This is a genomic window from Flavobacterium sp. SORGH_AS_0622, assembly GCF_030818825.1.
Classification (GTDB): Bacteria; Bacteroidota; Bacteroidia; order Flavobacteriales; family Flavobacteriaceae; genus Flavobacterium.
Genome location: NZ_JAUTAX010000001.1, coordinates 346,029 through 403,699, shown reverse-complemented (window position 1 = coordinate 403,699; position 57,671 = coordinate 346,029). Strand labels below are relative to the sequence as shown.

Annotated in this window: 51 protein-coding genes and 1 riboswitch (2 of these 52 cut by a window edge); of the genes, 27 read left to right on the top strand and 24 right to left on the bottom strand. The window is 32.8% G+C overall.

Annotated features, from left to right (window positions below; translation table 11 throughout):
* The 6 genes from thrA to QE431_RS01760 form a co-directional block, all read right to left on the bottom strand.
* Positions 1-234 carry the beginning of a bifunctional aspartate kinase/homoserine dehydrogenase I gene (gene thrA / locus QE431_RS01785; RefSeq protein ID WP_307292000.1) on the bottom strand. Its footprint begins 2,181 nt before the window's first position, so only the first 234 of its 2,415 coding nucleotides appear in the window; the start codon lies at positions 232-234; its stop codon lies off the left edge, out of view.
* Between the two features lies 1 nt (position 235).
* Complete coding sequence (locus tag QE431_RS01780; protein WP_307291999.1) at positions 236-1,219, bottom strand: alpha/beta fold hydrolase; 984 nt, start codon at positions 1,217-1,219, stop codon at positions 236-238.
* A 79-nt stretch (positions 1,220-1,298) separates the two neighbouring features.
* Positions 1,299-1,406: riboswitch (SAM riboswitch) on the bottom strand.
* Between the two features lie 1,037 nt (positions 1,407-2,443).
* A complete protein-coding gene (locus QE431_RS01775; RefSeq protein WP_057117685.1) occupies positions 2,444-3,532 on the bottom strand; it encodes an aspartate kinase in 1,089 nt (362 codons plus the stop codon).
* 212 nt (positions 3,533-3,744) lie between these two features.
* Positions 3,745-5,049 carry an O-acetylhomoserine aminocarboxypropyltransferase/cysteine synthase family protein gene (locus QE431_RS01770; protein WP_307291998.1) on the bottom strand — a complete coding sequence of 435 codons (1,305 nt, stop codon included), beginning with the start codon at positions 5,047-5,049 and terminating at the stop codon, positions 3,745-3,747.
* A 79-nt stretch (positions 5,050-5,128) separates the two neighbouring features.
* Positions 5,129-5,323 (bottom strand): hypothetical protein, encoded by a 195-nt coding sequence (locus QE431_RS01765; RefSeq protein ID WP_057117584.1) that lies wholly within the window; start codon positions 5,321-5,323, stop codon positions 5,129-5,131.
* Between the two features lie 402 nt (positions 5,324-5,725).
* Positions 5,726-8,572 (bottom strand): TonB-dependent siderophore receptor, encoded by a 2,847-nt coding sequence (locus QE431_RS01760; protein ID WP_307291996.1) that lies wholly within the window; start codon positions 8,570-8,572, stop codon positions 5,726-5,728.
* 532 nt (positions 8,573-9,104) lie between these two features.
* Between QE431_RS01760 and metK the strand changes: the two genes are divergently transcribed.
* On the top strand, positions 9,105-10,355 hold the full coding sequence (metK, locus tag QE431_RS01755) for a methionine adenosyltransferase (protein ID WP_057117586.1): 1,251 nt from the start codon (positions 9,105-9,107) through the stop codon (positions 10,353-10,355).
* A gap of 111 nt (positions 10,356-10,466) precedes the next feature.
* Here metK and QE431_RS01750 read toward each other — a convergent pair whose 3' ends face one another.
* From QE431_RS01750 to QE431_RS01740, 3 genes are all read right to left on the bottom strand, one after another.
* The gene (locus QE431_RS01750) at positions 10,467-12,713 is read right to left on the bottom strand and encodes a hypothetical protein (protein ID WP_307291995.1); all 2,247 of its coding nucleotides are present in this window, start codon (positions 12,711-12,713) and stop codon (positions 10,467-10,469) included.
* 92 nt (positions 12,714-12,805) lie between these two features.
* Positions 12,806-15,490: a carboxypeptidase-like regulatory domain-containing protein gene (locus QE431_RS01745; protein WP_307291994.1), complete on the bottom strand. Its 2,685-nt coding sequence runs from the start codon at positions 15,488-15,490 to the stop codon at positions 12,806-12,808.
* Positions 15,491-15,528: 38 nt separating this feature from the next.
* Positions 15,529-16,413: a GLPGLI family protein gene (locus QE431_RS01740; protein ID WP_057117686.1), complete on the bottom strand. Its 885-nt coding sequence runs from the start codon at positions 16,411-16,413 to the stop codon at positions 15,529-15,531.
* A 224-nt stretch (positions 16,414-16,637) separates the two neighbouring features.
* Here QE431_RS01740 and QE431_RS01735 point away from each other — a divergent pair, with 224 nt between their 5' ends.
* The 3 genes from QE431_RS01735 to QE431_RS01725 are packed head-to-tail and all read left to right on the top strand — an operon-like array spanning position 16,638 to position 18,056.
* On the top strand, positions 16,638-17,237 hold the full coding sequence (locus QE431_RS01735) for a hypothetical protein (protein ID WP_307291993.1): 600 nt from the start codon (positions 16,638-16,640) through the stop codon (positions 17,235-17,237).
* On the top strand, positions 17,215-17,442 hold the full coding sequence (locus QE431_RS01730) for a hypothetical protein (protein WP_307291992.1): 228 nt from the start codon (positions 17,215-17,217) through the stop codon (positions 17,440-17,442). Before QE431_RS01735 ends, QE431_RS01730 begins: the two co-directional genes overlap by 23 nt.
* Positions 17,442-18,056 (top strand): deoxynucleoside kinase, encoded by a 615-nt coding sequence (locus QE431_RS01725; protein ID WP_057117590.1) that lies wholly within the window; start codon positions 17,442-17,444, stop codon positions 18,054-18,056. The genes QE431_RS01730 and QE431_RS01725 overlap by 1 nt, the downstream gene beginning before the upstream one ends.
* 184 nt (positions 18,057-18,240) lie before the next feature.
* Here QE431_RS01725 and QE431_RS01720 read toward each other — a convergent pair whose 3' ends face one another.
* From QE431_RS01720 to QE431_RS01700, 5 genes are all read right to left on the bottom strand, one after another.
* Complete coding sequence (locus QE431_RS01720) at positions 18,241-20,766, bottom strand: sodium-translocating pyrophosphatase (RefSeq protein WP_307291991.1); 2,526 nt, start codon at positions 20,764-20,766, stop codon at positions 18,241-18,243.
* Between the two features lie 111 nt (positions 20,767-20,877).
* Positions 20,878-21,408, bottom strand: a complete 531-nt coding sequence (locus QE431_RS01715; RefSeq protein ID WP_057117592.1) for an inorganic diphosphatase — start codon at positions 21,406-21,408, stop codon at positions 20,878-20,880.
* A gap of 111 nt (positions 21,409-21,519) precedes the next feature.
* Positions 21,520-22,119, bottom strand: a complete 600-nt coding sequence (locus QE431_RS01710) for a DNA-3-methyladenine glycosylase (RefSeq protein ID WP_307291990.1) — start codon at positions 22,117-22,119, stop codon at positions 21,520-21,522.
* Between the two features lie 204 nt (positions 22,120-22,323).
* The gene (locus QE431_RS01705; RefSeq protein WP_057117594.1) at positions 22,324-24,825 is read right to left on the bottom strand and encodes a DUF5686 family protein; all 2,502 of its coding nucleotides are present in this window, start codon (positions 24,823-24,825) and stop codon (positions 22,324-22,326) included.
* A 70-nt stretch (positions 24,826-24,895) separates the two neighbouring features.
* Positions 24,896-25,873: a pyruvate dehydrogenase complex E1 component subunit beta gene (locus QE431_RS01700; RefSeq protein WP_071636151.1), complete on the bottom strand. Its 978-nt coding sequence runs from the start codon at positions 25,871-25,873 to the stop codon at positions 24,896-24,898.
* Between the two features lie 500 nt (positions 25,874-26,373).
* Here QE431_RS01700 and QE431_RS01695 point away from each other — a divergent pair, with 500 nt between their 5' ends.
* The 4 genes from QE431_RS01695 (at position 26,374) to QE431_RS01680 (ending at position 29,975) form a co-directional block, all read left to right on the top strand.
* Positions 26,374-27,120 (top strand): electron transfer flavoprotein subunit beta/FixA family protein, encoded by a 747-nt coding sequence (locus QE431_RS01695; protein ID WP_134139190.1) that lies wholly within the window; start codon positions 26,374-26,376, stop codon positions 27,118-27,120.
* 127 nt (positions 27,121-27,247) lie between these two features.
* Positions 27,248-28,216, top strand: coding sequence for an electron transfer flavoprotein subunit alpha/FixB family protein (locus QE431_RS01690; RefSeq protein ID WP_134139188.1), 969 nt, complete (start codon positions 27,248-27,250; stop codon positions 28,214-28,216).
* A gap of 164 nt (positions 28,217-28,380) precedes the next feature.
* Positions 28,381-29,004 (top strand): bifunctional nuclease family protein, encoded by a 624-nt coding sequence (locus tag QE431_RS01685; protein WP_057117598.1) that lies wholly within the window; start codon positions 28,381-28,383, stop codon positions 29,002-29,004.
* Between the two features lie 119 nt (positions 29,005-29,123).
* A complete protein-coding gene (locus QE431_RS01680) occupies positions 29,124-29,975 on the top strand; it encodes a thymidylate synthase (RefSeq protein WP_057117599.1) in 852 nt (283 codons plus the stop codon).
* Positions 29,976-30,012: 37 nt separating this feature from the next.
* On the opposite strand, the gene QE431_RS01675 is transcribed toward QE431_RS01680, so the two are convergent.
* A complete protein-coding gene (locus QE431_RS01675) occupies positions 30,013-30,309 on the bottom strand; it encodes an isoamylase early set domain-containing protein (RefSeq protein ID WP_057117600.1) in 297 nt (98 codons plus the stop codon).
* Positions 30,310-30,548: 239 nt separating this feature from the next.
* On the opposite strand from QE431_RS01675, the gene QE431_RS01670 reads away from it, so the two are divergent.
* The 4 genes from QE431_RS01670 to QE431_RS01655 all read left to right on the top strand — a co-directional run bounded on the left by QE431_RS01670 (position 30,549) and on the right by QE431_RS01655 (position 33,413).
* Entirely contained in the window at positions 30,549-30,893 is a 345-nt protein-coding gene (locus tag QE431_RS01670) for a 2TM domain-containing protein (protein WP_057117601.1), read from the top strand.
* A gap of 12 nt (positions 30,894-30,905) precedes the next feature.
* A complete protein-coding gene (locus QE431_RS01665) occupies positions 30,906-31,388 on the top strand; it encodes a dihydrofolate reductase (RefSeq protein ID WP_057117602.1) in 483 nt (160 codons plus the stop codon).
* 581 nt (positions 31,389-31,969) lie between these two features.
* Positions 31,970-32,701, top strand: coding sequence for a bifunctional demethylmenaquinone methyltransferase/2-methoxy-6-polyprenyl-1,4-benzoquinol methylase UbiE (ubiE, locus tag QE431_RS01660; RefSeq protein ID WP_057117603.1), 732 nt, complete (start codon positions 31,970-31,972; stop codon positions 32,699-32,701).
* 1 nt (position 32,702) lies between these two features.
* Positions 32,703-33,413 (top strand): porin family protein, encoded by a 711-nt coding sequence (locus tag QE431_RS01655; protein WP_134139185.1) that lies wholly within the window; start codon positions 32,703-32,705, stop codon positions 33,411-33,413.
* Between the two features lie 9 nt (positions 33,414-33,422).
* On the opposite strand, the gene QE431_RS01650 is transcribed toward QE431_RS01655, so the two are convergent.
* On the bottom strand, positions 33,423-34,151 hold the full coding sequence (locus QE431_RS01650) for an RNA methyltransferase (protein ID WP_281867277.1): 729 nt from the start codon (positions 34,149-34,151) through the stop codon (positions 33,423-33,425).
* 37 nt (positions 34,152-34,188) lie between these two features.
* Here QE431_RS01650 and QE431_RS01645 point away from each other — a divergent pair, with 37 nt between their 5' ends.
* From QE431_RS01645 to accD, 3 genes are all read left to right on the top strand, one after another.
* Entirely contained in the window at positions 34,189-36,762 is a 2,574-nt protein-coding gene (locus QE431_RS01645; protein ID WP_307291984.1) for a BamA/TamA family outer membrane protein, read from the top strand.
* A gap of 60 nt (positions 36,763-36,822) precedes the next feature.
* Positions 36,823-37,890 (top strand): class II fructose-bisphosphate aldolase, encoded by a 1,068-nt coding sequence (fbaA, locus tag QE431_RS01640; protein WP_035645669.1) that lies wholly within the window; start codon positions 36,823-36,825, stop codon positions 37,888-37,890.
* Between the two features lie 75 nt (positions 37,891-37,965).
* On the top strand, positions 37,966-38,820 hold the full coding sequence (gene accD / locus QE431_RS01635; protein ID WP_026728501.1) for an acetyl-CoA carboxylase, carboxyltransferase subunit beta: 855 nt from the start codon (positions 37,966-37,968) through the stop codon (positions 38,818-38,820).
* Positions 38,821-38,991: 171 nt separating this feature from the next.
* On the opposite strand, the gene QE431_RS01630 is transcribed toward accD, so the two are convergent.
* Both QE431_RS01630 and QE431_RS01625 read right to left on the bottom strand, forming a co-directional pair.
* A complete protein-coding gene (locus QE431_RS01630) occupies positions 38,992-39,879 on the bottom strand; it encodes a cupin-like domain-containing protein (RefSeq protein ID WP_057117607.1) in 888 nt (295 codons plus the stop codon).
* 79 nt (positions 39,880-39,958) lie between these two features.
* Positions 39,959-41,206 carry an ABC transporter permease gene (locus QE431_RS01625; RefSeq protein WP_134139181.1) on the bottom strand — a complete coding sequence of 416 codons (1,248 nt, stop codon included), beginning with the start codon at positions 41,204-41,206 and terminating at the stop codon, positions 39,959-39,961.
* A gap of 165 nt (positions 41,207-41,371) precedes the next feature.
* On the opposite strand from QE431_RS01625, the gene purH reads away from it, so the two are divergent.
* The 6 genes from purH to rodA all read left to right on the top strand — a co-directional run bounded on the left by purH (position 41,372) and on the right by rodA (position 48,643).
* Positions 41,372-42,898, top strand: a complete 1,527-nt coding sequence (gene purH / locus QE431_RS01620; protein WP_307291977.1) for a bifunctional phosphoribosylaminoimidazolecarboxamide formyltransferase/IMP cyclohydrolase — start codon at positions 41,372-41,374, stop codon at positions 42,896-42,898.
* Between the two features lie 54 nt (positions 42,899-42,952).
* On the top strand, positions 42,953-43,981 hold the full coding sequence (locus tag QE431_RS01615; protein ID WP_008466528.1) for a rod shape-determining protein: 1,029 nt from the start codon (positions 42,953-42,955) through the stop codon (positions 43,979-43,981).
* A gap of 111 nt (positions 43,982-44,092) precedes the next feature.
* Positions 44,093-44,923: a rod shape-determining protein MreC gene (gene mreC / locus QE431_RS01610; protein ID WP_057117610.1), complete on the top strand. Its 831-nt coding sequence runs from the start codon at positions 44,093-44,095 to the stop codon at positions 44,921-44,923.
* On the top strand, positions 44,916-45,422 hold the full coding sequence (locus QE431_RS01605) for a hypothetical protein (RefSeq protein WP_057117611.1): 507 nt from the start codon (positions 44,916-44,918) through the stop codon (positions 45,420-45,422). The genes mreC and QE431_RS01605 overlap by 8 nt, the downstream gene beginning before the upstream one ends.
* Positions 45,419-47,392 carry a penicillin-binding protein 2 gene (mrdA, locus tag QE431_RS01600; RefSeq protein ID WP_057117612.1) on the top strand — a complete coding sequence of 658 codons (1,974 nt, stop codon included), beginning with the start codon at positions 45,419-45,421 and terminating at the stop codon, positions 47,390-47,392. Before QE431_RS01605 ends, mrdA begins: the two co-directional genes overlap by 4 nt.
* 15 nt (positions 47,393-47,407) lie before the next feature.
* Positions 47,408-48,643 carry a rod shape-determining protein RodA gene (rodA, locus tag QE431_RS01595; RefSeq protein WP_057117613.1) on the top strand — a complete coding sequence of 412 codons (1,236 nt, stop codon included), beginning with the start codon at positions 47,408-47,410 and terminating at the stop codon, positions 48,641-48,643.
* A gap of 280 nt (positions 48,644-48,923) precedes the next feature.
* Here the strand turns inward: rodA and QE431_RS01590 are convergent, their stop codons facing one another.
* The 6 genes from QE431_RS01590 to xrtF form a co-directional block, all read right to left on the bottom strand.
* Positions 48,924-49,604, bottom strand: a complete 681-nt coding sequence (locus QE431_RS01590; RefSeq protein WP_057117614.1) for a DedA family protein — start codon at positions 49,602-49,604, stop codon at positions 48,924-48,926.
* Between the two features lie 133 nt (positions 49,605-49,737).
* The gene (locus tag QE431_RS01585; protein WP_307291966.1) at positions 49,738-50,079 is read right to left on the bottom strand and encodes a heavy-metal-associated domain-containing protein; all 342 of its coding nucleotides are present in this window, start codon (positions 50,077-50,079) and stop codon (positions 49,738-49,740) included.
* A 59-nt stretch (positions 50,080-50,138) separates the two neighbouring features.
* A complete protein-coding gene (locus tag QE431_RS01580; protein WP_307291963.1) occupies positions 50,139-52,145 on the bottom strand; it encodes a TonB-dependent siderophore receptor in 2,007 nt (668 codons plus the stop codon).
* 117 nt (positions 52,146-52,262) lie between these two features.
* Entirely contained in the window at positions 52,263-52,661 is a 399-nt protein-coding gene (locus QE431_RS01575; RefSeq protein WP_057117617.1) for a hypothetical protein, read from the bottom strand.
* Between the two features lie 47 nt (positions 52,662-52,708).
* Positions 52,709-53,155, bottom strand: a complete 447-nt coding sequence (locus QE431_RS01570) for an exosortase F system-associated protein (protein WP_307291960.1) — start codon at positions 53,153-53,155, stop codon at positions 52,709-52,711.
* On the bottom strand, positions 53,145-53,681 hold the full coding sequence (xrtF, locus tag QE431_RS01565) for an exosortase family protein XrtF (RefSeq protein WP_307291959.1): 537 nt from the start codon (positions 53,679-53,681) through the stop codon (positions 53,145-53,147). Before xrtF ends, QE431_RS01570 begins: the two co-directional genes overlap by 11 nt.
* Positions 53,682-53,751: 70 nt before the next feature.
* Here xrtF and QE431_RS01560 point away from each other — a divergent pair, with 70 nt between their 5' ends.
* The 6 genes from QE431_RS01560 to QE431_RS01535 all read left to right on the top strand — a co-directional run.
* Complete coding sequence (locus tag QE431_RS01560) at positions 53,752-54,207, top strand: GAF domain-containing protein (protein ID WP_307291957.1); 456 nt, start codon at positions 53,752-53,754, stop codon at positions 54,205-54,207.
* A 33-nt stretch (positions 54,208-54,240) separates the two neighbouring features.
* Complete coding sequence (locus QE431_RS01555; RefSeq protein WP_307291956.1) at positions 54,241-54,936, top strand: hypothetical protein; 696 nt, start codon at positions 54,241-54,243, stop codon at positions 54,934-54,936.
* A 52-nt stretch (positions 54,937-54,988) separates the two neighbouring features.
* The gene (locus tag QE431_RS01550) at positions 54,989-55,207 is read left to right on the top strand and encodes a hypothetical protein (RefSeq protein ID WP_307291955.1); all 219 of its coding nucleotides are present in this window, start codon (positions 54,989-54,991) and stop codon (positions 55,205-55,207) included.
* 187 nt (positions 55,208-55,394) lie between these two features.
* A complete protein-coding gene (locus tag QE431_RS01545) occupies positions 55,395-55,928 on the top strand; it encodes an energy transducer TonB (RefSeq protein WP_307291953.1) in 534 nt (177 codons plus the stop codon).
* A 157-nt stretch (positions 55,929-56,085) separates the two neighbouring features.
* On the top strand, positions 56,086-56,352 hold the full coding sequence (gene rpsO, locus QE431_RS01540) for a 30S ribosomal protein S15 (RefSeq protein ID WP_057117622.1): 267 nt from the start codon (positions 56,086-56,088) through the stop codon (positions 56,350-56,352).
* A gap of 176 nt (positions 56,353-56,528) precedes the next feature.
* A protein-coding gene (locus QE431_RS01535) for a polyribonucleotide nucleotidyltransferase (RefSeq protein ID WP_307291950.1) crosses the window boundary here: on the top strand, positions 56,529-57,671 show its 5' portion. Its footprint extends 1,002 nt past the window's final position; the window shows 1,143 of its 2,145 coding nt (coding positions 1-1,143); it begins with the start codon at positions 56,529-56,531; its stop codon lies off the right edge, out of view.

Here is a 57,671-nt window from a genome sequence, read left to right as displayed (position 1 = left end):
ATGCGGATAATCTGATATTTGATATTTTTTAAAATTCTCTAATAATTCTTTATAACTGCCATTTTTAGCAGCAATGCTTAAAATAAATTCTAATTCATCTGTTGCGTTTCCGCGTGCAGAAACTACAACTGTAATTTTTTCACCTTGATTTACTTTATCCGAAATGATTGAAACAACTTTGTTAAGTCCTTCTCCGTTTGCTAATGATTTACCTCCAAATTTTAATACTTTCATTTTATTTTTTTATTGTTTCTGCCTTAAAAATGTCGGCAAGTAAATGATCTAATTGTTTGTACTCGATTAAAAAAGCGTCATGTCCGTGAACCGAATCAATTTCGCTGTAGAAAACATTGTCTTTAAATTTCTTCAATTCTTCGTAGGTTTCTATGTTTTCTTTTGCTGTAAAAAACAAATCCGAATTAATTCCTACTATATGAATTGATGCATTTGATTGTGACAATAAGTTTTCAAAACTTTCACTATTTCTTGTAATATCAATTGTTTTAAGCAGCTGATTCATTAATTTATAAGAAGCTAATTGAAATCTTTGCTGCAATTTTTTGCCGTGATGCGCCAGCCAGCTTTCGATATTAAAAATCAAAAGATCTTGATTGATGGTACGCTGAAATTTTTCTTTGAATGATTCTGGCGAACGATAACACAACATGGCGTGTATTCTCGCATCTTCGATTGGCTTTGAAGAATTATTGAGAATTTGTTCTTGCAGGAAGCAATTGGCAATAAGCCAGTCTGTCGATTTCCAATCGCTTGCAATTGGGATAAGATGTTCTGTGATATTTGGTTCTAAAGCTAAGATTTCCCAAGCAATTCCGCCTCCAACTGAGCCTCCAATTATAGCATAAAGCTTTTCAATATTTAAAACTTTTAGTCCTTCAATAAAAATTCGGGCAATGTCTCTGGCAGTAAAATCTAGATAATTTTCGATTAGGAAAGAATTGCTTCCATTTCCTGGAATATCAAAAGCTAAAATGGTATAGACAGCAGTATCAATGGTTTTACCTTCGCCAATTAAGTTATTCCACCAGCCATTCTCGCCAGTAACTTGGGCGTTTCCTGTCAAGGCATGATTTACCAAAACAATAGGCGCACTATGCAAAGGCTGACCAGCAATAGTAAAACTTAAAGGCAGTGTATGATAAAGCGCACCATTTTCTGTGGTGAAATTTTGTATGCTAATAGGGTTTGGTATATTTTCCAATTTCAAATCTGTTGTATTATCTGATTTGTATCTGGAAATATTAGAAAGAAAAAACTAGTATAAACTAGAAAAATTCTTGTTGTTATCTTTCCACGTTGGGCGTGGTAGAATGCAGCACCTTCTTCGAATTAACGAAGGGTTGCTAAGGATTCATCGGGTCTAATCCCTCGTCCTTTCTTTATAACATTTCAATACTTTTTTGAACTTAACGAGTGCAAATTAACTACTAATTTCTTTAACAAACAAATTTTATCGAAACTGTTTGCTAAATTTCATAAACATATTGCAGCAAAAACTATTATACGCAAAAATTTACCGAACAGAAATGCCCAGTAAAATTAAGCAGGCCGAAACCTATTTTGCGGTGCTTTTTAATTTAGATAAAAAGCGTTTCATTTTCTTTTGAATACATCAAAAACAACAAAGAATTTGGTGTTATTTTTTCGGTATTTTTATCCGTTTCAGTAATTCCGAACCTTGGGGTGAGCCAATTCGTTTGCTGGCGGCGGCGGATTATTTCTTTTCGTTCTTTTGTTTTTCAAAGTAGAAATCGTTTTTGCTAAGTAGTTCAATGTGCTCATGATATTAAGTTTTAGTTTAGTTGCGTTTTATAATCTTTATTTCTTTTTTATGTTTATGTTAAATCGCTTTCAGGAATAAAAAAACCCTTTTGGAATTTCAGATACCAAAAGGGTTAAGTTTTTTAAACTCATTTATTCTTTTAGTATCAACAGACGTTCACGCAAATAAGCGCGACAGCAAACATCTTGTTCATCTGTAAGGATTTATTCATCTGTGATTTATATTGTATTTTATTTAAATTCTGCATTTTTGTGTAAAATTAAAAAGCCTCCCAATATGTTTTGGGAGGCTTTACTATATATTGTATTCTTACAATTTTTTAAGCAATAGACAACCCAGCCTCGGTTATAACCGAAATGGCGCAAAACATTTTGTTGACTTTTAAGTTCATTTGATTGTAGTAGTTTTTGGGTATAACAAATATGCAACTATTATTTTTATTAAACAAATAAAATTCAAGAATTTAATTACAAAATACGTTAAAAAGTGATTTTTTTACGTTGAAAAACATCTTACAAAAATAATTTACAGAAAAAGACTATAAAAAATTGATCAATAAGCAGTTTTAAAGCTTTCTAAACTTCCTTAACGAATCAGTTTATCAAAGAACATTAGTTATATTTTTTATTTTCTACGAAGTTTTTAAGACCAAACGGCCTCTTTATTTCTAATTCTTTCCGCTACTTTCAAAATATCGGTTATAATTCCTCTCGAAATTGCCTGTTTGCACGGCGGTGCACTTTGGATTACAATTGGAACCTGTGCGTAAGATTGTGTATAGATTTCAAAAATGGTATCCGAGCCCTTTAATTGTCCAATTGCAGAATGTGCAGGTTCTGAAATCAATTTGACTTCCAGCTTATTTTTCTCAAAATCAAATTCGCCCACATAACGAAGTACATGATTATCAGACTGTGTTATTTTTGCTATTTTAAATGATTTGTCAACTGCTTCTTTATTAAGCACTCCATTTTGTTCCAGATGATTTTCTGTAATAAAAGGATGTATTTGAATATCTGAGAAATTGAAATCTTTGCCAACTTCTCTGGCCAATATTAGAAGTTTTCTTGCCGTGTCGTTTCCAGATAAATCTTCCTTGAATGTTGATTTCATTAATCCCAAAAGACTTGCATCTTTTAAAACGGATGAAAACGAAACATCTTCAGAAGAAAATCTATTAAACACGTAACTCAAATTATCTGAAAATACTCCTCGAATCTTGGTGATTTTTTCTCCCGAATAATACAAATCTCTTAAAGTCTGCAAAACCGGAATCCCTGTATCGACAGATGTTTCATACAAAAACTCTTTGTCATACTTTTTAAGATTTGATCGCAGCTCTTTGTACAAGTCTATCGGCAGTGTGTTTGCTTTTTTATTGACAGCCACAATATTAAATCCGTTTTTGATGAGCGTATTATAATGTTTCACCAATTCATCACTGGCTGTTGCATCTACAGCAATCAAGTTTTCGAATTCATTTTCTTTAGCAAATTCAATAATATCTTCTACTTTAAAAGGAACAGCCAATTGTCTAAAATTGGTTTCCCAAGCATAACCAACACCTTCTTTCTCGAAAAAGGCCACTGTAGAATTGGTTATAATAGGAAAATGAAAATCTACGTTTTTACTTTCAAGAAAAAAGTCCTGACTTTCAATAATCTGATTAATCAAAGTACTTCCGATATTTCCAATTCCAAAAAGGATAATGTTTATTTTAAGCTTTGACATAATTTCTACTATTTTGTTTTTAGCCATATATGTGATATAAGTTCATTTAATTTTCTTTGCGTTAAATTGCTAGACGCACTGTGGCGCATTTTACTAAAATGAAATTATATCACTTATATGGTTGAATTTTTATAATGATGCTTTTCATAAAAAATTACCTTTAGCAATAACCAATCACTAAAGGCAATCTTTCAAACAAAAAACAAAAAAACCTAATTTTTATTAATACTGTATTGTGATAGCGAAACACTCTCAAAAACAGTTTGCAGATCTGCAATTAAATCTTCAATATCTTCAATTCCCACAGACAGACGAACCAAATCTTTTGAAACTCCTGTTTCGATTTGTTCTTCATCTGTTAACTGCTGATGTGTGGTACTTGCCGGGTGAATAATCAGCGATTTAGTGTCGCCAATATTGGCTAGTAAAGAGAATAATTTTGTATTATCTACAACTTTTTTAGCAGCATCAAAACCACCTTTTAATCCAAAAGTAATGATTCCGCTTTGGCCTTGTGGCAAATATTCTTGGGCTAAATCATAATATTTATTCGATTTTAAACCTGGATAATTTACCCACACGACCTCATCTTGTTTCTCTAACCATTCGGCCAAAGCCAAAGCATTCTCACTATGTTTCTTGATTCGGATTGGAAGTGTTTCTAATCCTTGAATAATCTGAAAAGCATTAAATGGACTCAAAGCAGAACCAAAATCACGCAGTCCTTCAATTCGCGCTTTTGCAATAAAAGCCGCATTTCCTAAAGCTTCGTGATATACTAATCCGTGGTAACCTGCAGACGGTTCGGTAAATTCAGGGAATTTTCCGTTTGCCCAGTCAAAATTTCCAGCATCAATGACAACGCCTCCTAAAGAAGTTCCGTTTCCAGCGATATATTTAGTTAAGGAGTGAATAACAATATCGGCACCATATTTAATTGGGTTCAATAAGTAAGGTGTCGCAACTGTATTGTCTACTATAAATGGCACTTTAAATGCTTTGGCTTCTGCCGAAATTCCTTTTAAATCTAAAACATCTAATTTTGGATTTCCGAGAGATTCAACAAAAAAAGCTCTTGTATTTTCTTTTGCCGCTTTGGTAAAATTTTCTGGTTTTGAAGGATCTACAAATGTTGTTGTAATTCCTAATCTTGGTAATGTAACTTTCAGCAGATTATAAGTTCCTCCATATAAACTGTTTGATGCTACTATATGATCTCCAGCTTTTAGCAAAGTCAATAATGTTGTAGAAATTGCCGATGCTCCAGATGCTGTTACTACCGCTCCGATTCCGCCTTCAAGTGCTGCCAGACGCTGTTCTAAAACGTCGTTTGTCGGATTATTTAATCTTGTATAAATAAATCCAGCTTCGGCAAGACCAAATAAATTGGCAGCGTGATCTGAATTGTTAAATACATACGATGATGTTTGGTAAATTGGCACTGCTCTTGTGCTTCCGTTTTTAGTAACATCGTGTCCTGCGTGTAATGCGTTTGTTGCAAATTTTTGTGTACTCATGATTTCTTAGTTTTTTTTAGGTATTGTTATACGTTTATATTGTAATTCAGTTTTGAAATTGTAATTCAGCTAAAATGACTTAAATAAAAAAATCTTCTCCTTCTTCTTCAAGTGCATACATATGAAACAGTACTGATTTGTGAGTTTTTAAATATTGTTCCGGGTTATATTTTAAAGTTTCACTCGTTGATTCTTCAACTTTAGTATTATTTTTTTGTGAATCTGTTCTCAATAAGTATTGAAATGCAATTGTATTTATATCTAGTGTATTCATGATTTAAAATTTAAAATGTTGAAATGAAAAAAGCCCTTTCGGATGGCTACCAAAAGGGCTTATAGTTTTAACTATAACAAAGATTTTATCTTTCACTTTTGGCAACAGCAAGTCGGGATGCACATTTGCATCATTCCACAACACATCATATTTCTTCTTGCTATTGCTTTCATTTTTTTAAATTGGTTTGTTTTTTTTTAATTCGACTAATTCGATAGAGTAAATGTAGTAATATTTTTTTAACTACCAAATTAAAATTCGATTTTTATTATTAAATTTTTATAATCACTTATTATATATACAATTATTCTAGAAGCATGCAGTATTAGCCACAGATTAAAGAATTAAAATGATTAAATAAACCTTTTAATTTGAGTAATCTGCGGCATCAATTCTGAGCTCTTAAAATTTAAAGCTTAAACGTGCAAAACCAAATCTTCCGTTCAATCCAAATTGAGAAACTGCTCTTGAATAAGCAAACTGATTTGCATTGGTCAAGTCTGTACTTGGTGCTGGAGATAAAGTTGGAGTTGTATTTGTAAAAGCTGGAGTTGCCGGATTGTTTCGATCTGGATAAACGTCTCCTATATTATTAAATCCAACAGTCGCTCTAAAATGTTCGTTAATCTGATATCCGAAAGATAAATCTGTTACTAATTTTGCACTGTATTCTGGATGCTCGTATACAGAAGCTGATCCGTCAAGATTAACATCTGTTGCTCCTGGATCTGTAACTTTTCCGAAATAGCTGTTTCTTAAATAAATATCTAGTTTTTTGATGCTGAAAGTTGTCATCAAGTTTGCTTTTAATTTCGGAATAGCTTCTTCTAAATAAATTCGGCTTGATTCTGGAAAGAAAGAATAAATATATGGATCTCCTCCTGCATCAATTATTGATTGCGGAATGTGTAAATCTCCAACTCTTTTGGTTTCATTGTAACTCAAAGCAAAATCATTTCTGATTACGAAATCTTGAATGACATCATATTTTTGAGATATTACCAAATCAATTCCTTTAGTTTCAGAGTCGATTCCGTTAGTCCAAAACGAAGCTCTTTCTACACCTTTCAAATCAAATGCTTGTTGGAACAATGTCAATGCTTCTGCCTGCGTTGGAGATGTAGCGGCAGCAATTTGCGCATCTGTTGGTCTTGCATATTGTCCTGATAATACAACGCGATCGTTGATTCTTGTAAAATAAGCATCAGTAGCAATGGTTATGTTAGCTTCAGGAATTTTAAATGTAAATCCTGTACTGATGCTTTTTGATTTCTCTGGCTTTAGGTTTTCTACACCAATACTTTTGGCTGCCTGCGAATCGTTTGTAAAATAACCTACTTGATATGGCGAACCATTGATGAATTGTGTTGAACTTGCTTCAAAATATTTTTGCTGTAATGAAGGCGCTCTAAAACCTGTTTGTCCAGAAATTCTCCAATTAATATTATCTGTCAATTTTAAAAGAGAGGCTAGTTTAAAAGTAACTGTACTTCCAAAATCTGAATAATTTTCATAACGCGCAGCTCCATTTACCAGCCATTTTTCTGTTGCATTCAATTCTAAATCAATATATCCCGCACCACTTTTTCTATCTCTTTCTTTAGCATCTGAAGGCTGGAAACCTGAAAATCCCTGTGCTCCTGCTCCACGTTTGTTTCCAAAGAAATCTGTAACTATTAAAGGAGAAGTGCTTGGCAAAATTCCCGTTACTAAATTTCCGTTTACATCATATAAGCCGTAAGAAGCTTCATCTCCTTGTTTAATTTGGTAATTTTCATATCTGAATTCCCCGCCAAAAGCAACGTTTAATCCTGAAAGAAAATCGTATTTTTTACTAAAGTCTAAATTGGTTGTACTTTGTAAAAACGAAACTTTACCGGCATCAAAACTAAAAGGAGAATTTGTTCCAAGAGTTGCATTAATAGTATTGTTTACATCATATTTGAATGAGTTTGTTCCAAGGTTTGTACTTAAATCGGTATCAAAACCAAATAATTCTGTGTTTACACCAACCGCTGCAGAAGCATCTAATATATCTGATTCTATTTCTGGTAGAAATCCATTTTGATATACTTGCGTGAAAGTTCCAGAACCGTTTGGAAGCCTGTTAAACGCATACGATTTTCCATTTCTATACGACACTCCACCAAAAGAGTACAAAGAAGTACTTTCTGTTAAGGGATATTTCGCATTATAATATACCTGACCAGAAGCAAGTTCTGACTGGCCAACACTCATATTATAGTCACTTCTTTGCTGTCCTCTGTAGGCTAATTCATTATTAGTAACATCAAAATTCAAAGCTGTCTGCATTTGCGCAATTGTTGTTGCAGATGCGATTGCAGTTTGCTGTGCTGCTGTAAAATAGCTCACTTGAGGCGCATATTGTTGTAATGAACTAATAATTTGTGCCGAGTTTCCAGTGGTATTAATGTTGGTGAATAATGAATTTATTTCAACTCCATTTTGTGCTGCTCGATTTTCAACAGCATTATAGGCATTAAAAATATTATTGCTTCTAATTCCTGCTCTGCTTGTTGCTTGTCTTGTAACGGCAGTTCCTGTAATATTGAAGAAACTTCCAGGTTTACCTAACGAAGTTCCGTAATTTAAATCGACTTGCACAGTTTGCCCGTCTGCTCCTCCTTCGAAATTATTAGATCCAGATGATAAATTAGTTCCGTATTGAATCCCTCCAGTAAGAAAGTCAGCGTTCTTTTTTAATACAATATTAATTACTCCGGCAATGGCGTCAGAACCGTATTGGGCCGCAGCTCCATCTCTTAAAACTTCAATTCTTTCTATTGCAAAAGATGGAATCGCATTTAAATCTGTTCCAACAGAACCTCTTCCAGGCGATCCGTTTATATTAACTAAAGCACTTGTGTGTCTTCTTTTTCCGTTTACTAAAATTAAAACCTGATCTGGTCCTAATCCTCTTAATTGCGCTGGATCAACGTGATCTGTTGCATCTGCTGTTGATGTTGCGTTACTTGTAAACGAAGGCGCAACATAGTTTAATATTTGAGTTACGCTGGTTTGCGGCGCACCTTTTGTTATTTCGCCCACGTTAAAAACATCAACCGGAACCGGCACATCTGTTTTTACTCTGTTTTTACTTCTAGATCCAATAACTGTTACTTCTGTTAATTCATTACTCTTTAAAGTATCCTGCTCTTTTTTATTGTCCTGAGCATAAATACCTGAAAATGTAAAAAGACCTAAAACGATTAGTACATTTTTTTTCATTTTTTTAACTGATTAATTAGTTGTTTTTGGCTTAAAAAAAATCTTATAGCTTTCTTTTTTGAACAAAAAAAACCTCTGCGGGCTGCAGAGGTTCTATATATGTTGTTGAAAAAAAACTACAATAGAGTCTCTGCGGATAACTCCGGCATCTTACAAGACATCATATTGCAAATTGTAAATTTCATTTCTTTCTGTTATTTTAACGAAGCAAATGTGCGAACTATTTTTTAATCGACCAAACAAAAACCAAAATAATTTCTATTACCCTATCAATCTAGTATGTTTTTGTTAAATTTCTGTTGTAAAAAATAAAAAAAGTTGAACTTTAATTTGCAAATCAAAATGGTTTTGTACTTTTGCACGCGAATACAGAGGAAAAATTTGAACTGATTGCAACCTCTTCATAATGAAATGGTTCGTTATGAATACTGAAAGATAGATTTCAGTAGTAAAAAATGCTAAAGCAGGAACTCTCCTTTAGCACTTTCAGCAATTACTTTTTCCTCGCTTAATGTTAATTTAATAAATTATTATGGCTTATTTATTTACGTCAGAATCTGTTAGTGAAGGGCATCCAGACAAAGTTGCAGATCAAATTTCGGATGCTTTAATTGATAACTTTCTGGCATTTGATGCTGATTCAAAAGTAGCTTGTGAAACATTAGTTACTACAGGTCAGGTAATTTTAGCAGGTGAAGTAAAATCGAATACTTATCTTGATGTACAACAAATTGCACGTGAGGTAATCCGTAAAATTGGATATACTAAAAGTGAATATATGTTTGAAGCGAATTCTTGTGGAATTCTTTCTGCAATTCACGAGCAGTCTGCAGACATTAATCAAGGGGTTGACAGAGCGAAGCCAGAAGAGCAAGGTGCTGGAGACCAAGGAATGATGTTTGGTTACGCTACAAACGAAACTGAAAACTTCATGCCATTGGCACTTGATTTATCTCATAAATTATTACAAGAGTTAGCTATTTTAAGACGTGAAAACAAAGAAATCACTTATTTACGTCCAGATGCTAAATCTCAAGTAACTTTAGAATACAGCGACGATAACAAACCGACTCGTATTGATGCAATTGTTATCTCAACACAACATGACGATTTTGATGAAGAAGCTGCAATGCTTGCTAAAATCAAAAAAGATATTATCGAAATCTTGATTCCAAGAATTATCGCTAAAAACCCAGAGCACGCTCATTTATTCAACGATAAAATCAACTACCATATTAACCCAACAGGAAAATTCGTTATTGGAGGTCCTCACGGAGATACTGGTTTAACAGGAAGAAAAATCATCGTAGACACTTACGGTGGAAAAGGTGCCCACGGTGGTGGTGCATTCTCTGGAAAAGATCCAAGTAAGGTAGATAGAAGTGCCGCTTATGCGACACGTCATATCGCTAAAAACTTAGTTGCAGCTGGTGTTGCTGATGAAATCTTAGTTCAGGTTTCTTATGCAATTGGAGTTGCTGAGCCAATGGGAATTTTCATTGAAACTTACGGAACATCTAAAGTAAACTTAACAAACGGTGAAATCGCTAAAAAAGTAGAAGCTATCTTCGATATGCGTCCTTACTTTATCGAGCAGCGTTTAAAATTAAGAAACCCAATCTACAGCGAAACTGCTGCTTACGGACACATGGGACGTAAACCAGAAACTGTAACTAAAACTTTCTCTGCTCCTGGCGGAAACGAAAAAACAGTTACTGTTGAATTATTTACATGGGAAAAACTTGATTTTGTTGATCAAGTAAAAGCTGCATTTGGATTGTAAATCTAGACTTATAGACTCGCTTAGATCCTTAGACATCTTAGTTAGCCTGAACATAAAAAAGCCGATTTCTTAAATTAGAAATCGGCTTTTTGCTTTTAGAACTTAGTCTTATTAATATGTTCCGTTTTGCATTTTTGCTAACGTGTCTTTAATTTCAGTCGCAGTTTCTTCTTCAGTCACACCAGATAAATATTTCACTGCTAAAGTCTGAGTTTCGATTGCTTTTTGCTTTTGTCCGTCTTTATAATATAACTGCGCCAAAGTATCTAAATAATACGGATTGTTTTTAGTAACAACCAAACTATATTCAGACCATTTAATCGCATCTTTTATAAAGTTAGAATTCTGAGGTTTTAATACCACACTCCAAGCTGCTGTATTTGCAAGGTTAGAATGATATTCTTTAAACATATTCCAGCCGTCATAAGAATAACTTGAACTAGAATCTAATCCTGCAAAAATGGCGTCTAATTTTTCAATTGGACTTGTTCCTGCCAAAGTATTATCAAAATAGGTATTGAACTCTTTTAAGAAAGTTGTGTTAGAACCATCTTTGTCTTCAACCTGACCTAAATAATCAAAATAATTGCGGTAAGCATCAAAATTACCTTTACCAGATGCAATTATCTTTTTATAAATAGAATTGACTTTTTCTTTATTGATATTTCCTGTAACTCCATCTTGAGACGCATAAAGGTTTAACTGTAACGCATTTGAAATTTCAGTAACTGGACTTCCAACATTATGAAGTTGTCCTACTATACTATTGAACTCTGCACGTTTGTTTTCTATATCATCAGAATGTTTAAGCAAATAGTCTATCGCCAAGAAATCGGTGTCGTTTAAAATTTTATCTTCATTAAAAAGCTGTTTTGTAAATCCTTGGTTTTTGATTTCCTTTACAATTGTTTCAACCAAATACATATCTGATTTAGTATCTTTTTGATGTGCTTCAATTAATTTTTTCCAACTTGCGGCAACTTCTTTTTTGTCTAAAGGTGTTTTTGTGAATACAAATTCTGTTGAATTAGGATCTGTTACTACATCTTCTGAATCGTAGTCATAAGAAGCTTCGAGCATTGCTGCTTTATTAAAAGCCTTAATTATATTAGCGTCACCTGCTTTTTTATTCTTTAAAACAGTATTCATTGCTAAAAAAGCATCTGTTCGCAGAAGTTTGCGATAAAAATCGCCATAATAACTAAATTGATATTTCTGAGCTTCTAAATCAGATTTTGCAACTGCTAGTATATCGCCTTGACCGTTCAATACCAATACGCTTGGATCATTTGTTATTTTATTGTTTTTGAGCCATTTTTTATCATCGGCTCCAGCCAAATAATAATTAAAAACATCGTAAACAGGATTATAAGCATCGTACATACTATATCCTGCTTGAGTTTCTTGATCTTTTATAAATAAATCAAAACTCTCTTTTGCTTCTTTTTTACTATTGACATAAACTCCTAAAAACTTATTATTTTTTGATTCTTTAGTCGCCGAAATGGCTTTGTTCAGATTATTTTCAATTTTTAATTTAAAATCATATTGTGTATAAGCTGGAGTTGCTACATCTTCAACGGCAACAACAACACTATCTTTTGCAACAAGTCCGGTCCCAAAATCTTCGTTCACCAAAACATTTTCTTTACCTGGATAAGTCCAGTTTGCAATAGCCAAACTTTCTAGAGGAACAACTTTTGAAGTTTTGGCTGCTGGCTGAGGATCTTTTTCATTAGTAAAAACTAAAGGATTTAATCCTGATTTCTCAGAGATTATCAATTGGTTTGTTTTTCTATCAAAAAATCCTGAAATTTTCAAATCTCCCAAAACTGCCAATTCATAACCAATTGTTATTTCAGAAACATCTTTTGGCAATGCGTATTTATTAACCGTCGTTGGGTTGTAGTTATCTTCAAATACTAAATATAAAAAGTCTGCTTTTTCAATTTCAAAAGTAAGATCAGTTTCCTTCCATTCTGGATCTATCTTAGTTTTAATATCTGAAATTCTTTGGTATTTAATTTCTTCTTTACCTTTTTGAGTTCCTATATAAAAGGAATAGTACGAAGGATCTAAGAATTTTACTTTTATGCTTTTAGCTTTTTTATCTACTTTAAAAGAAAGATCAAAATTAGTTTGTGCTTCTACATTTTTAGCAAATATCAATGAGTCTCCTTTTACCTGATAATCACCCGAATAAAATACTAGTTCATATTTATTACCATCCAATAAATTTAATTTGATTTTTTGGCCTTTGTTTGTAGATAAATAGGTTCCTTTTTCATTATTTTCTTGAGAAAAAGACATAGAAATTGCCGAAGTAAATAGCAATAAACTCCAAATAAAATTGCGCATAATATAAAAATTTGGCTGTTAATATTCATGTAAAGATATTCCATTCTTATTTAAATAAACACCTTATTTATAAAATTAAACCAATTCTATTACTATAAATTATATTTCATCGAAAAGATGATGTATCGGGGCTGTACGGTATATTGAGAAACTCTTGTAGAGAATTGCGTAAAATTATCATCGTTCAAATATCTTGTATTTAACAAGTTGGTTGCCGAAATTTTATACTCCCATTTACTGTTTTTCTTTTGATAAATTAAACTGGCACTTAAGAAATCATATTCATTATCGACCGTTTTATCTCCGTTGTAATAATGGTAAAATTCATACTCCGAAACAAAAGAAAAACTATCTAAGAAATAGTAATCTAATCGAGCAAATGGTTTATCGGTATAAAAGGTAGAGCCGCTATATTTATTCACCAAAAGATTGTAACCAAATTCGATATTCGGGAGTTTTTTATAATTTGTTGATGCTCTTACGGTGTAACTCTGCACAAAACTTTCGGTTGTTCTCAATTCGTTATCTTGAATATTATTGAACTTTGACCAGTTGATACTCGCACTTGCCGACGCTTTGTAATTTTTTAAAAACGAACGTCCATAAGATCCCATTCCAGAAAAAGTTTCATCGGCTAAATTTGAATTGTATGGAACTGACGATTGGTTAATTCCATCAAAATCTGCTTTCGTTTTAATAGCATCTACTTTTCTCGTGTAAGTTGCATTGGCAAAAATATTTTCAAAATTGAACATATTATACTTGAAATAACGAAGCGAATGCACTTGCGAAGTGGCATTTTCTAAAAATCGATTTCCATGAAACAAATTGCTGTAATTGGACAAAACATAACCTGCTGCCAACTGATTAACATCTGTAAAATCATTGGTTAAAGAGAAATTATAAGTCAATGTTTCTGCCTTTTTAATTTGATATAAAGCAAAGAAATCTGGCAGTAATTTGGTAAAACTTTGAGAATAATCGCTTCCTAATTGTCCGTTTGTCATTTGGTAGGAATGCAGACTGACTCCTGGTGTCAAAGTAAATTTTCCAGTTAAGATTTTGTAATGAAAACCTAAAAAAGCATCATTAAATCTATAATCTACATCATTATTATTCGCCGGATCGTTCAAATCATTTCGTGTTCCGTTATCCAATATTTGGAAAATATGAGAATTGAAATTTTGGTACGAATAAGTATTTCCTAAAGTAATATTGATATTGCTTTTTGGCGTTACCATATAATAGTAATCCAGTTTTGCATCTAGTTTATTGGTTTTTACAAAACGATTTTGATTGTAATCATTTCGATCTTGTGTAACAAATCCTGACAAACTAAAAGGAAGCGTCGCCAGATTGGCATTATAAAAAGGATTCTCGTCTTGGTACAAATGCTGCATTTCAAAAGCAAAAATATTTTTGTCGCTTTGTGTGTAATACAAACTCAAGTTCTGATTAATCGAAGTTGGATCTTGTTTTTTTGTTGTAAAAATAGTTTCTGGAGTAGATTGGTTCTGTACAATCTGTTCTCTAAATAAATCTGAAAATTCTTCTTGTTTGGTCAACTTGGTTAAGATATCATAATCAAACTGAAATTTATCGTTTGGTTTGTAAGTCGAACTTAATTTGAAAAGTCCCAAGTTATTCTTTTGACTTGTATTTTCATCTCTTTTTTCCTGATTTCCAGAATTTAAAAATGTAGTCTGAGATTTGGTTTCTAATTCTGTTTTTGAAGTAGAAAGAATTCCGAAACCACTAATATTCCAAGATTTACTAACTGAATAAGCAAAGTTTGTTGCACCAAATTTTGTTTCAATTTCTTTAGCGCGGTTATTTCGAAGCAATGAAATTCCTAAATCGTTTGACGAAACATTAAAACTGCTTCCCCCCTTTTTCATTAGATTTTTGAATCCTCCGGTGAACTTAAAATAATCCTGTGCCGTTAAAGGTAATTCTCCAATATTATTAAAATTGGTAATTAAATTGATGCTGTATTTCGGACTGTAATAAAATAATTTTGGGTTAATTATATAACGGCTGTCTAATTCTCCAACGCCAATTCCTGCGGTAACATCTCCAAACCAAAAGTTCTTCTTTCCATCTTTTAGTTTAATATTCATCGCCACATTGTCTTGATCGTTTTCCAGACCTTTTAATGCGCTCACTTCGTTATAATTTCTTAGAACTTGGATTTTATCAATGGCATCGGCAGGAATATTTTTTACGCCTAATTTGGTATCTCCATCAAAGAAGTCTTTTCCTTCAACCATCAATTTACTGACTTTTTTTCCTTCCACTTCAATTTCTCCGTCGGCATTTACCTCAACGCCAGGTAGTTTTTTCAAGACATCTTCCAATTTTTTTTCAGTTCCTGATTTAAAAGAATCTGCGTTATAAACAATCGTATCTCCTTTTATTGAAACGGGCATTTCGCGTACAATTTCAACACCTTCCAATTCAATTCCTGCTCCATCCAACACAATATTCTGGTTCATGTTTTCAGCTTTAGTTGTTACGGCGATTTCTTTCGATTTCATTCCGAGGTAACTAACTTTGATTGTATAAGCAGTATTCGGTTTTAAAGTCAGCTGGAATTTTCCTTTATCATTGGTAATTCCGTAAGAGTCCATTGCTTTTGTAGCTGTATTTACAGCCATAATATTGGCCATCTCCAACGGATTTTTTTGTTCGTCTTGAATAAATCCATCAAAACGAATACTTTGTGAAAAAGAAACAGAAGTAATTAAAAAAGCTAAGAAAAGATATAATTTGCTCATTAAAAGAATACTTAGAATAAATAATAAATGCCAGAAATTTATCTTCCCATTGGAGGTGGCCCGCCGGCGCGACCACGGTTCATTTCTCTAAATTCTTCCATTTTTTTAATTACTGTTTCGTCGTAATCTTTTTGAGAAATTACTTTCCCTTTTTTAGAAGGTTTTATTTCTACTTTATCCTTTGCATTCAAAACAATTTTAGAACATAAAATAGTTGTTCTTCCATCATTTACTTCCAAAATCAAACCCGGAAGTCCCCAATAATTCTCTGGTCCCTGATTTACAGGAATCTCTGGTGTATACCAAGCCGTTACAACAATTTCTTTTGGCATCTCAAAGTTATCCTCAAAATTGGTTTTTGTGTCTCCAGAAGTCTTCTTTGGTTCTTCTTTTTTATCATCATTATTTTTAGGTCGGAAGTTTCTAAAATCGGTTTTACTTGCTTCTTTTACTGCTGTTGCTTTAAAACAATTGTAACCGCCAATTTGTTTGGTTTCCTGCTCTAGCTTCCAGTTTAATTTCGGCAGCGAATCGACAACTAAAAATTCTTTTCCCATAAATTCTTTATCAACGGTATACGATTTTGTTTTCACGTCTTTATAGAAAGTGCCTCCGCCTCCCATGAAAGAGTTCATCATAATACGCATACCGCCTTGCTGTCCAGGAGCTTCTAATTTTTCCTCCTCTTTATAAATTGATGCCGATTTATCGAAGTTTAGAATAAATGTTTTCTCCAGCATTTTTTTCATACGCTCTTCCATATTCTTTTGCATCTCTGGTGTAATGTCTCTGTTTCCGCGCATTCCTTCAAACTTTGGCGCTTGAGTTTTTGACTCATAAACTGCCATTCCCTGAAAATCTTTTTGAGCTTGAATTTGTGTACCAACAAGCATCAATGTCATATAAAAAAATATTTTCTTCATTTCATTTTCTTTAAAAGTGAGTAAATCCGAGAAACTTACAATCAAATGTATTATTAATTTAAAAGTACTAAAAATTAAATATATTAATAGCCGCACGGCATAGACAGAAGCCCTTATTTTTTAGACTATTAGAATTAAAAAAGGTTTAAATGCTAAAATTGAACTTCTAATGAGGGATTTTTGTAATTTGCACTCTTGTAAATTTATTTCTAATGCGTGAAACTGTGCAAAAACTTGTATATTTTTTATTTCTTTTCTGCACTTTTAATGCATTGACTGCTCAGGAAGCCAGCATAAATCCGAAATTAATTTCTCATTATAAAAATGAAGCTGAACAATTTTTAGGATACGATTCTTTTGGTTATTCTTATCAGATAACAAATAATGTTTTTAGTAAAATTAAAGGGAAAGAGATATTTGAATATAAAAATGTTTCTCTTGGAAAAATTACAAAAGTCGATTTACAAAATCCGCTGAAAATAGTTTTGTTTTATGAAGACTTTAATAGCGTCGTTTTATTGGATAATCAATTGAATAAAATGACAGAAATTAATTTTTCGCAAAATTCAACGCCTATTGTAGTTGCCGGAATCGGGATGTCTACTCAAAATCAATTATGGATTTACAACACTTTAAATCAGCAGATTGGTCTTTTTGATTATTTAAAAAATGAATATAAAACCGTTTCAATTCCGTTAACAGAGCCTATTAAATATTATCAGACTGATTTCAATACTTTCTATTGGATCGACAAAAATAACAACTGGTTTTCTTGTGACATTTTTGGGAAAAATTACTTCGTTGGCCAAAATAGAAGACTTTGATAAAATTGAAATAATAAATCCTTCACAATATATCTTCAGCAGAGATAGCTTACTTTATTTTAAAGGGATTAATAAAGCAAATCCTGATGTAATTTCTGAGATTAAAATTTTAGAAAAAACCTTTACCAATTTTTATTACAAAGACCAAATTTTATCTATTTTTACATCTACAGATATATCAAATTATAAAATCGTAACACCGTAATGCACATAGCAATAGCAGGAAACATAGGCGCAGGAAAAACTACTTTGACCAAATTATTAGCGAAACATTTTAAATGGGAACCTCATTATGAAGATGTAGTTGATAATCCGTATTTAGATGATTTCTATCATCAGATGGAACGCTGGTCATTTAATCTTCAGATTTATTTCTTGAACAGCCGTTTTCGTCAAGTGCAGCAAATTCGCGAAAGCGGGAAAAAAATCATTCAAGACAGAACGATTTATGAAGATGCACATATTTTTGCTCCGAACTTATATGCAATGGGTTTGATGACAAGCCGTGATTTTGAAAATTACACTTCTTTGTTTGAATTAATGGAATCTTTGGTTAAAGCTCCAGATTTGTTGATTTATTTAAGAAGTTCTATTCCGAATTTGGTTGGGCAGATCCATAAACGCGGACGTGAGTACGAAAATTCAATTTCTATTGATTATTTAAGCCGTTTGAACGAAAGATACGAAGCCTGGATTCAGACTTACACCAAAGGAAAATTATTAATTATTGATGTTGATAATATTAATTTTGTTGACAATCCGGAAGACTTAGGAAACATCATTAATCGAATTGATGCTGAATTGAACGGGTTGTTTTAAACACGAATTACACAGATTTACACGAAATAAAAAAAGCCTCTAAATAATATTTTTTAGAGGCTTTTCTGTTAATTATGATCCTAACAGGTTTCCAAAACCTGTTAGGTATTTTTTATTCTCAGCATTTAACTAGATAGATACCTAACAGGTTTTGGAAACCTGTTAGGATAGTGAGTATCATTTTTTATTGTGCAGCGTTAATTTTTGCCTGCACTTCTTCTTCTGTTCCTTCGTAAACTTCTGTAGTTGTTTTACCATTTTCTTTTTTAGTAACAGTTCCAGTCGTTTTTCCGTTTATATTTTTAACCTCAACGCGAACCGATTTTCTCTCATAACCAGCATCAGAGTATTTTCCGCTTGCATCAAAATGCGCTAAACATTTAGCCGTTTCTTCTGGAGAACAGCCTTTTTCTTTGCACATTTTAATACATTCTTCTTTTGTCATTTCAGACATGTCTCCACATTTAGAAACTCCTCGATGCATTTCAGTTTTTGCACAGCAAGAAGCTGAAGCTGCTATATCTGATGGAGAATGTCCTTCTCCCAAAATTGGTGCAATTACCAATCCAATCAAACAGGTTAATTTGATTAAAATATTCATTGAGGGTCCAGAAGTATCTTTAAATGGATCTCCAACTGTATCTCCAGTAACTGCTGCTTTATGTGCATCAGAGCCTTTATACGTCATTTCGCCATTAATCATAACTCCTGCTTCAAAAGATTTTTTAGCATTATCCCAAGCTCCTCCAGCATTGTTTTGAAAAACTGCCCAAAGAACTCCAGAAACGGTAACTCCGGCCATATACCCACCTAACATTTCTGCAATTAGCTGGTTGTTATCTCCGTAAACTAATTTTCCAATCAAGACAATTAGAATCGGAAAACCAATTGTCAAAATCCCAGGAAGCATCATTTCGCGTAAAGCTGCTTTTGTAGAAATCTCAACGCATTTCCCATACTCTGGTTTTCCAGTTCCTTCCATAATTCCAGGAATTTCTTTGAACTGGCGGCGCACTTCGTATACCATATCCATCGCAGCTTTTCCAACAGAATTCATCGCTAAAGCGGAGAAAACCACTGGAATCATGCCTCCGACAAATAACATCGCTAAAACTGGTGCTTTAAAAATATTAATTCCGTCAATTCCTGTAAAAGTTACATAAGCTGCGAATAATGCTAGTGAAGTTAAAGCTGCAGAAGCAATTGCAAAACCTTTTCCAGTTGCTGCTGTTGTATTTCCAACAGAATCTAAAATATCAGTTCTCGTACGAACTTCTTTTGGTAATTCGCTCATTTCTGCAATTCCTCCAGCATTATCAGAAATTGGTCCGAAAGCATCAATTGCTAATTGCATTGCTGTAGTTGCCATCATAGCTGATGCTGCCAATGCCACTCCATAAAATCCCGCCAAAGCATACGAAATCCAGATTGCTCCAGCGAACAATAATACGGTTGGAAAAGTCGAAATCATTCCAGTTGCCAAACCAGCAATTACGTTTGTTCCCGCTCCTGTTGATGATTTTTGAACAATAGCCAAAACTGGTTTTGTTCCTAATCCTGTATAATATTCTGTTACAGATGAAATTGCACCTCCAACAACTAATCCTACCAAAGTAGCATAGAAAACTCGCAATGATGAAATCGCTTTTGATCCTTCACCAAAAAAACTCATCTGCATCGTTTCCGGAAGCATATATTGTACTAAAAAGAAACACGCAACAGCCGTTAAAGCAATCGAAACCCAGTTTCCTATATTTAATGCTTTCTGCACTTGTGCTTCTTTTGCATTGTCATCTGAAATTTTTACTAAAAGTGTCCCAATAATTGAGAATATAATTCCGAAACCAGCAATTGCCATTGGAAGCAAAATTGGACCAATTCCCCCAAAAGCATCATTGATACTTCCGCCCATATCTTTGATCACATAATTCCCTAGCACCATTGCTGCTAAAACAGTTGCTACATACGAACCAAATAAATCGGCTCCCATTCCGGCAACGTCTCCAACATTATCTCCCACGTTATCAGCAATTGTTGCAGGATTACGTGGATCGTCTTCTGGAATTCCCGCTTCAACCTTACCAACTAAATCGGCACCAACATCTGCTGCTTTGGTATAGATTCCGCCTCCAACTCTGGCAAACAAAGCGATTGATTCTGCACCAAGTGAAAATCCAGCTAATGTTTCTAAAACAACTGTCATTGTTTCGGTGTCTTTCCAAACTCCGTCAGAAAAAAGATTAAAGAAAATGATAAAAAAAGCTGTTAAACCTAAAACGGCTAAACCTGCAACGCCTAAACCCATTACGGTTCCGCCTCCAAAAGAAACCTTTAAGGCTTGTGGAAGACTTGTACGCGCAGCTTGAGTAGTTCTAACATTTGTTTTAGTTGCTATTTTCATTCCAATATTTCCTGCATAAGCCGAAAATAATGCTCCAAAAATAAATGCAATTACGATTAATAAATGTGTTTTTACACCCGGAATAAAAGTAATTCCTGCCAAGGCTAAACTGGCAATAATTACAAATATGGTTAATAGTTTATATTCGGCTTTTAGGAAGGCTAAGGCTCCTTCGTAGATGTAATCTGAAATCTCTTTCATCTTGCCATCTCCAGCATCTTGTTTTAAAACCCAAGTCCTTTTTATTCCCATGAAAAGTAATCCTAAAACTGCCATAATAATTGGCAGGTAAATCATAAATGCATTCATAATTTTTAATGGTTTTGGTTAATAGTCAACAATCTAACTGAAACGAATTTAAACAAAAAAGCAATACTCCTGACGGAGTATTGCTTTTTTTATAAAATATAGAACCTTAAATTATTTAATACTAAATAATCCCTCTGGTTTATTTTCAATATCGTTAAAACGTTTTGTACACTCAGCAATAATTTCAAATGCTTCGTTCACGTCTCCCCATCCTTCAACATCTACTTTCTTGTTTTCAAGATCTTTGTAAACTTGGAAGAAATGCTCAATTTCTTTTACTAAGTGAGGGTTGATGTCTGATAAATCTGTTAATGAATTCCAGATTGGATCTGAAACTGGTACACAAATAATTTTTTCATCTGGTCCTTTATCATCTGCCATATGGAAAACACCAATTGGCTTAACTTCCATAACACATCCAGGAAAAGTTGGTTCGTTTACCAAAACTAATACATCAAGAGGATCACCGTCTAAAGCTAAAGTTTCCGGAATAAATCCGTAATCTGCTGGATACATCATTGAAGAGAATAACATTCTGTCGAAACGCATTCTTTTAATTTCAAAATCGTACTCGTATTTATTTCTGCTTCCTCTTGGTATTTCGATTAATACATCGAAAGTCGTTAATTTGTCTGCGGTCATTTTCGTTTTTTATTGTTTCTATAATTTCGGTTGCAAAAATAACTAAAGAATCCAGTTTTACAATAAAAAACAAGGTTAAATTATCCTCATTAGAGTTTAAAAAACAAGCATTTAATAGGTAATTTTTCTGTTTCGCTTATTTAGATAGTAATGCCAGAGCAAATAGGTTGCATACGATCGATACGGGCTCCATTGTTCGGCATGAATTTCCATTTCTTGTTTATCGTGTATATTCAACAATTCTTTAATGGTATTTACGACTGCAATATCTCCTAACGGAATCAAATCTAGCTCTTGAAGGCAGAACATTAAATAGATATCTATTGTCCAGTTTCCGATGCCTTTTAGTTTTATAAGCTCTTCGCGAACTTGCTTTGCCGATTTTGAAGCCAAACTTTCAACATCTAATTCTTTATTTAAAATTGCTTCCGCTAAAATCTTAATGTATTTTGTTTTCTGACGGCTGACACCAAGATTTCTATATTCTTCATCAGAAAGGACAGCCATAGTTTCTGGATTACAAGTAGTATATGCTTTAATTTTTAAGAATGTGGCTTTCGCCGAATCTATGGAAACCTGCTGTTCGAGTATTAATAAAACCAAAGTCTCAAATCCCTGAGGTCGTTTCGGAATTGCCGGAAATCCATACTTCTCGATTATCTCTCGAAATATTGGATTTTTATTGATTAGAAAATCGATGGCTTCCTGCATGGTTTTGATTTAAGTCTATTCAAAATTAAAGAAAAAAGACTTTCGCAGGCATAAAGTTTTTTCACGCAGAATTTGCAGATTTAAACAGATTTTTAAATTTAGCAGAAATTACAAATCTGCAAAATCAGTGTCAAACAAAAAAGCCGCAAAGATTTAAACCTTTGCGACTTTGTAACTTTGTACCTGTGAACCTCATCTAAAAACTTAAAAATAGAATCCGAAAGATCCTTTTATAGCAAATTTGTGAGCATCTGGCATATCTAAATAATTTCCTCTCCATGAAAAATCAAGTCTGAAAACTTTAAAGATATTTCCAATTCCGGCGTTGTATTCCCAATAAACTTTTTCAGGCGCGTTGTATGGCAATCCAGAAGCATTAATGGCGCGATTAGCATCAGAAATCGTTCCATGAACGGCTCTAACCCCTATAAATTCTCTCCAATTTAATTTTCTCATGAATGGAATTCTAGCAAATAATCTTCCTCCAAAATCATGATTCCATTGTAAGGTTGTGTATTGATCTGTAACAAATTCGTAGAAATTCAAATTACTAAACGTATTTTCGATCGTAAAATAAGTTTGGTTACCCGGAATTACACTCATCAATCCTAACGGAATTGTTCCAAAGGTTTTTCCCGTTTCTACTATAATATTTGATCTTCCTAATGGTCCGATAATAATAGGCTGTTTATAGAAAATCTGAATTTTTTCATACGCAAAATCACTATCCATAACTCCTTTAAGACCGTAACTAAAGTTTACAAAGAAATGACTAAAAGGACTGTCAACTAAATCTCTTTCTACTCCGTAACCAATCGTTTTTCGGTTCGGCATATACTCAAACTGAATATTAGCTTCTGATTGTTTTACATCACTTTTAACAACTCCCAACGGATTTGCTGCAGTTGGCAATGTCGTGTAATAATCTAAACTAAAAGTTTTCGAAGCCGATTCCAATGTTCGATACGAAAATCCCGCCGAAACAATAAAGTTCTTCTTGGCCTCCATTTCAACAGAAACATTGCTCAGGTTGATATTGGTCAGCTTTCCGTTACTTCCTGTTGTAAATAAAGCAGAAGATGCAAAACTTCGCCCTAAAACATCATTCGTAGTAGTTAAACTGGCTCCAATTTGTTCGATGTCCCGCCTGTTCCCTCCAGAAATAATAACTCGGTTTTTCTTATCAACCATCCATTTTCCTGAAAGTCCGTATTTGAATTTATTATCATCAAATCCGTATGCTGTATAAGCTTGTATACGCCAAGGGTCATTTGGACCAAAATAAGTTCTTCCTCCTACTCTTAATCTTAAACCTTCAACTTCATTATAACCAAAGGTTGAATAAATAGGTCCGTAATCGAAATTCTTAAATTCGACGTAACCGCTTCCCAAGATGGAGACGAGATTATACAACTGTTTAAATCGCTTGACGGTTTGTAGTGTATCAAGCATTTTATATACACCTGCTTCGTCTTTATTTAATTTTTCAAAACGATTTTCTTCCCAGAATTCAGGCGGTCGTTCATAGACTGCATTGTCAATAAAATTGACTTCTTCTTTATAGAATTTCTCTGGTTTTTGAATATTAAATTTATGATTACGATACAATGTCGTTCGTTTTCCATAAACTCCTTTTGATTTTTCTTTTTTATTTAAAGCAAAATCAGACATCATATAATCACGGGTTAAAAGGAAAACAGAATCGTTTTGTACTTCAAACTCCTGTTCGATATAAATATCTTTTACCCAGTTAATATTGGCGCTTTTTGTTACACCCATATTAATTTTTTTGATCGCAAAAGTGGTATCATTTACCCAAAAATCACCTTTAAAAGTCAATTCGTTTTTACGTCTTGGATAGAAAACAATGTTGTAACACCATTTTTTATCAATATACGCACTGTCTTTTAAGACATAATTGTAAACATCAATTCCTGTTCGCGAAAGCGGACTTGTGAAGCTTTTATCAAAAAATTTAAGGTGATTATCGTAAATATTATAATCGGAATAAAGGTCTTTTACAAAAGATAAAATCTGCTGATTTCCATTAAAACCAGACATTTTATTTCCAGTTAGGTTTTCTTTTACTTTCTTTAATTTATTATCTCCGTAAACATCATAAACTGATTCGTTGATGAAAATTGGCAGATAAGTTTTTCCAGTAACATCTGAAGTATCAACATGATTAAAGATAAACTCCATTCCCTTGAAAAGTTTGTTTTTCATGAATGCGCTATCAATAGTATTCATATCAAACTCTACTTTTTCATACTTCTGCATTTGATATTGATTAAATTGGTAAAGTCCGTTTTTACGTTTTCTTTCCCATATTTTTCTCAAAATATCAAGCGCTGGATTATTCTTTTTGGAGGTTTTACCAGTATAAATTACAACTTCATTAAGTGCTTCGGCTTCGCCTAAAACAATTTTAAAATTATAATTAACTGCTTTTTCTAGTGGAACTTCTTTATCTGAAAATCCTGCCGAGGTAACTAATAAAGCTGTATAAGTATTTGGAGATTCTAAATAAAAACGACCGTCTTCATTAGAAACGATTCCAGTATTTGAACCTTTAAAAACAACATTTGCAAAAGGTATCGGCTGATTAGATTTGTCCAAAACAATTCCACTCACTTTCGTTTGTGCAGTAGCAATAGTCGCAAATGCGATTACAAAAAATAGGCTGAGTAAAATTATTCTTTTCATAATCTGGGCAAAAAAAAACTTCATCAATTAACTATGAATGATGAAGTTTTGTGAGTATTTTAAATATGTATTATTTGTATAATACTTTTTTAACTGCTTTTACTACATCACCTGCGTTTGGCAACCAGTCTTTTAACAGTACTGGAGAGTAAGGTGCAGGAGTGTCTGCTGTTGTAATACGTTGAATTGGCGCATCAAGGAAGTCGAATGCTTGTTCTTGAACAATATATGTAATTTCAGAAGAAATACTTGCAAATGGCCAAGCTTCTTCAAGAATTACTAAACGATTTGTTTTTTTTACAGATTTAAGGATTGCATCTTTATCCATAGGACGAACTGTTCTTAAATCGATAATCTCACAAGAGATTCCTTCTTTAGCTAATTCATCAGCAGCAATAAAAGCTTCTTTGATAATTTTTCCGAAAGAAACAATAGTTACATCTGTTCCTTCACGCTTAATATCAGCAACTCCTAATGGAATTGTGTATTCTCCGTCTGGCACTTCACCTTTGTCACCATACATTTGCTCAGATTCCATGAAAATTACGGGATCATTATCGCGAATTGCAGATTTTAAAAGTCCTTTCGCATCGTAAGGAGTTGAAGGAACAACAACTTTAAGACCTGGAGTGTTAGCAAACCAGTTTTCTAAAGCTTGCGAGTGTGTAGCTCCTAATTGACCAGCAGAAGCTGTTGGTCCGCGGAAAACGATTGGCACATTAAATTGTCCCCCAGTCATTTGACGCATTTTAGCAGCATTATTTATGATTTGATCAATACCAACTAAACAGAAGTTGAATGTCATATATTCTACAATAGGACGATTTCCGTTCATTGCAGAACCTACTGCAATTCCTGTAAAACCAAGCTCAGCAATTGGAGTATCAATAACTCTTTTTTCGCCAAACTCCGCAAGCATTCCTTTTGAAGCTTTATATGCTCCGTTGTATTCTGCAACTTCTTCGCCCATTAAATATATGGATTCATCGTGACGCATTTCTTCACTCATCGCTTCGCAAATGGCCTCTCTAAATTGTATTGTTCTCATATTTATATTGTATGTTGAATTTTCTGAAGAGCAAAAATAAATATTTTAAATAACTTAAAAGCATAAATTGAATTTAAAATCGCATGAAGTTCTTTCTCTCTTTAGCTTTTAACTTTTTAAAGTTAATTGTGATATTTACGAAATCGGTATAATAACGTAAAATTCACACTTAATTTACTGAAAATATTTTTTAGACAAACTTTAATCTATTTGTTTAATTCTTGTTTTTCTGAAATTCATTCATCAAAACGTAAATATTCGAAGTTTAGTATTTTTAACACAATTTTTTTTACATCGCAAATCTGTACGATATTATAAAATTACTAATAATCAGGCAAAATGATTGATTTTTTATTTTTAGATTCCGATAAAAATCATCTCAAACTATAGAATCTGCGAAATCGTAATAGTTTTAAAAAATATTATGCATGCATAGTATAATTATTCCAAATTAAATTCTAAATTTGTAAAAGCATATTATAAATTCAAAATATATACTTATGAAAATACTAGTTTGCATCAGCCATGTGCCTGATACTACTTCAAAAATTAACTTTACTAACGGCGATTCAGAATTTGATACAGCCGGCGTACAATATGTAATTAATCCTAACGACGAATTTGGACTTACACGTGCAATTTGGTTTCAAGAACAACAAGGTGCAAATGTAACTGTAGTAAATGTCGGAGGTCCTGATACTGAACCAACATTACGTAAAGCTTTGGCAATTGGTGCAAACGAAGCAATTCGTGTTAACGCGAATCCTACTGATGGTTTTTTTGTTGCTAAACAATTAGCAGAAGTAATTAAAAACGGCGGTTACGATCTTGTAATTGCAGGAAAAGAATCTCTTGATTATAATGGCGGAATGGTTCCTGGAATGATCGCTGGAATTTTAGGTTCTAACTTTTTAAATTCTTGTACAGCTTTAACTGTTGATGGAAACAATGTAAAAGCGGTTCGTGAAATCGATGGTGGTAAAGAAACAGTAAGCACTACTCTACCTTTAATTATTGGAGGTCAAAAAGGTCTTGTTGAAGAAAAAGATTTACGTATTCCGAACATGAGAGGAATTATGACAGCAAGAACTAAAGCTTTAACTATTTTGGAACCAGTTGATGCTCCAGTAAATACAAAAGCAGTGAAATTTGAAAAACCAGCTCCAAAATCAGCAGTAAAATTAATTTCTCCTGATAATTTAGATGAGTTAATCAATTTATTACACAACGAGGCTAAGGTGATTTAAGATATTTATTGATGAATTAAGATTAACGATTTTTGATTGCAGATTTAAAATCAAAAAATTAGTTAATCTAAAATCGTTAATCACAAATCTAAAATCGTTAATCACAAATCTAAAATCTAAAATTGTTATGTCAATATTAATATATGCAGAATCTGCAGAAGGAAAATTTAAAAAAGTAGCATTCGAATTAGCTTCTTATGCAAAAAAAGTAGCCGAAAGTTTAGGAACAACTGTTACGGCTTTAACTGTAAACATTAGCGACGTAAGCGAATTAGGCAAATACGGAGTTGATAAAGTTTTAAAAGTAAATAACGATAAATTAGCTGGTTTTACTGCTAAAGCTTATGCCGATGTAATTAAACAAGCTGCTGAAAAAGAAGGAACAAAAGTAGTTTTACTTTCTTCTACAACAGATAGTATTTATCTTTCATCATTGGTTGCAGTAGCTTTAAATGCTGGTTTTGCATCAAATGTTGTTGGATTGCCAGTTAGCACTTCTCCTTTCCAAGTAAAAAGAAATGCGTTCTCAAACAAAGCTTTCAACATTACTCAAATCGATACAGATGTAAAAGTTCTTGGTTTAGCTAAAAACTCTTACGGAATTTTTGAAAGTGCAGGATCTGCTGCTGAAGAAGATTTTAATCCAACTATTGGTGATAATGACTTTAGTGTAAAAGTAGAATCTGTTGAAAAAGTTTCTGGAAAAGTTTCTATTGCTGATGCTGATATCGTAGTTTCTGGCGGACGCGGATTGAAAGGTCCAGAAAACTGGGGATTAATCGAAGATCTTGCTGCTGTTTTAGGCGCTGCAACTGCATGTTCTAAACCCGTTTCAGACTTAGGATGGAGACCTCACAGCGAGCACGTTGGACAAACAGGAAAACCAGTTGCAACTAATTTATATATTGCTGTAGGTATTTCTGGAGCTATTCAACATATTGCTGGTATTAACTCATCAAAGGTAAAAGTGGTTATCAATAACGATCCTGAAGCTCCTTTCTTTAAAGTTGCTGATTACGGAATTGTTGGTGATGCTTTTGAAATTGTACCGCAATTAACAGAGAAATTAAAAGCTTTTAAAGCTCAGCACTCTTAATTCAAGAATTCTCTTCAATATATTTGCTGCCTAAAAACAAGATATTGTATCTTTGTTTATAGGCAGCTTTTTTGTTCCATATTTTTTGATTAAAATTGCAGCTTTATTTTTCAAACAAAAAAAGCAATAAAACAAGGCTCTAAGTGCCTTTTTTACAAACATATATGAGTCTAGTAAAATTATCTATAAAAGGAATTTCATACAGTCAAACTCAAAATGGAGCTTATGCCCTAATTTTGAACGAAGTTGATGGCGAACGAAAATTACCTATCGTTATTGGCGCTTTTGAAGCCCAGTCGATAGCTATTGCCTTAGAAAAAGAAATAAAACCACCTCGTCCGTTAACACACGATTTATTCAAAAACTTCGCTGAAAGATTTGATATTGTAGTAAAACAAGTTATTATTCACAAACTGGTTGACGGTGTTTTTTATTCTAGTTTAATCTGCGAAAGAGATAAAATTGAAGAAATTATCGATGCCAGAACTTCTGACGCAATCGCTTTAGCTTTACGCTTTAATGCACCGATTTTTACTTATAAAAACATCTTAGATAAAGCAGGAATTTATTTAAAATCAAATACTGCAGATACAGATCAAGGTTCTCAGGAAATTGATGATGTTCTTTCGAATCCAGAAACTTTTGGACACGAGGAAGAAACAAATCAATCGGGAGAAGTTTACGCAAAACATACCCTGCAAGAACTGAATGAACTTTTGGATCAAGCCGTTTCTCAGGAAGATTACGAAAAAGCAGCCAAAATTAGAGACGAAATCTCGAAAAGATAATTTTATGGCTGTAAGCCATAGGCCTTAGGCTGTAAGCTTAAGCTAAAAACATAAAAAAATCCAAGCTACAAGATTTTAGGAAAAAGCCTAAAGCCTATAGCATAAAGCTTAAAGCATCTATGAAGCAATACTTAGATTTAGTAAAACACGTTTTAGAAAACGGCTGTCAAAAAGGAGACCGAACTGGAACTGGAACAAAAAGTGTTTTTGGTTACCAAATGCGTTTTGATTTAAGTGAAGGTTTCCCAATGGTTACGACCAAAAAATTACATTTAAAATCGATCATTTACGAATTGCTTTGGTTTTTAAAAGGCGATACAAACGTAAAATATCTTCAGGAAAACGGAGTAAAAATCTGGGATGAATGGGCAGATTCTAATGGTGATTTAGGACCTGTTTACGGACATCAATGGAGAAACTGGAACAGTGAAGAAATTGATCAGATTACTGAATTAATTACTGAATTAAAAACAAATCCGAACAGTCGCAGAATGCTGGTTTCTGCTTGGAATCCTTCGGTTTTGCCAGACACTAAAAAATCATTTGAAGAAAATGTAGCTAACAATAAAGCGGCTTTGCCTCCATGTCATGCATTTTTTCAATTTTATGTGGCAACACCAGATTTAGAAAAAGGAGAAACTAAAGGAAAATTATCTTGTCAGTTATACCAAAGAAGCGCAGATATATTTCTGGGAGTTCCTTTTAATATTGCTTCTTACGCATTATTGACCATGATGATTGCTCAGGTTTGCGATTTAGAACCAGGCGATTTTATTCACACTTTTGGTGACGCACATATTTACAACAATCATTTTGAGCAATTGGAATTACAATTGACTCGCGAACCAAAACCATTACCAAAAATGATTTTAAATCCAGAGATTAAAAACATTTTTGATTTTGATTTTAATGATTTTACACTAGTAGATTACGATCCGCATCCTGCTATAAAAGGAAGTGTTGCAGTATAATTATAAAAAAATCCGCTTGAATTTTAAGCGGATTTTTTTATACAACTAAAACACTATTTTCACTTCCAGCATAATCATTCCATTTGTAGAAATCTGCTTCTGGATCATTTACATAAATCCCGTCGATTACATACTTAAATTCGTAAATCGCATCTTTCACCAAATCATAAGTCGCTTTAAAAGTTCCATTTTTCAACTTACTTAAAGTTCCTTCTTCAACATTCCAGTTGTTAAAATCCCCTACGACCGCTGCCGAATCAGCGTCTTTGGCATCTATAGAAAATGTTACTTTACAAACTGGCTTCGTTTTGATAAATTGTTTTTTTAAAGACATAACTATTTAGTTTTTAGTTTTATACATCTAAAATTAATTAAAATCAACCAAACACTCACCACTACGGCAATCGATTTATGATAATGCTAAAAACAGGATGTCATTTTAGATTTATCTATAATTTTAAAGACATAAAATTTTGTTTTTCAAATTCTTATATCGATTTAAAACAAATATTGTATCTCCAAAATATTGACTTTCAAAAATAAATTTTAACTTTATAATCTCATATTTATCTTATGGAAAAAGAAGTGCACGAACAATACGAATACGCTAGACGACGATTAAGACAAAAAAAAATACTATATTTTCATTTTGTTCTTTTCCTTTTAGGAAGTTTATTTTTATTTATTGCTAATAGATTTTTTGGTTTTGGAGAAGGGACAACTCAAAACTGGTGTATTTGGGGTATTACGATCTGGCTTTTTATTTTTATTTTACATTTTATAAAAGTTTACATTACCGACCGCTTTATGAATAAAAAATGGGAAAGAGAGCAAATTGACAGATTAGTGGCTTTACAACAAAAAAGAATCACGCAGCTTGAATCTTCTATTAATGAAGAGAATGAAAATAAAATTTAGTTTCAGCATACCATGATTATAATGATAGCGGCAGCAGCCGAAAACAACGCGCTTGGAAAAAACAATGAATTAGTATGGCATCTGCCAAATGATTTTAAACGTTTTAAATCGCTTACTACAGGGCATCATATTATTATGGGAAGAAAAACTTTTGAAAGTTTCCCAAAACCATTACCAGACCGAGTTCATGTTGTAATTACACGTCAGGAAAATTACCAGCCAGAAGGATGTATTGTTGTAGACAGTATTGAAAAAGCAATTGCTGTTTGTCCTGAAAATGATGACAGTTATATTATAGGAGGCGGTGAAATTTACAATCTGGCACTTCCATTTACCGATATAATAGAACTTACTAGAGTTCACCATACTTTTGAAGCAGATGCTTTTTTTCCAAAAATTAGCAGAAGTGAATGGATTTTGGTAGAATCTGAAGAAAATTACAAAGATGAAAAGCATCTTTATGATTATACTTATGAAACTTACATTAGAAAATAAATAAAAAAACATCCTCTTTTGGGAGGATGTTTTTAAAACGATTGATTTTTTAGACCTGACTTACTCAAGAATAGTTTTGTTTAAAATCACAAATACTCAAAAAGCATTTGAAATAACTGAATAACATTTAATGTTATTTGAGATATAAATCTCAAAAACGCCTTTAATAACAAATACCACTAAGATATTAAAGGCAGAAAATTAAAATTTCCAAAAACAAATTTAATCCTAAGAACGTATTTTGCACTATAAAATAGTATTTCCCCCCAAGAACAATACTTACAAAACTTTTTCAAGAACAAATGAAATTACAAGTGCAAAAAAAGTAACCATCTGCTTAAGTCTTTGCGGTACTACCAATCATTAAAACTTTAATCATTTTTACTTCTACAAAGTTGCTCATAATGGAGCGATTGGACAATACCGTGATTTGGTGATTTTATCAAAATCCCTAAATTTAGGGATGACGAGAATACAACTGGAATTAACTTTAAAATAAATCATTCAAAACATTTATTTTACAAATTAAAAAACTCAATTACAGTTAAACTAGATTGTTTATATTTGCCTAAATAAAAAAAATGTCTGAAAAAATAACTCCGTATAAAGACTCTTCTTTAGGTAAAAAAGAGCAAGTAACCCAAATGTTTGACACCATTTCTGGGAATTACGACAATTTAAACCGTGTCATTTCATTTGGAATTGATGTAAAATGGCGTAAAAAAGTATTGAAAATAGTCTCAGACAAAAAACCAAAAGTTATTCTGGACATTGCAACAGGAACTGGCGATTTGGCTATTTTACTTGCACAGACTAATGCTGATAAAATTATTGGTTTAGACATTTCTGAAGGAATGCTGGAAGTTGGAAAAAAGAAAGTTGCAGAAAAAAATCTTTCTAATATTATAGAATTAGTTTTAGGAGATTCTGAAAACATGCCTTTTGAGGATAATTATTTTGACGCTATTACGGTAAGTTTTGGTGTTAGAAATTTTGAAAACCTTGAAAAAGGTTTTGGAGAAATCTTAAGAGTTCTAAAACCAAATGGTGTTTTTGTTATATTAGAAACTTCTGTTCCAGATAAGTTCCCTTATAAACAAGGTTATAATTTTTATAGTAAAAATATACTTCCTTTGATCGGGAAATTATTTTCTAAAGACAATGATGCCTATGGTTATTTATCTGAATCTGCTGCTGCTTTTCCTTATGGAGAGGCGTTAAACAATATTTTGAGAAAAACTGGGTTTATAGATGTTGTGGCAATGCCTCAAACTTTTGGTGTCGCAACGATTTATTCTGCATCTAAAAAATAGTATGAAAAAAGCTGTAATCTTATTTTTATTGGTCTTCGCGACAAATGGGTATTCTCAATTTGCTAAAAACATGTTTAGCAAAGACCCTATTATTAATCTTGAAAACTGGCAAAAGCAGCGTGTCTACTTTGGCTATTATTTAGGTTTTAATAGTTTTGACTTTAAATTTGATTACAAAACTCCTGTACAAGCTGATATTCAGGTAAAAAAAACTACTGGTTTTAATGTGGGTGTTGTTGCCGATTTAAGATTACAGGAATATATTAATCTGCGTTTTGAACCAGGATTGTATTATACAAAACGTGATTTATATTTTCCTGGCGTAGGAACTTCAGAAAATGATTATTTGAGAGAAGTAAATAGTACTTATATTCACTTTCCTTTATTATTAAAATTCTCTGCTTTGCGTACAGGAAACATTCGTCCTTACTTAGTTGGCGGTATGTCTACAACTTTAAATTTATCGAGCAATTCTAAATCTAAAGACGATAACTTTCAGCAGAAATTTAGAGTTAAACAATGGACCGCTGCTTATGAATTAGGTGTAGGAATTGATATTTTTACTGAATACTTTATTTTCTCGCCTTCTGTAAGAGGAATGTTTGGTATAACCGACGAACTTATCAGAGATAATACTGCAGATAGTCCGTGGACTGGAAATATTGATTCAATGAAATCTAGAGCGATTTTAATAAATTTCACTTTTCATTAAAACAAAAATCTAACTATTTCGTTTAAATTCACTAAGAATAATTGCTGTTGCTGTAGCTACATTTAAACTTTCGGTTTTTTGCAGCTCTCCAAATCTAGGAATTGTTAGACGAGTTGTAACTACTTTCTCAATCTCTTCTGAAATACCGTTAGCTTCGTTACCCATAATAATGATGCCGTCTTGAGGTAATTCTGATTGATAGATATTTGCGCCGTCCATAAAAGTTCCAAAAACGGGCAGTTTAGTTTGAGCAAGGAAAGATTTTAAATCAACGTAATTTATATTTACCCTAGTAATGGAGCCCATTGTTGCTTGCACTACTTTTGGATTATAAATATCTACCGTTTCTTTAGAACAGATTACTTGTTTAATACCAAACCAATCGCAGAGACGTAAAATAGTTCCTAAATTTCCAGGATCTCTAATGTCGTCTAAGGCCAAAATTAAACCCGAATCGATTATTTTCTTTTCGGCAGGAATTTTAAAAACAGCCAGACAAGAATTTGGAGTTGCTAAAGCACTTATTTTTTTTAGTTCTTGTTCATTAATAAGAGTTCGTTTAGAAGATTGAACCTCTTCAAAATCATTTAATGTTGTGTATAAATGTTCTAATTCAAAATTGGATTGCAGCAATTCTTGAATTACTTTTACTCCTTCAGCAAAAAATAATTGATTAGCAAAACGCTGCTTTTTTTGATGTAAACTTGAGATAAGCTTTATTTGGTTTTTACTAACCATAAAATAATGTACTTTTGAATTAAATATTAAAAAACACTTGAAAAATAATTCCACAAAAATAATAGCATTTCTTCTAATTGCAATACTTATTTGCGCTTGTAATGCCGTAAAAAGAGTTCCCGATGGAAAAAACCTTCTTGTAAAAAACAATATTATAGTAAATGGCAAATCTTCAAACGACGAAATTGCCACAAATCAAATGTATCAAAAGCCTAATGGTAAACTATTGGGTTACAAACTTCGATTGAATTTATACAATTTAGCCAATTTAAATCCAGACTCAACTTACCAGGCAAAATTCAAAAACAATCCTGGCAAATATGAGCGTATGTCTAAAATATTATCTGCAAAACAAGTAGATCGTCTGGGACAGTCTTTTTATTACAAAGGAATTCATGAGTTTTTAAAAAATACTGGCGAACCTCCTGTAATTATTGATACTTCTAAAACTAAAAAATCATTGCTTCGTTTGAAATTCTATTATTTCAATAATGGTTATTTTAATGTGAAGACTGATTATACTATTGATACAGTTGGACGAAAAAGAGCCGCAATTAATTATAACATCACTACTGGTCCTGCTTATAAGCTGGATACAATCAAAAGTAATATATTGACACCTGCGCTAGATTCATTATACAAAACAAATAATGAACCTTCTTTGTTAAAATCTGGCAATCAATACAAAACTACAGATTTTGAAGATGAAAAAAATCGTATTACAACATATTTCAGGAATCATGGTGCATATTACTTTCAGCCCACTTACGTAACTTTTGATATTGATACCATTGGCAAAAAGAATAAAGCTGATGTTACTTTAAATATTACTAATAATGTTATTCAAGGAAGAGATTCAAGCCGTACTGAACCTTTCAAACTATACACTATTAGCGACGTTAATATTTACACCGATTATTCTGCCGCAAATTCAAAGAAAAAACCAACCGACAGCACAACATACAATAATTTCAATCTTTACAGTTACAACAAACTTAAGTACAAGCCTCGTGCCATAACTGATGCTATTTTTATAACCAAAGGAAGTACTTTTGCAGATTTTAGAACTACCCTTTCTTCTCGTTATTTAAACAATTTAAAGATCTTTAATTATCCTTCTATACAATATGAAGTAGACAAAAGAGATTCTACTGCTCAATCTCTTATAGCTAATGTTTATTTAACGCCTAGAAAAAAATATAGTTTTGGAGCAACTTTCGACGTAACGCATTCTAACATTCAAGATTTTGGAATTGGAGCAAGTGTTTCTGAAACCATCCGAAATGTATTTAATCGTGCCGAAACCTTAGAAATTTCTGCCCGTTTAAATATTGGTTCTTCAAGAGATATGGCAAATCCGAATAACAATTTCTTCAATGTTTCCGAATATGGTTTGGACCTGAAATTAAACTTTCCGAGAATATTACTGCCTTTTGGAACTGAAAAAATCATTCCTAAAAGTATGATTCCGTCGACCTCTATTACTTCTGGTTTTTCAAAACAGCGGAATATTGGTTTAGATAAAGAGAATTTTACTGGAGGTATTGCTTATAATTGGTCGCCAAAACGTCATAACACTGCAAAATTAGAATTATTGAATGCACAGTTTGTTCGTAATTTAAATCCTGGCAATTATTTTAATGTCTATACATCTTCTTATAATGATTTGAATAATATTGGAAAAGATTACAATATTAATCCGCTTAACTGGGGAGAAACAACAGAAGAGCAAAATAGAAAAGACCTAACGATACCTAATGGAACTACAGGTTTTACCAATGACGTTTTAACCAATCAAACAGCTTTGCTGCCTGGAAATCCGGAATATAAAGAGGTACAAAGTATTGAAGAGCGCCGCATTAGGCTAACAGAAAATGATTTTATTTTGGCTACAAGTTATTCTTTCACTAAAACAACCAAAAAAGATTTAGCAGATAATAACTTCTATCAATTTAGAACAAAAATAGAATCGGCAGGAACATTATTATCTGCGATTTCAAGCCTTGGAAATCTTCCTAAAAACACGAGAGGTAATTATGAGATATTCAACTTAGAATACTCAGAGTATATCAAAACCGAATTTGACTACATTAAACACTGGGATTTCGGAAAAGAAAAAGTGCTTGCCGTAAGAAGCTTTTTCGGAATTGCCATTCCGTTTGGAAATTCAAATTATATTCCATTTTCACGAAGTTATTATGGCGGAGGTTCAAATGACAACCGTGCATGGCAGCCTTATGCTTTAGGACCTGGAAGCACAAATGCTGTAAACGACTTTAATGAGGCGAATATGAAAATTGCAATGAGTGCAGAATTTCGTTTCAAAATTGCCGGAGATGTAAAGGGAGCGATCTTTGCAGATGCTGGAAATATCTGGAATGTGCTCGATAATGTTACTGATGAGAAAGCAAAATTTGACAACTTAAACGATTTAGAAGAAATTGCTTTAGGTACAGGATTTGGTTTAAGATACGATTTAAGCTTTTTTGTTATTCGTTTAGATTTAGGCTTTAAGACTTATAATCCGGCACATGAGAAGGGAGATCGATGGTTTAAAGAATATAATTTTGGACACTCGGTTTTAAATTTTGGTATAAATTATCCGTTCTAATGCTAATTAATTCTTATTTTTGCAACCTAAAAACTAAAAACAACTATAAAAAAAATTACAATGGCACACAATATTAAACCCGGAGTAGCTACAGGAGATCAAGTTCAGGAGATTTTTAATTATGCGAAAGAAAAAGGATTTGCTTTACCTGCAGTAAACGTTACAGGATCTAGTACAATTAATGGAGTTCTAGAAACTGCAGCAAAATTAAATGCACCGGTTATCATTCAATTTTCTAACGGAGGAGCACAATTCAACGCTGGAAAAGGATTATCAAATGCAGGCGAAAAAGCAGCAATCGCTGGTGGTATCGCTGGAGCAAAACACATTCACACTTTAGCAGAAGCTTATGGTGCAACTGTAATTTTACATACTGACCACTGTGCAAAAAAATTATTGCCTTGGATCGATGGTTTATTAGATGCTTCTGAAAAACACTTTGCAGAAACAGGAAAACCATTATTCAGTTCTCATATGATCGATTTGTCTGAGGAGCCAATCGAAGAAAATATTGAGATCTGTAAAGAATATTTAGCTAGAATGAGCAAAATGGGCATGACATTGGAAATCGAACTTGGTATTACAGGTGGAGAAGAAGATGGTGTAGACAACTCTGATGTTGACAGCTCAAAATTATATACACAACCAGAAGAAGTAGCTTATGCTTACGAAGAATTATCTAAAGTAAGTCCTAAATTTACAATTGCTGCTGCTTTTGGAAACGTTCACGGTGTTTACAAACCAGGAAACGTAAAATTAACTCCAAAAATCTTAAAAAATTCTCAAGATTTCGTACAAAACAAATTCAATACTGGACACAACCCAGTAGATTTCGTTTTCCACGGAGGTTCAGGTTCTACACTTGAAGAAATTAGAGAAGGAATTAGCTACGGAGTTATCAAAATGAACATCGATACAGATTTACAGTTTGCATACACTGAAGGAATCCGTGATTATATGGTTAAAAATCTTGACTATTTAAAATCTCAAATTGGAAACCCAGAAGGTGCTGATGCTCCTAACAAAAAATATTATGACCCAAGAAGATGGGTTCGTGAAAGCGAAGTAACATTCAACGCAAGACTTGAACAAGCTTTTGCTGATTTAAATAATGTGAATACACTATAATAAAAAAGTTTAAAGTTTCAGGTTTCAGGTTTAGCAACTTTAAACTTTAAACCTGAAACAAAAAAAACATTCAATATGGCTTGGTTTAAAAGACAAGAAAAAGGGATTACGACCGCTACAGAAGATAAGATGGACGTTCCGAAAGGATTGTGGTACAAATCTCCTACTGGAAAAATTATTGATGCTGACGAATTAGCTCGTAACTTATTCGTAAGCCCTGAAGATGATTTTCACGTTCGAATTGGAAGCGCAACCTATTTTGAAATTTTATTCGACAACAACGAATTTGTTGAGTTAGATAAAAACATGACATCAAAAGATCCTTTGCATTTTGTGGATACAAAAAAATATGCAGAGAGATTAAAAGATGTAATGGAAAAAACTCATCTTAAAGACGCTGTACGTACGGGAGTAGGAAAATCTAAAGGAAGAGAACTTGTAATTTGCTGTATGGATTTTGCCTTTATTGGCGGATCTATGGGAGCAGTTGTAGGTGAAAAAATCGCAAGAGGTATTGATCACGCGATCAAAAACAAACTGCCTTTTGTAATGATTTCTAAATCTGGTGGAGCTCGTATGATGGAAGCTGCTTATTCTTTAATGCAATTAGCTAAAACTTCTGTAAAACTAGCTCAATTAGCTGAAGCTAAATTACCTTATATCTCTCTTTGTACAGATCCAACAACTGGAGGAACAACTGCATCTTACGCTATGTTAGGAGACATTAATATCTCTGAACCAGGCGCTTTGATTGGCTTTGCTGGCCCACGTGTTGTTCGTGATACTACTGGAAAAGATTTACCAGAAGGTTTCCAAACTGCTGAGTTTCTTTTAGAGCACGGTTTCTTAGACTTTATCACGCCAAGAAAAGAATTGAAAGATAAGATCAACTTATATATCGATTTGATTCAAAACAATGATATTAGATAGTTTTTGAACTATTCAAAATAGAAAAATCCCAAGAAATTGCTTCTTGGGATTTTTTTATATCTACCGATGTGTCGTTCCTACAGAACTTTTTTACTGAATAAATTCACCATAAACATGACATTGAATAGCAATCCTAAAATCCTTCTTCTTTGAAAAAACAAAAAAATTAAATCATCCCGCTTTTTTCAAATCCTTTTTCAATTCCCTATCAGCAATTTTAAAAGCTAGTTTCTCACGCCAAATTGCATAGCGTTCTCTAAAAACTACTTTTATGGCGCTATCGACTGCACCATGCATAAATAAGCTCCAAACGCTTCCCATTTTTCGAGTTATTGATCTATCCCACGCACGAAGACTTAGCGAGAAAGAGCCGTCTATGTAGCGCATCCAGTGCCACATTCCGGTTGGCATAAATAAAGTATCTCCATGTTCCAGGAAAACCTCATAGCCTTCTACTCCTTTTAGTGCCGGAAATTTTTCAAAATCTGGATTGGCAACATCATAATCTTCTAAAGCATAAGTAGTATTTGGCACACAATAGAGCCTCTTTTTCCATTTATTATCGAACAAGATTATATGTTTTCTGCCACCAAAATGTGTGTGAAAGAGATGTGGTAGATCAATATCGTAATGCAGGAAAGTAATCGCCTTCGATCCTCCAAAAAACATGGCAGGCATACTTTCTATAAAACCACCCATTAATTCTTTGGGAATTTTTACATCATTAATTAATTCAGGCCTGTGTTTAAAAAGATTGAAGAAAAAAATACGTAATTGAGTCGGCTCCCTTTTTATTAAATCGAGATATTCACCAAATTTCATACTGGCAATAGAAGCATTAATTACTTTTGCAGGATCTGCCTTAGAATTATCAACTAGCTTTACTTCAATATCTCCTGCAATTTCTTTAAAATAATCCGTAGACCATTTTTCTCGTGCAGGCCAATCTTTGGTTAATCCTTTTATTATAAGAGGCTTTCTTTTATCTAGATAATTCTTTTTAAAATCTTCTCTAGAAATAGATTCAACTGTATCAACATTTTTTAGGATAAAGCTCATTGTTTTCCGATTTAAATTATCTACACCACCACAACAATTATTCTAGTTTTAAAATTTAAGAAGCAAATACACACAATAACTACATTCCAGTTCGAATAGCTTCTACCGGATCTAGATTTGCTGCAGAAATAGCAGGTAAAATTCCCGAAATTAAACCGATAAATGCCGCTAAACCAGTTCCTAAAAGAATATTTCCTAAACTCAAAACAAATTCAAAGTCAAGTAATTTAGTTAAGACTAAAGCAATTCCCCAAACCATAAGAAGTCCAATGATTCCGCCTATAACTGATAAAATTACAGCTTCAAATAAAAACTGGAATAAGATAAATTTATTTTTTGCTCCTAATGATTTCTGAATTCCGATAAGGTTTGTCCTTTCTTTAACAGAAACAAACATAATATTAGCAATTCCGAAACCACCAACCAAAAGCGAAAATCCACTGATTATCCATCCAACAACATTCATTTGTCCTAGAATCCCATCAATAAAATCAGTAAATCCAGAAAGTACATTAATAAAGAAATTATCCATTTCTCCCGCTTTCATTCCACGAATAGCTCGGAGTTTTTGAGCTATTTGAGCTTTATAAGCTTCCATGTCTACTCCTTTAACTGGTTTTAAAATAATTACTGGTGTCATGGCATCAGTGTCCCCGTACATTCTGCGTAAAAAATTGGCTGGAAGATAAACCGAAGTATCATTACTATCTCCAAAAAAACCTGCACCTTGTTTTGCCATTACACCAATGACGGTAAATCGCTGTCCGTACAAACGGATATTTTTCCCGATTGGATCACTTGAACCAAAAAGTCCTTCAGCAATATCATATCCAAGAACAATAACTGCTGTTCCAGAATTAGATTCAGATTCGTTATAAAATCTACCTTTATCGAAACTTAATCCATCAATGTTAACCATTTCGCTTGACGATGGAACAATATTTACATCACTAACCGTTTTAGAATCGTATTTTAAACTTTCTCTATTGACAAAAAGCTGATATCCTACTTGATCAGTATCGTTCATAGAATTTTTCAACCCAATATACTCATCATACTTTACATTTGGAAACTGTTCTCTTTTCCATTGTGGAATTTCAGATGGCCCAAAGCAGAATTTCATTAAATAAATCGTATTTTTATCTAAGCTGCTCAAATCTTTAGAGATTTTTTTATCTAAAGAGTCAACGGCAGCCAAAACAGCAATAATTGAAAAAATACCAATTGTAACACCTAAGAGCGACAACAAAGTACGTAATTTATTATTTCGCAAAGCGTTAATAGCAAAGCTCAGACTTTCTTTTAATAATCTTAAATAAACAAGCATATTTTAGTATTTTTCAATAAAGTAAAATTCAATAATTTAAAATCAAAAACCTAATAAAAGTTAACTTACTCATCAGTAGATTTTTTTAGCATTTTGTTACACTAATTTTTTTTAATATAATATATAAAAAAACTACTTTTGCAGTCTCAAAATCATAACTACAAAATGAGCACAACTAAAAAAATACAATCGGCATTAATTTCTGTTTTTTCGAAAGATGGATTAGAACCAATCGTTAGAAAATTACACGAACAAAATGTTACACTTTATTCTACTGGAGGAACTGAAGATTTTATCAAAAACCTTGGAATTCCTGTAGTTCCTGTTGAAGACATTACATCTTTTCCTGAAATTCTTGGAGGAAGAGTTAAAACTTTACATCCAAAAATTTTCGGTGGTATCTTGAATCGTCAGGATAATGAAAGTGATGTACAACAAATGAAGGAATTTGATATTCCTCAAATCGATTTAGTTATCGTTGATTTGTATCCTTTTGAAAAAACAGTTGCTTCTGGTGCAAGCGAACAAGATATTATTGAAAAAATTGATATTGGCGGAATTTCATTAATTCGTGCTGGTGCAAAAAATTTCAAAGACACTGTAATTGTAGCTTCTGTGAATGAATACAGTTTGCTTTTAGATTTAATTACAGAACAAGACGGAGCAACAACTCTTGAAAACAGAAGATTGTTTGCCACTAAAGCGTTCCATGTTTCTTCTCATTATGACGGAGCTATTTTCAATTATTTCAACACAGACGAGACTATTTACAAAGAAAGTATTGCAAACGGTCAAGTTTTAAGATATGGTGAAAACCCTCACCAAAAAGGATTTTTCTTTGGAGATTTTGACGCAATGTTCAGCAAACTTCACGGAAAAGAATTATCATACAACAACTTACTTGATGTTGATGCTGCAGTAAATTTAATTGCTGAATTTAAAACTGACGGACCAACGTTCGCAATTTTAAAACATAACAATGCTTGCGGTTTAGCGTCAAGAAAAACAATCAGCGAAGCTTATTTGGCAGCTTTAGCTTGCGATCCTACATCTGCTTTTGGAGGTGTATTAATCTCAAATACTAAAATTGACTTAGCTACAGCTCAGGAAATCAACAAATTATTCTGCGAGGTAGTTATTGCTCCAGCGTATGATGATGAAGCTGTTGCTGTTTTACAAGAAAAGAAAAACAGAATTATATTAGTTCAAAATGATGTTGAATTACCATCTCGCCAAGTAAGAACTTGTCTTAATGGATTGTTAATTCAGGATAGAAATAATATTACGGATAATAAAGAGCATTTAAAAACCGTTACTATAACAGAACCTACTGCTCAGGAGATCGAAGATTTGATCTTTGCTTCTAAAATCTGCAAGAATACAAAATCAAACACAATTGTTTTTGCTAAGAATGGAACATTGATTTCATCAGGTACAGGTCAGACTTCAAGAGTTGATGCCTTAATACAAGCTGTTGATAAAGCAAAAGTTTTTGGATTTGATTTAAATGGAGCTTCGATGGCGAGTGATGCATTTTTCCCATTTCCGGATTGTGTAGAATTAGCCAAAAAAGCAGGAATTACAGCAGTAATTCAGCCAGGAGGTTCGATAAAAGACGAATTAAGCATAAATTATTGCAACGAAAATAATCTTGCAATGGTATTTACAGGAACTCGTCATTTTAAACATTAATTTGTTTAACTTTGTTCAAAATAATTTATAACATTTTAAACCCCTAAAAAACTTATGGGATTTTTTGATTTCATGACTGAGGATATTGCAATAGACCTTGGTACCGCAAACACTTTAATCATTCATAATGATAAAGTTGTTATTGACAGCCCCTCTATCGTAGCACGTGATAGAGTATCAGGCAAAATCATCGCTGTTGGTAAAGAAGCCAACATGATGCAAGGTAAAACGCATGAAAACATCAAGACCATAAGGCCTTTAAAAGATGGTGTAATTGCAGATTTTGACGCGTCAGAAAAAATGATCAATATGTTCATTAAAAGTATTCCTGCGTTAAAAAAGCGAATGTTTACACCAGCATTAAGAATGGTAGTTTGTATTCCTTCTGGAATTACTGAGGTTGAAATGCGTGCAGTAAAAGAATCTTGTGAGCGCGTAAACGGAAAAGAAGTTTACTTGATTCACGAACCAATGGCCGCTGCAATCGGTATTGGAATTGACATCATGCAGCCAAAAGGAAACATGATTGTTGATATTGGGGGCGGTACAACAGAAATCGCTGTAATTGCTTTAGGTGGTATTGTATGTGATAAATCTGTAAAAATTGCAGGTGACGTTTTCACAAATGATATTGTTTATTACATGCGTACACAACATAACCTTTTTGTTGGAGAAAGTACTGCTGAAAAAATAAAAATTCAAATTGGAGCTGCAATCGAAGATTTAGATGGTCCGCCAGAAGACATGTCTGTTCAAGGTAGAGATTTACTTACTGGTAAACCGAAACAAGTAGATGTTTCTTACCGTGAAATTGCAAAAGCTTTAGACAAATCTATTCAACGTATCGAGGATGCAGTAATGGAAACATTATCTCAAACTCCTCCTGAGTTAGCTGCCGATATTTATAATACTGGTATCTATTTAGCGGGTGGTGGATCTATGTTGAGAGGTCTTGACAAACGTATTTCTCAAAAAACAGATTTACCTGTTTACATTGCAGAAGATCCTTTAAGAGCTGTTGTTCGCGGTACAGGAATGGCACTTAAAAATATTGCAAAATTTAAAAGTATCTTAATCAAATAAGATTCAAAATAACAATCAATTTACTTTTATAAGGGTCAAATTTTTAATATTTGATCCTTATAAAATCTGAAACCATAAAGCATATCCTGAAACAAAATAACCAAACAAGAAATGCAGCAAATTTTTAATTTCATTATAAGAAACAGTAATCGATTGCTGTTTTTGCTGCTTTTAGGTATTTCGTTAGGACTCACAATTCAATCTCATTCTTATCACAGAAGCAAGGTAATCAGTTCTGCTAATTTTTTAAGCGGCGGTGTTTATGAAAAAATAAATCGTGTAAATGAATATTTGAATTTAAGAGCTGAAAACGACGAACTTGTACTTGAGAACGCAAGATTAAAAAGTCTTTTATTCAACAAGGAAGACACTACAAAATTACCTTTACCTGACAGTATCAAAGGCGTAAAACCTGCTGACATAATCGTATCAAAAGTAATTCACAACTCTTATAATACACATGAAAATTACATCACCTTAAATGCTGGAAGCAATGAAGGGATTAAACAAGATATGGGTGTTATTAACAGCTTAGGAATTATTGGGGTTGTTGATAATACTTCGCCAAGGTATTCTACTGTTGTGAGTATTTTAAACATGAAATCGCAGATTAATGCTAAAATCAAAAAATCAAATCATTTTGGTTCATTAACTTGGGATGGAAAAAGTACAGGATTTGTGCAATTAGAAGATGTTCCTAGACTAGCTTCTATTAGAAAAGGCGATACTATTGTAACTGGAGGTCAATCTGTGATTTTCCCAGAAGGAATCAATATTGGTACGGTAGATAAAATATACATCAAAAAGAATACAAGTTATTATGTCATAAATGTTAAGCTATTTAATGATATGACAAATCTTGGACACGTTTATATTATCAAGAGTAAGGACAGAGAAGAACTTATTAATTTAGAAAACAAAAGCAAAGAAAAAGATGAATAGCGCTTTGTTGGTAAATATTTTTCGATTTATTATGCTGCTGGCAATTCAGATTGTTATATTCAACAATATGAATTTCTTAGGATACATAAGTCCTTTTCCGTATATCTTGTACATTATTTTGTATCCTGTAAACAGCAATAAAGCTGGTTTAATTCTTTCTAGTTTCTTACTAGGAATAACAATGGATATGTTTTGTAATTCTGGTGGAATACATGCAACTGCTTGTGTAATTCTAGCCTACTACAGGCCTTATATCTTCAAATTTTCATTCGGACTTAGTTATGAATATCAAACTATAAAACTAAATGAATCTCTAACTCCAGAGCGTTTTTCATTTATTTTGGTTTCGGTTTTAATACACCACATTGTATTATTTGTTCTCGAAGCATTTCAGTTTAAATTTATCTGGGACATTTTACTCCGAACCTTATTTAGCTCTATCTTTACTATAATCACCTCAATAATAATAATTTATCTTATTAAGCCCAATAAACGATGAGAAAAGTTCTGCTGCCCACTATAATTATTATTGCAGCATCTTTGCTAGTGATTAGGATATTTTATCTGCAGATTATTGACGATTCTTTTAAATTGAAATCAGAAAATAATGCGATAAAAAAAGTTTATGATTACCCTGAGCGAGGTTACATTTACGATCGAAATGGAAAACTTCTTGTGGCTAATCAGGCTTCGTATGATATTATGGTAATTCCTAGAGAAGTAAAGAAAGACCTTAATATTGCTGAATTTTGTAACCTTCTAAATATTACTCAAGAAGAATATCATAAACGTATTGAAAAGGCAAAAGTATACAGTCCTAGACTTCCTTCTGTTTTTCTATCACAATTAAATAAAACTGAATTTGCTGCTTTTCAAGAAAAAATCAGAAAGTATGAAGGCTTTTATTTCCAAAAAAGATCTTTACGTGATTATGAAGTAGATTATGGTGCAAATATTTTTGGTTTTATCACACAAGTTAATGAGAAATTAATTGCCAAGAATCCGTACTATAACAGTGGTGATTTAATTGGAAAACAAGGTGTAGAAGAAAGTTACGAAGAAATTTTACGTGGTATAAAAGGTGTAAAATACATTCAAAAAGATAAATACAACCGAGAAATTGGTCCTTATAAAGAAGGAAAGTACGATACGATTGCCGTTGCCGGAGAAGATATCAACTTGACTATTGATGCTGAACTTCAAAAATATGGTGAAGAATTAATGATCAATAAGCGAGGAGGAATTGTTGCCCTTGAGCCCAAATCTGGTGAAATCTTAGCGCTTGTCACCGCTCCTTCTTACGATCCAGGTATTTTAGTAGGACGTCAGAGATCTAAAAATTATACGCTTTTATATCGTGATTCTATCGCGAAACCGTTATACGACAGAGGACTTTTAGCAGAGTATCCGCCAGGTTCTCCATTTAAAATTCTTACTGGATTAGTTGCACTTCAAGAAGGTGTAGTTAATGAGCAAACCACTTTTATGTGTCATCACGGATTTAGTTATGGAGGAGGCCGATTCATGAAATGTCACGGTTTTGGACCTCATCAACTGCATAATGGAATTTACAATTCTTGTAATACTTATTTTGGTCAGGCATACATGTTAACAATTAACAAGTATTCTGATCCTGGCAAGGCTGTAGATGTTTGGAGTGATCACGTAAGAAGTTTTGGTTTAGGACAATTTATGGGTTATGATTTACCAACTGGCAAAAAAGGAAATATTCCGACCTCTAAAACATATAAACGAATTTACCCTAACGGAGGATGGAGAAGTTCCACCATTGTATCTAATGCAATTGGTCAGGGTGAAGTTTTGATGACTCCGATTCAATTAGCCAATATGATGGCAACTGTTGCAAATCAGGGTTATTATTATACTCCTCATATCATTAAAAAGATTGAAGGAGAAAAAATTGACGAAAAGTTTACCACAAAGCATGTTACAACTATTGATCAGAAATATTTTCCGCCAGTTATCAGCGGATTATTTGATGTTTACAATAAAGGTACCGCATATGCTCTTAGAGTAGAAGGAATTGATATTTGCGGAAAAACTGGAACAGCTGAGAATTATGCAAAAATAAACGGTAAAAGAGAAAAGCTTAAAGATCACTCTATTTTTGTGGCTTTTGCACCAAAAGACAATCCGAAAATTGCAATTGCAGTTATGATTGAAAACGGAGGTTTTGGAGCAACTGTAGCTGGACCTATCGCGAGTTTAATGATTGAAAAATATCTTAGAAAAAAAATTACGAGAACTGATTTGGAAGTAAGAGTATTAAACAAAAGTTTGCTTTCTGAATATGCTAAATTGGGCGGATTAGGAGAGGCTCTTAAAATAGAATCTGTACCAAAAGATTCTGTTTTACAAGCCAAAATTGTAAAACCAAAAGCACCAGTCGCAACAGCACCAACCACTGAAGTTAAGAAAACAGCAGTAGACACTACTAAGAAAAACTAAGAAAGATTATTTCAAATGAAAAATCAAAGTGTAAAAAATAATATCGATTGGATAAGTGTCTTTATCTACATTGCGCTGGTAACTTTAGGTTGGCTGAATATTTATTCGTCTTCATTATTGTCAACTGACGGAACTTATCAAAAACAGCTTATTTTTATCTGCTGTACTATTCCTTTGATATTTATAGTTCTTTTTGTTGATGGTAAGTTTTATGAAAAATATGCCAGTATTATCTTTGGAGTTTCTCTCTTATCTCTTGCGGGCCTATTTCTTTTCGGAAAAACGATTGCAGGTCAGCGATGCTGGTATGCCATAGGAAGTTTTACTTTACAGCCTTCAGAATTTGCAAAAGCCGCAACTTCATTGGCGCTGGCTAAATACCTGAGTGACACTCAAATTAATTTAAAAGAAACCAACAGACAGATTCAGGCATTAGCTATTATGTTATTACCTGTAATACTTATTTTACCACAGCCAGATCCTGGAAGTGCTTTAATTTACAGTGTTTTTATCCTTGTGTTATATAGAGAAGGTCTACCTTCTTGGTATGTCTGGACCGCTTTTATTACTATTGTTCTCTTTGTTCTTACATTAGTATTAGAACCTTATGTAGTTGTCATAATTGCGTTTGTTGTATTAGCTATTATCCATTTCAAAGGCAGGGCTGTTGACCGCAATATAATTTTGAGCGCTATATTATTAGCTTTAATCTCTGGTTTTGTCTTTTCTGTTGATTACGTTTTTGATAACGTTTTTAAACAACACCATAGAGACCGTTTCAATATTTTATTAGGTAAAAGCGTCGATATGAAAGGTATTGGATATAATACCAATCAGTCTGAAATTGCAATCGGATCTGGGGGATGGATTGGAAAAGGTTTCTTGGAAGGAACACAAACCAAAGGCGGATTTGTACCCGAACAACATACCGATTATATCTTTACAACAGTTGGTGAAGAATGGGGATTTGCAGGCTCTTTAACCGTAATTGCACTTTTCGTTGGATTATTGCTTAGAGTAATTTATTTAGCTGAAAGACAAAAAACAAAATTCAGCCGAGTCTACGGATATTGTGTCGCAGGTATTCTCTTTATACATTTTTTTGTAAATATTGCGATGGTAATTGGAATATTCCCTACAATTGGGGTTCCTCTGCCCTTCTTTTCATACGGAGGTTCTGGACTCTGGGGTTTTACCATTTTGTTGTTTATTTTTCTTAAAATGGACGCTAACAAAGTAAATGAATGGTAGGTTTTAAAATTGTTAATTGTTAATTGTTAATTGTTAATTGTTAATTGTTAACTACAAATTTTAAAACTTCTTAAGAAACACTAACATTTACAGAACCACACTTACAAGTTCGTTCTAATAATCAAAAGTGTTTGTTGTTTTCTTATATCCGGTTGAAACCGCACTATAGTAAATACTAGATAGAATTCATTTATATAAATAGAAATTATTTCTAAATTAAATATGAAAATAAAAAAGTCCGAAGTTTTGAAGCTTCGGACTTTTTTATTTTTATTTCTTATTATATCTTTTCTGCTGGTCTCTTTTTCAAAAGCTTCATTAACACTGGGAATGTTGATATGATTACAATAATTATAATAATATATTCTATATGTTTTTTCAAATCTATTCCTTGTTTTAAAAAGATGCCGTACAAATAATGTCCAGCAAAAATTAATATGAAAGACCAAAGGAAAGAACTCAAAATATTATAAAACATAAACTTCTTTTTATCCATCGAAACAATTCCTGCAACTATTGGCGCAAACGTTCTAAAAATAGGAAGAAATCTAGCGTAGATAATGGCTTTTCCTCCATACTTTTCGAAGAAATCTTTTGATTGAAGCAGATATTTTTTCTTAAACCAGAATGAATCTTCTTTTTTAAATAAATAATAACCACTTTTGGCCCCAAACCAATAACCTGTCATATTTCCTAAAACTCCCATTATTCCCACTAAAGTCGCAAGTAGTAGTACGTTTAAAAAATCGTTAGGAATAAACATAACATTTTCAATCAAGTCACGGCTATAAATACCTGCTAAAAAAAGCAAACTATCTCCAGGCAGAAAAAAACCTGCAAAAAGCCCTGTTTCAGCAAACACTATAAACAGCACAATAAACAACCCAATCTGAAAACCTCCGACACTTAAAGTAATATAAAATTCAGGGTTAATTAACTGGGTCCAATCAAAATTATTCATAAAACGAAGTTGGTTATCTTTATAAGTGTGTGAAAGTAACAATAATTTACTGTAACCGCAATAAAATGCGGTATTTTAAACATAAATTAACTATTAAAAAAAGCCCAAACTAACGCTTGGGCTTTAAAAATAATTATTCTCTTACGTACTTGCAGCAAGTGTGTAAATTGTCATAATCTGCTGTTTCAGCTTTAACGTCCTTAGTATCATGACCTGCTTTTGCGACTGCCTTGTTTAAATCTAAAGGAGAAGATTTTTCTTCGTTTAAGATAACTGAAAGCTGATGCGAACTTATGTCCCAGCTAGCAGTTTTTACTCCAGGAACACTATAAGCAGCTTTTTCTATTCTCTTCTTACATTGTTCACAGTTTCCGTTTACTTCTGTGGTGTATTTTAAATTCTTATTCTTTTTAGTTTGTGCCTGCGCAGAAAACCCTAAAAAAGATATCATTACTATTAAAACTAATTTATTCATTTTGTTTACTATTTATTATTGTTATATTGATTTTTAAAATTGTTATTGCGATTAAAATTTTATTTAATCTTAAATCTTAAACCCGCGTAATACATTTGCCCAAAAATTGGAGCATATGCTACAGAGGCATCAAAATTTGGTCCAAAAGGATTCTCTGCACCTAGAATTGCTTTTTCTTGTCTATAGTTTCCAATATTTTCTCCTCCAATGTATACTTCAAAAACAGAAGAAAAAACACGAGTTACTTGGGCATTCATTACAGCATATGAAGGCGAAAAATCTGGAAATTGATCTGCCTCAGGATTGGAAGCCGTATAAGGCAATTGCTGCTTTCCAGACCAATTATAGGTAAAATCAAACCTCCATTGTTTGTCTTCATCCATTGTTGTTTCATACTCTAAATTTCCTAAGAAGCGATGTTTTGCCTGTAACGGACGCTGAAATGTTCCCCTTAAATAATCGGTTTGGATGTCATAATATTTATAGGCTGTTCTTAAATTTAAATTATGAATGAGCTCATAATTAAATTCCACTTGCAAACTATTGGCAAATGAGCTTCCTTTCAAATCATAAAACAACACTTGCTGCGGACTTTGCATTAAATCTACCACAGCTTGATTTTGAAAATCGGTTCTATAAAAGTCAAAACCGGCATCTGCATTTTTATTGAAAAGACGGAATTTCTGTGAAAAACTCACACCATAATTCCATGCAATTTCAGGGTTTAGTCCATATACTTTTCCGCTTGAATCCAAGATCGAAAAATTTCTTGAGCTGGCAAAAAGCTGCTGGTTTTCGGCAAAAATATTCGCTGTACGTTTTCCTCTGCCTGCAGAAAAACGAATAACACCATTTTTCCAAGGATTATATCGCATGTGTAATCTCGGAGTAACAAAAAATCCCAATCGATTATGATTATCTACTCGTCCTCCTAAAATCAAACTAAAATTATCTGTATTGTCATAAGTATATTCGAAGAATGCTCCAACCGAGTTATCAATTCGGCTGTAATCGGTAACATTTACAAATTCCTGATATTGATCGTATGTAAAATTCAAACCAGTCGTAAACTTGTGCATTGTATTGTTTATGATGGAATTGAAAATCAAATTAGAATAAAAACTATTCTGTTTGATATCGTATTGATTTAATCCAAAATAAGAATCTTGTTTGTGACTGTTGAATGCATTTTGAAAACCAATACTTTGATAAGGCATATCTTTAAAAACATATCCTATTTTTGTTGAAACATCAAAACGCTCTGTATTAATTTCAGATCCCCAATGATTGGTTGTTGCTCTGTCGCGGTCTTTATCAAAATCAACTTCTCCCGTTTGTTTTTTATCATTCATATATCTGAAATTGATAAAACTAACCAAACCGCTTTCTGGATTGTAATATTGATAACGGTTTAAAACATTGATTTGTTTTCCTAACGGGTTGTCTAAAAATCCGTCATTGTTCATGTCGTTTTTGGCTACACGCGTGTTTCCGTGAACGAATAAACTTGTTGCCCATTTATCAGAAAGTTTTTTGTTGAAATGGGTATTTAATTCAAAACGAGAATCGGTTGAACCATAAGCATTCAGGAAAAAAGGAATATCGCTTAAAGGTTTTAAAAGCTCAGTATTAATTTGACCTGAAATACTTTCGTAGCCATTAATAACACTCCCCGCTCCTTTAGTGATTTGCACGCTTTCGATCCACGTTCCTGGAGTAAATGATAAACCGTATGCTTGTGAAGCTCCCCTAACAGAAGGTATATTTTCTTCGGTAATCATTAAATAAGGACTTGTTAAACCGAGCATTTTAATTTGCTTGGTTCCTGTTAAGGCATCCGAAAAATTGACATCTATGGATGGATTTGTTTCGAAACTTTCGGCCAGATTACAACAAGCGGCTTTAAGCAGCTCTTTACTTGTAATTAAAGATGTATTGGCTGTTACTGTGAAGGATTTTTTTATTCCTTTTTGCTTTTTATTAATTTTTACTTCCTCTAAATCTTCTTGCGAAAAAGCAGCAACAGAAAGCAAAAACGCCATAAAAAGCATTATATTTTTTTGCATAAAAAATGATTTTAATGTTGAAAAGAATTACATGTTTGATGTTTGCTCAAAACAAAAACCATCAAAATGTAAATGCAAAGTCTTAATCAAGACCTGCAGTGCATCTTAACATTAAAATCAGGAATAGAAAATATACTGATGGTATAATTTGAATAAGGGGGGCGCATTCGCATCAGAATAATACGAAAGAACTTCTTTCTTTTTAAAATTTGGAAGCGCTAAAAAAGCTAATGGTTTGTAGTCTTGAATAACAGCTGGAAATGCAAATTGGAAAAAGAAAAATTTAAAAGTTGCATTGTCTGACTTTTTTTCAAAATGAACTAGTTTATCCTTACAACAAGAATTCTTTTTCTCTTTTGAACCACAGCATTTTTTTTCTACAACAGGCTCTACTGTTGTATTTAATGAAACGGAAGCAATTTTTCCTCCGCAATAGTGCACGTCAAAAGCAAACCCAATATTGGAAACCAATAAAAGGAACGCCAAAAATAGACCTGTACACTTTTTCAAATTCATACTGCAAAGCTATTCAAAAAACAATCGATAAAAAACAAAAAGAAATGTTATTTTTTTGAATTCTGAAGCTGATAATAGAATCCCGGAATAAACAATAACACTAAAATAGGCTGGATTATGAATCTTCTTACATAGAAAAGAAGCCAGCTTGCATCTGGAAAATATTCTAGAATTACATAAAACATTCCCAATAGTACGACTAGAAACAAGGTATATATTAATAAACTAAATTTTAAAATATCACGATCTTTAAATAATGCGTAAATCAAGATCAAAGACAATATGGAATTTAATAAATAACGAAAAAAAAGTCCTAAAAAGAGCTTTGGAGTTTCAACTTGAGGATAAGGCTGACTATGAAAGTCATTTTTAAAATAGTTCAAAAACGGATCGTAAAACAATTTTGTTTCAAATGCTCTTATTAATGCAAAGCATACTACAATAACTATTGCTATGAAGATTTTAAACTTATTTTCTTTTAAATTATTTAGCATATTTTGAAAATCTATTAATCCAAAAAATCCATAAAATAAAAACATATCCGTAAATAATTAACGGAAACAAAACTCCATGAAGAAATGCGTTTTGTTTTGGGAAATAGAATAACAGCACCGTTAAAAGAGCAATTCTAATTACGTTCAAAATATAAATAGAGATAAGTCCTAAGATTATAAATAAGAATGTTTTTTTAAACTTTCCAGAAAAAGCTGCGACAAATGAAACAAAAAGAATCATTACACTTACCGCGTTGCAGCCTTCGGTTATACGAGCTAAATAAGCACCATTCATTATAATCTCCTGCCAAGGATTTTGAGAGCTTTTTTGAATTATTACATCATAATTAAAAAGCTTTAACAACAACTCTGCATTTTTACCTGTAACTATAGTAATACTATCTAAATCGTCTGCTTCATAACTATTTAAATAAAATTTATAAAGCAAAGTCAAGACAATATAGGTCAAGAAAAAGATGCTTACAAAAATCAAGAAAGGCTTAAACTGAACTAAATATTTTTTCAAGAGATTTTTTTTTCAAATTTATGTATTTTTTGAGTTCAGCTTTAAATACTTTTGTATAAAATTTTACATCATGACATTTCAAGAATTAGAACCACAAATAACCGCCATTGTTACTGGCAATGAAGCAAATAGAGACGAGAAATTATTAGCAATCTGCAAGCTTTTAAATGAAAATATAGAATATTACAACTGGGTTGGTTTTTATTTTGCCAATCACGAAGTGAAAACTTTGCATCTAGGTCCGTATGTTGGAGCAGAAACAGACCATACTGTTATACCTTTTGGAAAAGGAATTTGCGGACAAGTAGCAGAAAGTAATGCTAATTTTGTAGTGCCAGACGTTAAAGCACAGGATAATTATATTGCATGCAGTTTTACAGTGAAATCTGAAATAGTAGTTCCGTTATTTGTGAATGGAGTAAATATTGGTCAAATTGATATTGACAGTCATGTTATTGATCCGTTTACAGAGGCTGACGAAAGATTTTTAGAATTTGTTAATCAGGAAGTTGCTAAACTATTCTAGAAGGACTATTTTTAGTATAAAAAATAGAACTGAATGAAAAGAAACATATTCCTTTTTTTGCTTCTGATAATTTCAGTTAGTCTGTCTGCACAAATTAGCATGGTCTCAAAAAAAATCTTTTTAGACTCGTTAAATCAGGAATGCACACCCGACAATTACAGCTATACGAGAGTAATTACCAATTATTCGCAAAAAAGCATGCGATATGTCGTAACTGATTTCTATAAAAATGGACGAAAGAAGATGACTGGCGCTACTTTAGACCGTGATGTTCTAAAAAAAGACGGAGAGTTTATTTACTATTACAAAAACGGAGCCAAGGAAGCTGTTGTTAATTATACTGACGACCACAAAAATGGCAAGGAAATTAATTGGTACGAAAACCAAAGTAAAAAATCTGAGAAACAAAATATCTGGGATCCGAAAACAAAGAAATCTCAAACTTTAATTCTTAATTGCTGGGAAGAAGATAAAAGTCAAACTGTGACTGATGGAAATGGAGAATATGAAGAAACAGATAAGTTTGTATCACAAAAAGGAACTATTAAAGATGGACTAAAACAAGGTTCTTGGCAAGGAAACGACCTATTGCACAAAACGACTTTTGTCGACAATTATGATCGGGGAATTTTAATTTCGGGAATAAGTGTTGATGAAAACAATGTAAAAACATCTTATTCATCTTTAACTGAAAAACAAAATCCGAAAAAAAATCTTAAATCAAAATAATTTTCTTGATAGAGTAATTCTCAAAACACTATTTTTACTACAAAAAATATTTATGAGAAAAATTTTTTATCTTCTAGGATTGCTTCCAATGCTTATTTTTTCGCAAAACACATCAGATAAAATCATCTATTTTGATTCGATTGGAAAAGACGCTTCAAAAGAAAATCACAGTTCTTACAGAATTATAAAAGACTATCATACAGAAAAAGATTTATATCAAATTAAAGATTATTATAAATCTGGTATATTAAAAATGGAAGGGAATATCTAAGACAAAAGATGGATTTTCCAAAGAAGGTAAATTTGTCTACTACTATGATAATGGAAATAGAAAAAGAGAAGAAAATTACTTTAAAGGAAGACTAAAAGGCAGCTTCAAAGAATGGTACGAAAATGGAAATCCAAAGTTAGAAGGAGAATATTTTCAAGATGAAAAAACACTAAGCTCTGATTTTAGAATGGATAATTATTGGAATTCTAAAAACGAGCATTTAGTTGTTAATGGAAATGGGAATTATGATGAAAATGACAAAGAGCTTATTGTCAAAGGAAAAATAAAAAACGGCTACAAAGATGAAATCTGGACCGGAACTAATAAAAAACTAAATTATAGTTATATCGATATTTACAAGAAAGGAAGGTTTATCTCTGGTAAAAGCACCGATTCTTTAGGAGTTGAACGTAAATACGATGTTTTAGAGGTAAGACCATTACCCAAAAAAGGAGTCAACGATTTTTATAAATTCATTGGGGATAATTTTGTAAAAACAAAAGAAGCTGTAAATAATAAAGTAGCTGGGAAAATAATCGTACAATTTATAATTGCAAAAGACGGAAAAATTGTTGAGCCAAAAATCTTAAAATCATTAGGATACGGACTGGATGAAGAATTAATCAGAGTTATTACCAGCTATGAAAACTGGAATTCAGGACAACAAAGAGGCGTACCCGTTAGAGTGCAGTATTCGATACCTATAACAGTAACAAATTAGTAAAATGACAAGGTAGCAAATTACTCAAAAAACAAAAATCAATATTCTATTTTTAGATTCTTGTATTTTTTTTTGATTTTTCTGTTTTTTTAATCTAATTTTGCACCGTCTTACAAAAGATGTATGACATACATAAAAATCATTAAATAATATTGGAATGTATTTAACTAAAGAAAAGAAAGAAGAGATTTTCGCACAACACGGTGGTGCAACAAACACTGGAAGCGCAGAAGGTCAAATTGCATTGTTCACTTACAGAATTGCTCACTTAACTGAACACTTGAAAAAAAATCGTCACGATTACAACACTGAGCGTTCTCTTGTACTATTAGTAGGTAAAAGAAGAGCTTTGTTGGATTACTTGAAAAAGAAAGAGATCAACAGATATCGTGAGATTATCAAAGTATTGAATATCAGAAAATAATCAATATATAAAAGAGGTGCGAAAGTGCCTCTTTTTGTTTTTACAATTACAACTGCTTACAAGCATATTACAAGAAAAAAAGTTTGGTTTTTCATTGGGTTTTAGATAACAACAACTACACACAACAACACTACAACACAACTAAAACCCATTGTATAATCAAAAGGAAAAAATTTATGATTCCACAATTATTTGTAGAAAAAATCGATTTAGGTGATGGCAGAAGCATCACAATCGAGACAGGACGTTTAGCTAAACAAGCTGATGGTTCTGTAGTAGTAAGAATGGGCGACACAATGATTCTTGCAACAGCAGTTTCAGCTCGCACTTCTAACCCAGGCGTTGACTTTTTACCATTAACGGTAGATTACCGCGAAAAATTTGCTGCAGCAGGTCGTTTCCCAGGAGGTTTCTTCAAAAGAGAAGCACGTCCAAGCGACAGCGAAGTATTAACAATGAGATTAGTTGACCGTGTTTTACGTCCGCTTTTCCCAGATGACTACCACGCTGAAACACAAGTTATGATTCAATTAATGTCTCATGACGAAGAAGTTATGCCAGATGCATTAGCTGGTTTAGCAGCATCTGCAGCATTAGCAGTTTCAGATATTCCTTTTTATAACTTAATTTCTGAAGTACGTGTTGCACGTATTGACGGGAAATTCGTTATCAACCCTAGTAGAGAAGAATTAGAAAAATCTGACATCGATATGATGATTGGAGCTTCTATGGACTCTGTTGCAATGGTTGAAGGTGAGATGAAAGAAATCTCAGAAGCAGAAATGGTAGAAGCTATCAAATTTGCTCACGAAGCTATTAAAGTTCAAATTGTTGCTCAACAAAAATTAAGAGCTGCAATTGGTTCTCCAGAATACAGAACTTACGAAGGTGAAATCGAAGACGAAGCTGTTTACGCAAAAGTAAAAGCTGCTGCTTACGATAAATGCTATACAATTGCACAAGAAGCTTCTGGAAAAAGTGAAAGAGGTGAGAAATTTGCAGCTGTAAAAGAAGAGGCTAAAGCTTTGTTTACAGAAGAAGAATATGCTGAAAATCCAGATTTAGCTGGTTTAGTAGGGAAATATTTCTACAAAACAAACAAAGAAGCTGTTCGTAATGTTATCCTTGAAAAAGGAATTCGTTTAGACGGAAGAAAAACTACAGAAATCAGACCAATCTGGTGTGAAACTGATTATTTACCAAGAGTTCACGGATCTTCTTTATTTACACGTGGAGAAACTCAAGCTTTGGCAACTGTAACTTTAGGAACTTCTAGAGAAGCAAACCAAATCGATTCTCCATCTGAACAAGGTGAAGAG

Coding starts and splice junctions, on each gene's coding strand:
- QE431_RS01775 (WP_057117685.1), bottom strand. CDS start 3,532: ATGTCAAAGCTTAAAATAAACATTATCCTTTTTGGAATTGGAAATATC.
- QE431_RS01770 (WP_307291998.1), bottom strand. CDS start 5,049: ATGAGTACACAAAAATTTGCAACAAACGCATTACACGCAGGACACGAT.
- QE431_RS01765 (WP_057117584.1), bottom strand. CDS start 5,323: ATGAATACACTAGATATAAATACAATTGCATTTCAATACTTATTGAGA.
- QE431_RS01760 (WP_307291996.1), bottom strand. CDS start 8,572: ATGAAAAAAAATGTACTAATCGTTTTAGGTCTTTTTACATTTTCAGGT.
- metK (WP_057117586.1), top strand. CDS start 9,105: ATGGCTTATTTATTTACGTCAGAATCTGTTAGTGAAGGGCATCCAGAC.
- QE431_RS01750 (WP_307291995.1), bottom strand. CDS start 12,713: ATGCGCAATTTTATTTGGAGTTTATTGCTATTTACTTCGGCAATTTCT.
- QE431_RS01745 (WP_307291994.1), bottom strand. CDS start 15,490: ATGAGCAAATTATATCTTTTCTTAGCTTTTTTAATTACTTCTGTTTCT.
- QE431_RS01740 (WP_057117686.1), bottom strand. CDS start 16,413: ATGAAGAAAATATTTTTTTATATGACATTGATGCTTGTTGGTACACAA.
- QE431_RS01725 (WP_057117590.1), top strand. CDS start 17,442: ATGCACATAGCAATAGCAGGAAACATAGGCGCAGGAAAAACTACTTTG.
- QE431_RS01720 (WP_307291991.1), bottom strand. CDS start 20,766: ATGAATGCATTTATGATTTACCTGCCAATTATTATGGCAGTTTTAGGA.
- QE431_RS01715 (WP_057117592.1), bottom strand. CDS start 21,408: ATGACCGCAGACAAATTAACGACTTTCGATGTATTAATCGAAATACCA.
- QE431_RS01710 (WP_307291990.1), bottom strand. CDS start 22,119: ATGCAGGAAGCCATCGATTTTCTAATCAATAAAAATCCAATATTTCGA.
- QE431_RS01705 (WP_057117594.1), bottom strand. CDS start 24,825: ATGAAAAGAATAATTTTACTCAGCCTATTTTTTGTAATCGCATTTGCG.
- QE431_RS01700 (WP_071636151.1), bottom strand. CDS start 25,873: ATGAGAACAATACAATTTAGAGAGGCCATTTGCGAAGCGATGAGTGAA.
- QE431_RS01695 (WP_134139190.1), top strand. CDS start 26,374: ATGAAAATACTAGTTTGCATCAGCCATGTGCCTGATACTACTTCAAAA.
- QE431_RS01690 (WP_134139188.1), top strand. CDS start 27,248: ATGTCAATATTAATATATGCAGAATCTGCAGAAGGAAAATTTAAAAAA.
- QE431_RS01685 (WP_057117598.1), top strand. CDS start 28,381: ATGAGTCTAGTAAAATTATCTATAAAAGGAATTTCATACAGTCAAACT.
- QE431_RS01680 (WP_057117599.1), top strand. CDS start 29,124: ATGAAGCAATACTTAGATTTAGTAAAACACGTTTTAGAAAACGGCTGT.
- QE431_RS01675 (WP_057117600.1), bottom strand. CDS start 30,309: ATGTCTTTAAAAAAACAATTTATCAAAACGAAGCCAGTTTGTAAAGTA.
- QE431_RS01670 (WP_057117601.1), top strand. CDS start 30,549: ATGGAAAAAGAAGTGCACGAACAATACGAATACGCTAGACGACGATTA.
- QE431_RS01665 (WP_057117602.1), top strand. CDS start 30,906: ATGATTATAATGATAGCGGCAGCAGCCGAAAACAACGCGCTTGGAAAA.
- ubiE (WP_057117603.1), top strand. CDS start 31,970: ATGTCTGAAAAAATAACTCCGTATAAAGACTCTTCTTTAGGTAAAAAA.
- QE431_RS01655 (WP_134139185.1), top strand. CDS start 32,703: ATGAAAAAAGCTGTAATCTTATTTTTATTGGTCTTCGCGACAAATGGG.
- QE431_RS01650 (WP_281867277.1), bottom strand. CDS start 34,151: ATGGTTAGTAAAAACCAAATAAAGCTTATCTCAAGTTTACATCAAAAA.
- fbaA (WP_035645669.1), top strand. CDS start 36,823: ATGGCACACAATATTAAACCCGGAGTAGCTACAGGAGATCAAGTTCAG.
- accD (WP_026728501.1), top strand. CDS start 37,966: ATGGCTTGGTTTAAAAGACAAGAAAAAGGGATTACGACCGCTACAGAA.
- QE431_RS01630 (WP_057117607.1), bottom strand. CDS start 39,879: ATGAGCTTTATCCTAAAAAATGTTGATACAGTTGAATCTATTTCTAGA.
- QE431_RS01625 (WP_134139181.1), bottom strand. CDS start 41,206: ATGCTTGTTTATTTAAGATTATTAAAAGAAAGTCTGAGCTTTGCTATT.
- purH (WP_307291977.1), top strand. CDS start 41,372: ATGAGCACAACTAAAAAAATACAATCGGCATTAATTTCTGTTTTTTCG.
- QE431_RS01615 (WP_008466528.1), top strand. CDS start 42,953: ATGGGATTTTTTGATTTCATGACTGAGGATATTGCAATAGACCTTGGT.
- mreC (WP_057117610.1), top strand. CDS start 44,093: ATGCAGCAAATTTTTAATTTCATTATAAGAAACAGTAATCGATTGCTG.
- QE431_RS01605 (WP_057117611.1), top strand. CDS start 44,916: ATGAATAGCGCTTTGTTGGTAAATATTTTTCGATTTATTATGCTGCTG.
- mrdA (WP_057117612.1), top strand. CDS start 45,419: ATGAGAAAAGTTCTGCTGCCCACTATAATTATTATTGCAGCATCTTTG.
- rodA (WP_057117613.1), top strand. CDS start 47,408: ATGAAAAATCAAAGTGTAAAAAATAATATCGATTGGATAAGTGTCTTT.
- QE431_RS01590 (WP_057117614.1), bottom strand. CDS start 49,604: ATGAATAATTTTGATTGGACCCAGTTAATTAACCCTGAATTTTATATT.
- QE431_RS01585 (WP_307291966.1), bottom strand. CDS start 50,079: ATGAATAAATTAGTTTTAATAGTAATGATATCTTTTTTAGGGTTTTCT.
- QE431_RS01580 (WP_307291963.1), bottom strand. CDS start 52,145: ATGCAAAAAAATATAATGCTTTTTATGGCGTTTTTGCTTTCTGTTGCT.
- QE431_RS01575 (WP_057117617.1), bottom strand. CDS start 52,661: ATGAATTTGAAAAAGTGTACAGGTCTATTTTTGGCGTTCCTTTTATTG.
- QE431_RS01570 (WP_307291960.1), bottom strand. CDS start 53,155: ATGCTAAATAATTTAAAAGAAAATAAGTTTAAAATCTTCATAGCAATA.
- QE431_RS01560 (WP_307291957.1), top strand. CDS start 53,752: ATGACATTTCAAGAATTAGAACCACAAATAACCGCCATTGTTACTGGC.
- QE431_RS01555 (WP_307291956.1), top strand. CDS start 54,241: ATGAAAAGAAACATATTCCTTTTTTTGCTTCTGATAATTTCAGTTAGT.
- QE431_RS01550 (WP_307291955.1), top strand. CDS start 54,989: ATGAGAAAAATTTTTTATCTTCTAGGATTGCTTCCAATGCTTATTTTT.
- QE431_RS01545 (WP_307291953.1), top strand. CDS start 55,395: ATGGATAATTATTGGAATTCTAAAAACGAGCATTTAGTTGTTAATGGA.
- rpsO (WP_057117622.1), top strand. CDS start 56,086: ATGTATTTAACTAAAGAAAAGAAAGAAGAGATTTTCGCACAACACGGT.